The 57,671-nt window shown below is 64.2% G+C and carries 46 protein-coding genes (2 of these 46 cut by a window edge); 24 read left to right on the top strand and 22 right to left on the bottom strand.

From position 1 onward, the window contains the following. Positions 1–573 carry the start of a leucine--tRNA ligase gene (leuS, locus tag CKW13_RS16035; protein WP_095109600.1) on the bottom strand. It extends 2,034 nt beyond the left edge of the window, so 573 of the gene's 2,607 nt are visible here — the first part of the coding sequence; the start codon lies at positions 571–573; its stop codon lies off the left edge, out of view. A gap of 274 nt (positions 574–847) precedes the next feature. On the opposite strand from leuS, the gene CKW13_RS16030 reads away from it, so the two are divergent. Beyond that, positions 848–1,174, top strand: a complete 327-nt coding sequence (locus tag CKW13_RS16030) for a hypothetical protein (protein ID WP_095109599.1) — start codon at positions 848–850, stop codon at positions 1,172–1,174. Positions 1,175–1,302: 128 nt separating this feature from the next. Continuing rightward, on the top strand, positions 1,303–2,064 hold the full coding sequence (locus tag CKW13_RS16025; protein WP_095109598.1) for a YdcF family protein: 762 nt from the start codon (positions 1,303–1,305) through the stop codon (positions 2,062–2,064). Positions 2,065–2,126: 62 nt separating this feature from the next. Here the strand turns inward: CKW13_RS16025 and lnt are convergent, their stop codons facing one another. The 5 genes from lnt to miaB form a co-directional block, all read right to left on the bottom strand. Further along, positions 2,127–3,650 (bottom strand): apolipoprotein N-acyltransferase, encoded by a 1,524-nt coding sequence (lnt, locus tag CKW13_RS16020; RefSeq protein WP_095109597.1) that lies wholly within the window; start codon positions 3,648–3,650, stop codon positions 2,127–2,129. An 8-nt stretch (positions 3,651–3,658) separates the two neighbouring features. Next, the gene (locus CKW13_RS16015; RefSeq protein WP_095109596.1) at positions 3,659–4,498 is read right to left on the bottom strand and encodes an HlyC/CorC family transporter; all 840 of its coding nucleotides are present in this window, start codon (positions 4,496–4,498) and stop codon (positions 3,659–3,661) included. 5 nt (positions 4,499–4,503) lie between these two features. Continuing rightward, complete coding sequence (gene ybeY, locus CKW13_RS16010) at positions 4,504–4,998, bottom strand: rRNA maturation RNase YbeY (RefSeq protein WP_095109595.1); 495 nt, start codon at positions 4,996–4,998, stop codon at positions 4,504–4,506. Further along, positions 4,991–5,995 carry a PhoH family protein gene (locus CKW13_RS16005; protein ID WP_095109594.1) on the bottom strand — a complete coding sequence of 335 codons (1,005 nt, stop codon included), beginning with the start codon at positions 5,993–5,995 and terminating at the stop codon, positions 4,991–4,993. The genes ybeY and CKW13_RS16005 overlap by 8 nt, the downstream gene beginning before the upstream one ends. 215 nt (positions 5,996–6,210) lie before the next feature. Then, the gene (gene miaB, locus CKW13_RS16000; protein ID WP_095109593.1) at positions 6,211–7,539 is read right to left on the bottom strand and encodes a tRNA (N6-isopentenyl adenosine(37)-C2)-methylthiotransferase MiaB; all 1,329 of its coding nucleotides are present in this window, start codon (positions 7,537–7,539) and stop codon (positions 6,211–6,213) included. 135 nt (positions 7,540–7,674) lie between these two features. Between miaB and CKW13_RS15995 the strand changes: the two genes are divergently transcribed. Beyond that, the gene (locus tag CKW13_RS15995) at positions 7,675–8,001 is read left to right on the top strand and encodes a DUF1820 family protein (RefSeq protein ID WP_017735645.1); all 327 of its coding nucleotides are present in this window, start codon (positions 7,675–7,677) and stop codon (positions 7,999–8,001) included. 24 nt (positions 8,002–8,025) lie between these two features. Here CKW13_RS15995 and CKW13_RS15990 read toward each other — a convergent pair whose 3' ends face one another. The 4 genes from CKW13_RS15990 to CKW13_RS15975 all read right to left on the bottom strand — a co-directional run bounded on the left by CKW13_RS15990 (position 8,026) and on the right by CKW13_RS15975 (position 11,536). Next, positions 8,026–8,580: a tetratricopeptide repeat protein gene (locus tag CKW13_RS15990; protein ID WP_095109592.1), complete on the bottom strand. Its 555-nt coding sequence runs from the start codon at positions 8,578–8,580 to the stop codon at positions 8,026–8,028. A gap of 216 nt (positions 8,581–8,796) precedes the next feature. Next, positions 8,797–10,080, bottom strand: a complete 1,284-nt coding sequence (gene hemL, locus CKW13_RS15985) for a glutamate-1-semialdehyde 2,1-aminomutase (RefSeq protein ID WP_095109591.1) — start codon at positions 10,078–10,080, stop codon at positions 8,797–8,799. Positions 10,081–10,096: 16 nt separating this feature from the next. After that, positions 10,097–10,720 (bottom strand): thiamine phosphate synthase, encoded by a 624-nt coding sequence (gene thiE / locus CKW13_RS15980; protein WP_095109590.1) that lies wholly within the window; start codon positions 10,718–10,720, stop codon positions 10,097–10,099. Between the two features lie 18 nt (positions 10,721–10,738). Then, positions 10,739–11,536, bottom strand: coding sequence for a hydroxymethylpyrimidine/phosphomethylpyrimidine kinase (locus CKW13_RS15975; protein WP_095109589.1), 798 nt, complete (start codon positions 11,534–11,536; stop codon positions 10,739–10,741). 278 nt (positions 11,537–11,814) lie between these two features. Between CKW13_RS15975 and CKW13_RS15970 the strand changes: the two genes are divergently transcribed. The 4 genes from CKW13_RS15970 to CKW13_RS15955 all read left to right on the top strand — a co-directional run bounded on the left by CKW13_RS15970 (position 11,815) and on the right by CKW13_RS15955 (position 18,261). Continuing rightward, on the top strand, positions 11,815–14,190 hold the full coding sequence (locus CKW13_RS15970) for a hybrid sensor histidine kinase/response regulator (protein WP_095109588.1): 2,376 nt from the start codon (positions 11,815–11,817) through the stop codon (positions 14,188–14,190). 72 nt (positions 14,191–14,262) lie between these two features. After that, positions 14,263–15,912: an acyl-CoA dehydrogenase family protein gene (locus CKW13_RS15965; RefSeq protein ID WP_095109587.1), complete on the top strand. Its 1,650-nt coding sequence runs from the start codon at positions 14,263–14,265 to the stop codon at positions 15,910–15,912. A gap of 170 nt (positions 15,913–16,082) precedes the next feature. Then, the gene (gene amn, locus CKW13_RS15960) at positions 16,083–17,555 is read left to right on the top strand and encodes an AMP nucleosidase (protein WP_176465118.1); all 1,473 of its coding nucleotides are present in this window, start codon (positions 16,083–16,085) and stop codon (positions 17,553–17,555) included. A gap of 139 nt (positions 17,556–17,694) precedes the next feature. After that, on the top strand, positions 17,695–18,261 hold the full coding sequence (locus CKW13_RS15955; protein ID WP_176465122.1) for a pseudouridine synthase: 567 nt from the start codon (positions 17,695–17,697) through the stop codon (positions 18,259–18,261). Here the strand turns inward: CKW13_RS15955 and CKW13_RS15950 are convergent. After that, on the bottom strand, positions 18,256–18,465 hold the full coding sequence (locus CKW13_RS15950) for a DUF2788 domain-containing protein (RefSeq protein WP_095109584.1): 210 nt from the start codon (positions 18,463–18,465) through the stop codon (positions 18,256–18,258). The two genes, CKW13_RS15955 and CKW13_RS15950, sit on opposite strands and share 6 nt — an antisense overlap. Before the next feature lie 127 nt (positions 18,466–18,592). Beyond that, entirely contained in the window at positions 18,593–19,072 is a 480-nt protein-coding gene (locus CKW13_RS15945; RefSeq protein ID WP_095109583.1) for an Lrp/AsnC family transcriptional regulator, read from the bottom strand. Between the two features lie 418 nt (positions 19,073–19,490). Here CKW13_RS15945 and CKW13_RS15940 point away from each other — a divergent pair, with 418 nt between their 5' ends. Next, positions 19,491–20,429, top strand: coding sequence for a DUF6515 family protein (locus CKW13_RS15940; RefSeq protein ID WP_095109582.1), 939 nt, complete (start codon positions 19,491–19,493; stop codon positions 20,427–20,429). Here CKW13_RS15940 and CKW13_RS15935 read toward each other — a convergent pair. Both CKW13_RS15935 and CKW13_RS15930 read right to left on the bottom strand, forming a co-directional pair. Then, the gene (locus tag CKW13_RS15935) at positions 20,423–21,310 is read right to left on the bottom strand and encodes a cation diffusion facilitator family transporter (RefSeq protein WP_095109581.1); all 888 of its coding nucleotides are present in this window, start codon (positions 21,308–21,310) and stop codon (positions 20,423–20,425) included. The two genes, CKW13_RS15940 and CKW13_RS15935, sit on opposite strands and share 7 nt — an antisense overlap. Positions 21,311–21,337: 27 nt before the next feature. Beyond that, positions 21,338–21,757, bottom strand: a complete 420-nt coding sequence (locus CKW13_RS15930; protein WP_095109580.1) for a polyribonucleotide nucleotidyltransferase — start codon at positions 21,755–21,757, stop codon at positions 21,338–21,340. Between the two features lie 117 nt (positions 21,758–21,874). On the opposite strand from CKW13_RS15930, the gene hrpB reads away from it, so the two are divergent. After that, on the top strand, positions 21,875–24,406 hold the full coding sequence (gene hrpB, locus CKW13_RS15925) for an ATP-dependent helicase HrpB (RefSeq protein ID WP_095109579.1): 2,532 nt from the start codon (positions 21,875–21,877) through the stop codon (positions 24,404–24,406). A gap of 240 nt (positions 24,407–24,646) precedes the next feature. Here hrpB and CKW13_RS15920 read toward each other — a convergent pair whose 3' ends face one another. Both CKW13_RS15920 and CKW13_RS15915 read right to left on the bottom strand, forming a co-directional pair. Further along, positions 24,647–25,723 carry an endonuclease/exonuclease/phosphatase family protein gene (locus CKW13_RS15920; protein WP_095109578.1) on the bottom strand — a complete coding sequence of 359 codons (1,077 nt, stop codon included), beginning with the start codon at positions 25,721–25,723 and terminating at the stop codon, positions 24,647–24,649. Positions 25,724–25,796: 73 nt separating this feature from the next. Beyond that, positions 25,797–26,471, bottom strand: a complete 675-nt coding sequence (locus CKW13_RS15915; RefSeq protein ID WP_095109577.1) for a YciC family protein — start codon at positions 26,469–26,471, stop codon at positions 25,797–25,799. Positions 26,472–26,706: 235 nt separating this feature from the next. On the opposite strand from CKW13_RS15915, the gene CKW13_RS15910 reads away from it, so the two are divergent. The 3 genes from CKW13_RS15910 (at position 26,707) to CKW13_RS15900 (ending at position 30,363) form a co-directional block, all read left to right on the top strand. Then, a complete protein-coding gene (locus CKW13_RS15910; protein WP_095109576.1) occupies positions 26,707–27,186 on the top strand; it encodes an NYN domain-containing protein in 480 nt (159 codons plus the stop codon). A 130-nt stretch (positions 27,187–27,316) separates the two neighbouring features. Continuing rightward, positions 27,317–27,928 (top strand): PolC-type DNA polymerase III, encoded by a 612-nt coding sequence (locus CKW13_RS15905; protein ID WP_095109575.1) that lies wholly within the window; start codon positions 27,317–27,319, stop codon positions 27,926–27,928. A 365-nt stretch (positions 27,929–28,293) separates the two neighbouring features. Next, positions 28,294–30,363 carry an AsmA family protein gene (locus tag CKW13_RS15900; RefSeq protein WP_095109574.1) on the top strand — a complete coding sequence of 690 codons (2,070 nt, stop codon included), beginning with the start codon at positions 28,294–28,296 and terminating at the stop codon, positions 30,361–30,363. Positions 30,364–30,605: 242 nt separating this feature from the next. Here CKW13_RS15900 and CKW13_RS15895 read toward each other — a convergent pair whose 3' ends face one another. Continuing rightward, positions 30,606–31,139 carry a bacterioferritin gene (locus tag CKW13_RS15895; protein WP_095109573.1) on the bottom strand — a complete coding sequence of 178 codons (534 nt, stop codon included), beginning with the start codon at positions 31,137–31,139 and terminating at the stop codon, positions 30,606–30,608. 220 nt (positions 31,140–31,359) lie between these two features. Between CKW13_RS15895 and CKW13_RS15890 the strand changes: the two genes are divergently transcribed. Continuing rightward, positions 31,360–32,250, top strand: coding sequence for a triacylglycerol lipase (locus CKW13_RS15890; RefSeq protein WP_095109572.1), 891 nt, complete (start codon positions 31,360–31,362; stop codon positions 32,248–32,250). On the opposite strand, the gene CKW13_RS15885 is transcribed toward CKW13_RS15890, so the two are convergent. Then, complete coding sequence (locus CKW13_RS15885; RefSeq protein WP_095109700.1) at positions 32,247–33,134, bottom strand: DMT family transporter; 888 nt, start codon at positions 33,132–33,134, stop codon at positions 32,247–32,249. The two genes, CKW13_RS15890 and CKW13_RS15885, sit on opposite strands and share 4 nt — an antisense overlap. A 96-nt stretch (positions 33,135–33,230) precedes the next feature. Between CKW13_RS15885 and CKW13_RS15880 the strand changes: the two genes are divergently transcribed. The 8 genes from CKW13_RS15880 to CKW13_RS15845 all read left to right on the top strand — a co-directional run bounded on the left by CKW13_RS15880 (position 33,231) and on the right by CKW13_RS15845 (position 49,725). Continuing rightward, the gene (locus tag CKW13_RS15880) at positions 33,231–34,010 is read left to right on the top strand and encodes a helix-turn-helix domain-containing protein (RefSeq protein WP_095109571.1); all 780 of its coding nucleotides are present in this window, start codon (positions 33,231–33,233) and stop codon (positions 34,008–34,010) included. A 71-nt stretch (positions 34,011–34,081) separates the two neighbouring features. Next, a complete protein-coding gene (locus CKW13_RS15875) occupies positions 34,082–34,372 on the top strand; it encodes a PsiF family protein (protein WP_095109570.1) in 291 nt (96 codons plus the stop codon). Between the two features lie 317 nt (positions 34,373–34,689). Continuing rightward, entirely contained in the window at positions 34,690–36,390 is a 1,701-nt protein-coding gene (locus CKW13_RS15870; protein WP_095109569.1) for a ShlB/FhaC/HecB family hemolysin secretion/activation protein, read from the top strand. 22 nt (positions 36,391–36,412) lie between these two features. Continuing rightward, complete coding sequence (locus CKW13_RS15865; RefSeq protein ID WP_095109568.1) at positions 36,413–46,033, top strand: hemagglutinin repeat-containing protein; 9,621 nt, start codon at positions 36,413–36,415, stop codon at positions 46,031–46,033. Continuing rightward, positions 46,030–46,827 carry a hypothetical protein gene (locus CKW13_RS15860; protein ID WP_141233982.1) on the top strand — a complete coding sequence of 266 codons (798 nt, stop codon included), beginning with the start codon at positions 46,030–46,032 and terminating at the stop codon, positions 46,825–46,827. Before CKW13_RS15865 ends, CKW13_RS15860 begins: the two co-directional genes overlap by 4 nt. A gap of 276 nt (positions 46,828–47,103) precedes the next feature. Beyond that, entirely contained in the window at positions 47,104–48,534 is a 1,431-nt protein-coding gene (locus CKW13_RS15855) for a cytochrome ubiquinol oxidase subunit I (protein ID WP_095109566.1), read from the top strand. Between the two features lie 3 nt (positions 48,535–48,537). Then, the gene (cydB, locus tag CKW13_RS15850; RefSeq protein ID WP_095109565.1) at positions 48,538–49,545 is read left to right on the top strand and encodes a cytochrome d ubiquinol oxidase subunit II; all 1,008 of its coding nucleotides are present in this window, start codon (positions 48,538–48,540) and stop codon (positions 49,543–49,545) included. Between the two features lie 12 nt (positions 49,546–49,557). Further along, entirely contained in the window at positions 49,558–49,725 is a 168-nt protein-coding gene (locus tag CKW13_RS15845) for a DUF2474 domain-containing protein (RefSeq protein ID WP_095109564.1), read from the top strand. Between the two features lie 352 nt (positions 49,726–50,077). On the opposite strand, the gene CKW13_RS15840 is transcribed toward CKW13_RS15845, so the two are convergent. Then, the gene (locus tag CKW13_RS15840) at positions 50,078–51,202 is read right to left on the bottom strand and encodes a methyltransferase (protein ID WP_095109699.1); all 1,125 of its coding nucleotides are present in this window, start codon (positions 51,200–51,202) and stop codon (positions 50,078–50,080) included. 196 nt (positions 51,203–51,398) lie between these two features. Further along, positions 51,399–52,109 carry a LuxR family transcriptional regulator gene (locus CKW13_RS15835; RefSeq protein WP_095109563.1) on the bottom strand — a complete coding sequence of 237 codons (711 nt, stop codon included), beginning with the start codon at positions 52,107–52,109 and terminating at the stop codon, positions 51,399–51,401. A gap of 411 nt (positions 52,110–52,520) precedes the next feature. On the opposite strand from CKW13_RS15835, the gene CKW13_RS15830 reads away from it, so the two are divergent. Continuing rightward, positions 52,521–53,297 carry a ferredoxin--NADP reductase gene (locus CKW13_RS15830; RefSeq protein ID WP_095109562.1) on the top strand — a complete coding sequence of 259 codons (777 nt, stop codon included), beginning with the start codon at positions 52,521–52,523 and terminating at the stop codon, positions 53,295–53,297. 180 nt (positions 53,298–53,477) lie between these two features. Here CKW13_RS15830 and mscL read toward each other — a convergent pair whose 3' ends face one another. Beyond that, positions 53,478–53,891, bottom strand: a complete 414-nt coding sequence (mscL, locus tag CKW13_RS15825) for a large-conductance mechanosensitive channel protein MscL (RefSeq protein WP_095109561.1) — start codon at positions 53,889–53,891, stop codon at positions 53,478–53,480. A gap of 338 nt (positions 53,892–54,229) precedes the next feature. Here mscL and CKW13_RS15820 point away from each other — a divergent pair, with 338 nt between their 5' ends. Beyond that, a complete protein-coding gene (locus tag CKW13_RS15820; RefSeq protein ID WP_218192057.1) occupies positions 54,230–55,720 on the top strand; it encodes a catalase in 1,491 nt (496 codons plus the stop codon). Positions 55,721–55,808: 88 nt separating this feature from the next. Further along, positions 55,809–57,176, top strand: coding sequence for a DNA repair protein RadA (gene radA / locus CKW13_RS15815; RefSeq protein WP_095109559.1), 1,368 nt, complete (start codon positions 55,809–55,811; stop codon positions 57,174–57,176). A gap of 4 nt (positions 57,177–57,180) precedes the next feature. Here the strand turns inward: radA and CKW13_RS15810 are convergent, their stop codons facing one another. After that, on the bottom strand, positions 57,181–57,671 hold the 3' portion of the coding sequence (locus CKW13_RS15810; protein WP_095109558.1) for a cobalt-precorrin-6A reductase. The gene runs 247 nt beyond the window's last position; 491 of the gene's 738 nt are visible here — the last part of the coding sequence; its start codon lies beyond the right edge, outside the window — the gene reads right to left on this strand; it ends in the stop codon at positions 57,181–57,183.

Genomic DNA, 57,671 nt, shown 5'->3' with positions numbered 1-57,671 from the left:
GTACATCGGGATTTCGCGCTTTTCGATCAGGGCGCCGGAACGCCAGCCGCGGCCGTCGATCACCTGCTCGTTGGCCAGGACGGTTTGGTCGATCGGGTCCCAGTTCACGGTGCCGTTCTTGCGGTAGATCACACCCTTTTCGAACAGGCGAGTGAACAGCCATTGTTCCCAGCGGTAGTAATCAGGCTTGCAGGTGGTCACTTCGCGCGACCAATCCACCGCCAGGCCCAGGCTGCGCAGCTGGGATTTCATGTAGGCGATGTTTTCGTAGGTCCACTTGGCGGGCGCTACGTTGTTTTTCATCGCGGCGTTTTCCGCCGGCATGCCGAAGGCGTCCCAACCCATGGGTTGCAGGACGTTTTTGCCTTGCATGCGCTGGTAGCGGGAGATCACGTCGCCGATGGTGTAGTTACGCACATGCCCCATGTGTAGCTTGCCGCTGGGGTAAGGGAACATCGATAGGCAGTAGTAAGTCTCCTTGCCTGGCTGTTCACTGACCTCGAAGGACTTCTGTTCGTCCCAGAAGGATTGGGCGGCGTTTTCTATTTCACGGGGCTGATAGTGTTCGTGCATGGCTACTTTTGAACTGAATAGGGGTGGCCTAATCCTCTTCAATGCGACGCTGGGCGCAAATGCCGCCAGATTGTGGCGTTTTCGGTGCCCAGGCGAGCTGGAAGTGGAATTACAGGAAGCGCCGTAGCATACATGACCGTACTCCGCCGAGGGAAACCCTGATTGCACCCCGCGCGGCCCGGCGGGCCGTTGGTCGCGGGGACCGGCCCGTTTGCCGCGCGGGACTACGCTTCTAACTGGGGAGTGAGTCATATCCTTCTAGTGAGGTGAACGGATGGTTGAGTCGCAGCGAAAAGTCATTAAACCGGAGTTCTATGAGCGGCTGATTGACCGTTTGGGTCTGGCCCTGGATGCGGCAAAGACGGCGGGCCGGTTACGCGACGAGCGTCCCGCCGAATTGGAACTGCGTGGTTTGAGCGCTGCCGAGTTCGAGTTGATTCAGGCTTATCTGGACCGCAGCGGGCAGGAGGCGCCGCAGGGTGCGGGCAACAATCAGGTTACACCGCCACAGGCGCCGCATTCGGCCAAGATCATCTGGTTGAGAGACAAGGCGCCTAATAGCGGGGGCGCGGTAAAGGTCCGGTCCCTGCAATTCAAGTAAGTGTACGCAGCCCGCAAGGGCACTGGCATGACGTCACCGCCAAGGGCCTTTCCATAGAACGGCCGATATCCTCTGTTGTTGCTTTGCTTCAACCCCCTTAGGCTTCGGGCATTTTTTGGAGATGCCCGATGCCTTTTCGTTATTTCGTCAAACAGTTGCTGTTACCTCCCGGCATTCTTTTGTTGTTGCTGGCGCTGGCCTGGTGGTTGCGCCGCAGCCGCCCGCGCTTGGCGGGCTTGTGTTTTGCGCTGGGGCTTGGTGGTTTCGGGCTAATGAGCCTGCCGGTGGTGGTGGAGTGGAGCGCCCGCGCCCTGGAAACCGAGCCTGCGCTGGAGCGCAGCGAGTGGGCGACCCTGGCCGAGCGTGCCGATGCGATTGTGGTGTTGGGTTCAGGCCGGGAGCGCGGCGACCCGGCCTGGGGCGCGGACCAGCCCACCGGGGTGGGCCTGGAGCGTGAGCGGTACGCGGCGCGCCTGGCCAAGGCCTCGGGGTTGCCGGTCCTGACCAGTGGCGGCCTGCACTATGGCACGCCGCCCACTGAGGCGGCGTTGATGGCCGATTCCCTGCGCGATGACTTTGGCGTGGCGGTGCGCTGGCAGGAAGGGCGCAGCCGCACGACCTGGGAAAACGCCCAGTTCAGCGCCCAGGTATTGCTGCCTGAGGGCGTCACGCGGGTGGTGGTCGTGACCCAGGCCTGGCACATGCAGCGCAGCGTGTGGAGTTTCGAGCGCGCGGGGTTTGGCGTAGTACCGGCGCCGGTGGGGTTTCTCGGGGTGGACAACGCGCGGCCGCTGGGCGGTTGGATGCCGGAGTTCAAGTCGATCTGGCAGTCCGGGCAGTTGCTCAATGAGGCGGCGGGGCTGGTGGGTTATCGCCTGTTCTATCGTTAGGCCGCGTAGAGGCCTGGCTTGCCAGCGATGGCGCCATCAGGCGCGCGATCGCTGGCACGGGGTCACACGGTCTTGGCCATCCGGCTGGCCAGCAGCGCCCAGCCAAACAGCAGCAGGCACGCAATAATCAGCGGCCACGAGCGCCATTGCAGGTACGGCGTGAGGTTGTGCATCGGCACCACTTCGCCATACAGAATGCCGCGCTCGAATTGCGGGATCTGCGCGGTGATCTTGCCAAACGGGTCGATCAGGCCGGTCACGCCGTTGTTGGTGGCGCGGATCATCCAACGTCCCGCTTCCAGGGCGCGCATCTGCGCCATCTGCAAGTGCTGCAAGGGCCCGATGGAGGTGCCGAACCAGGTGTCGTTGCTGATGGTCAGCAGCAGGTCGCTGCGGGCCGAAAGGCCGGCGGCGAATTCCGGGTAGACCACTTCGTAGCAGATGAACGGCGCAATTTGATAGCCCTTGGCCTGCAACATTGACTGGTCGGCCGGGCCACGGGCGAAGTCGGACATTGGCAGGTCGAAGAAGGCGATCAGCCCGCGCAGCAGGTCTTGCAGCGGCACATACTCGCCGAAAGGCACCAGTTTTTGCTTCAGGTACGTGCCGTCGCCCTGGCCAACCACGGTGATGCCGTTGAAGTAGCGTTTTTCATGGCGCACTTGCTGGCGGATCGGCACCCCGGTAATCAGTGCCGAGTTACGGTCGGCGGCGAAGGTGCCGAGCATGCTCAGGAAACCTTCGGCCGACTCCTTGAGCACCGGGATCGCGGTTTCCGGCCAGATCAGCAGGTCAACGCGTTTGGTGCTGAAGCTCATGTCGCGGTACAGCGCCAGTTGCGCGTTCAACTGCGCCGGGTCCCACTTCATGCTTTGTTCGATGTTGCCTTGGATCGCCGCCACGCTCAGCGGCTCGCCCGAAGGGCTGGTCCAGGCATGGCCCTTGAGCGCGATCCCGATTACCCAGGGCGCGGCCAACAGCAGCAGGCCGGCGGCGATGAAACCCGGGCGCCGGCCTTTTATCAGGCGCGGCAGGTTGTACAGCAGCGCGGCGGTCAGGGCCAGGCTGAAGGAAATCAGCCAGATCCCACCCAGCGGCGCAAGCCCGGCCAGCGGTGCATCGAGTTGGCTGTAACCTGAGTAGAGCCACGGGAAACCGGTCAGGAACCAGCCGCGAAAGGCTTCCTGGGCCACCCACAACGCAGCGAAGGCCAGGGCGTCGGCCAGCGGCGCTTCGTTGCGGCGCAACCAGCGTGCCCAGAGCCACGCGGGTAGGGCGAAAAACCAGGCAATCGCCGCAGTGAAGGCCAGCATCAGCAACCCGGCCAGCAGCACCGAAGCGCCACCGAAGTGGTGGATGCTGTAGTAGATCCAACTGGTGCCCGCGCCGAACAGGCCGAAACCGAAGCACCAGCCACGGCCCAAGGCCTGGCGCGGGTTCAGATGGCGCAGGCCGGCGTAGAAGAACCCGGCCGCCAGCAGTGCCAGCGGCCAGATATCGAAGGGAGCCAATGCCAGGGTGGTGAGTGCGCCGGCCGCCACGGCCAGCAGGTTACCGGGCCAGCCGGGGCGGGTCAGACGGCGCATATCAATCCTTAGCGAGCGATGGGGGTGAGGCGGATCAAGTGAATCCGGCGGCTGTCGGCATTGAGGATGCGGAAGCGGTAGGCGCCGATTTCGGTGATTTCATTGCGTTTTGGCAGGTGGCCGAAAGCGCTCATCACCAGGCCGCCGACGGTGTCGAACTCGTCGTCGGAGAACTCGCTGTCGAAAAACTCGTTGAAGTTCTCGATCGGCGTCAGGGCCTTTATCAGGAAATCGCCGCTGGGCAGCGGTTTGATATAGCTGTCTTCCTCGACGTCGTGCTCGTCTTCGATGTCGCCGACGATCTGTTCCAGCACGTCTTCGATGGTCACCAGGCCTGCCACGCCGCCGTATTCGTCGATGACGATGGCCATGTGGTTATGGTTGGCGCGGAACTCGCGCAGCAGCACATTCAGGCGCTTGGACTCGGGGACGAAGGTCGCCGGGCGCAGCAGGTCCTTGACGTTGCAGCTGTCGCCGTTCTCCTTGAGGATCAGCGGCAGCAGGTCTTTGGCCAGCAACACGCCCATGACGTCGTCGTGGCTTTCGCCGATGACCGGGTAGCGCGAATGCGCCGAGTCGATGACTGCCGGGAGGAACTCGCGGGGTGTCTGGGTCGCCTTGATGCTGACCATTTGCGAGCGCGGCACCATGATGTCGCGCACTTGCAGATCGGCTACCTGGATGGCGCCTTCGACGATGGCCAGCGCTTCGCTGTCCAACAGTTTGTTTTGGTGCGCTTCGCGCAGCAGCTCCAGCAGCTCCTGGCGGTTTTTCGGCTCATGGGCAAAAGCCTGGGTCAGTTTCCCCAGCCATGACTTTTGCCCGTTGCTCGATCGGTCTTCGCTCATAGCGATTACTCTAAGTCCTTTGTTGTTTCAGTTAAGAGGTTGTCAGGTTCGTCGTCTGCATAGGGGTCGGGATGACCCAGCTCGGCAAGCAACGTTCGTTCCAGCGCTTCCATTTCTTCGGCTTCGTCGTCATCTATATGGTCGTAACCCAGTAGATGCAAGCAGCCGTGAATCACCAGGTGCGCCCAATGGGCGTCCAGCGCCTTGCCTTGCTCGGCCGCTTCACGCTCGACCACGGGCACGCAGATCACCAGATCGCCCAGCAGCGGGATATCCAGCAGTTCGTCCGGCACGTCAGCGGGAAAGGACAGCACGTTGGTGGCGTAGTCTTTATGCCGCCAGGTGTGGTTCAGCTCGCGGCCCTCAGGTTCGTCCACCAGGCGGATGGTCAGTTCCGAATCGGCGCTGCGCTGGCGTAAAGCCAGCTCACACCACTGGCGGAACTGGCTTTCGTCGGGCGCGGTGGCCTCGGTGGCCAATTGCAGATCAAGCTCAAGCATCGTGACGGCTGTCCTTGGCGGCGGGCATGTCGTCTTTGTGCTCGAAGCGCTCGTAGGCTTCGACGATGCGTTGCACCAAGGGGTGGCGGACCACGTCTTTGGGCATGAAGTGGGTGAAGCTGATGCCTGGCACATCCTTGAGCACCTCGATCACCTGGCCCAGCCCGGACTTGGTGCCCTTGGGCAGGTCGACCTGGGTGATGTCGCCGGTAATCACGGCGGTGGAGCCAAAGCCAATGCGGGTCAGGAACATCTTCATTTGCTCGACGGTGGTGTTCTGGCTTTCGTCGAGGATGATGAAGCTGTTGTTCAGCGTGCGGCCGCGCATGTAGGCCAGCGGCGCGATCTCGATGACCTGGCGCTCGATCAGCTTGGCCACGTACTCGAAGCCGAGCATCTCGTACAGCGCGTCATACAGCGGGCGCAGGTACGGGTCGATCTTCTGGGCCAGGTCGCCGGGCAAAAAGCCCAGCTTCTCGCCGGCCTCGACCGCCGGGCGCACCAGCAGGATGCGGCGCACTTGTTCGCGCTCCAGGGCATCCACGGCGCAGGCGACCGCCAGGTAGGTTTTGCCAGTACCGGCCGGGCCGATGCCGAAGTTGATGTCGTTGCCCAGAATTTCCTTCACGTAGCGCTGCTGATTCAGGCCGCGAGGGCGAATCATGCCTTTTTTGGTGCGCAGGGCGATGGCGGCATCGGCAGGGGAGTGGTTGTCCATTTCCTCGACAGCCGACTCCTGCAGGAACAGGTGCACCATGTCTGGCGACAGCTCCGTACCCTGGGTTTCCCGGTACAGGCGACGCAGCAGGGTTTCCGCGCAGGTGGTGTGCTTGAGTTCGCCAATGAGCTCGAATTGATTGCCGCGGTTGCGGATCTCAATCGCCAGGCGTTGTTCGATCAAGCGCAGATGCTCGTCGAATTGCCCGCACAGGTTGGCGAAGCGGCGAGCCTCGAAGGGCTCGAGAATGAAACGATGTGGTTCGATAGGTGCGTTCAAGGTCGTTTTTAGCCGCCCTGGGGCAATTAAGGTGAAATGAAGGATAACGCCAGCACGCCGGGTACGAAAGCACTTAAGCAGGCCCGTCAGGTTCTTGCCCCTGTGGGAGCGAGCCTGCTCGCGACGGCGCCGGGCCCGCCACGCTCATTGGCCCATAGATCGCTATCGCGGGCAGGCTCGTTCCCACAGCGGCCTCACACACGCGGCGCCCTCTCTCAGGGCAACAGCGAGCCGCGCAGCGAGTGCGGTTGGGCGGCGTCGATGTGCACATCGGCGAACTGCCCGATCAAAGTCGGATCATCGCAGCGGAAGTTGACGATACGGTTGTTCTCCGTGCGCCCCTGCAGCTCGCCCGGGTCCTTCTTCGAGTAATCGGTGACCAAGATGCGCTGGGTCGAGCCGACCATTTGTCGGCTGATCTCAAAACCCTGCTGGTTGAGGCGATGCTGCAAGGCGTTCAGGCGTTCCTTTTTCAGCTCCTCGGGGGTGTCGTCGGCCAGGTCGGCTGCTGGCGTGCCGGGGCGCTGGCTGTAGACGAACGAGTAGGAAAAGTCGAAACCCACGTCCTCGATCAGCTTCATGGTTTGCTGGAAGTCTTTTTCCGTCTCGCCGGGGAAGCCGACGATAAAGTCCGAGCTGATGCAAATCCCCGGCACCGCCGCCCGCAGCTTGCGCAACTTGGACTTGTACTCCAGCGCTGTGTGGTTGCGCTTCATGGCCGACAGGATGCGGTCCGAACCCGATTGCACCGGCAAGTGCAGGTGCTTAACCAGTTCTGGAACCTCGGCGTGGGCCTGGATCAAGCTGTCGGAAAACTCCAGCGGATGGGACGTGGTGTAGCGGATGCGCTCGATGCCATCGACCGCGGCCACCACGCGGATCAATTCGGCCAGGTCGGCCACGCGGCCATCGTTGGTTTGGCCGCGATAACCGTTGACGTTTTGCCCCAGCAGGGTCACTTCGCGCACGCCGTTCTCGGCCAGGTGGATGATTTCGGCCAGCACATCGTCGAACGGCCGGCTCACTTCCTCGCCGCGGGTGTAGGGCACTACGCAGAACGTGCAGTACTTGCTGCAGCCTTCCATCACCGAAACGTACGCGCTGGGGCCGTCGATGCGGGGTTCGGGCAGGTGGTCGAACTTTTCGATTTCCGGGAACGAGACGTCCACTTGCGGCAGCTTGGTAACGCGCGCGGCATCGATCATTTCTGGCAGGCGATGCAGGGTCTGCGGGCCGAACACCACATCGACATAAGGAGCGCGGTCGCGGATCGCGGCACCTTCCTGGCTGGCCACGCAACCGCCGACGGCGATCACCATGTCCGGGTTGGCCAATTTCAGCTCACGCCAGCGGCCGAGTTGGGAATAAACCCGGTCCTGGGCGCGCTCGCGGATGGAGCAGGTGTTAAGCAGGATGACGTCCGCGTCTTCGGCGCGGGCGGTGACTTCCAGGGCCTGATGTTCGCCCAGCAGGTCCACCATGCGCGAGCTGTCGTACTCGTTCATCTGGCAACCGTGGGTTTCGATGTAAAGCTTCTTGGCCATGGACAGGGGTCATCACGTGATTCAAAGAACCGCGCATTATAGTGGTCATCGCGGTTGCTTCCTAGCGTTGCGCGCCCGATGGCTATGCTATAGTTCGCGCCCTCTTTTTATCCCCCGATGTGTTACCCGCCCACCATGACCAAACGCGAAGCTCCAATCTATAAGGTGATTTTCCTCAACCAGGGCCAGGTGTTCGAGATGTACGCCAAACAGATCTATCAAAGCGATCTGTGGGGTTTCCTGGAAGTGGAAGAATTCGTCTTCGGCGAGCGCACGCAATTGGTGGTCGACCCCGGCGAAGAGAAACTCAAAGCCCAATTTGAAGGCGTGGTGCGCAGCTTCGTGCCCATGCACTCGATCGTGCGCATCGATGAAGTCGAACGCCTGGGCACGCCGAAAATCAGCGAAGCACGGGGCATGGGTAATGTCATGCCGTTCCCGATGCCGATGCCGGAGAAGTAGGGCGTCACAGAGGGGCGGACGAACTTAGGGCAACGGCGAAAAAGGCGAACGCCCGTCGGCGCTTTGCAGTTCCATCAGGTACTTGCGGAAGATCTGGCCCAGCACTTGGGTGGCGACTTCCAGTTCATCGCGCTGCATGTGCTCGGCGACTTCGTCAGCGGTGTCCAGCGCGTCTTCGGCGCCGTTGACGGCGGCCATTTTCAGCACGATGTACGCCTGGACGTTGTTGGCCGGGACGCCTTCGCCGTGGAAGAACATGCTGCCTAGTTTGAATTGCGCCTGGGCGTGGCCTTGCAGGGAGGCCTTCTCGAAGTAGCTCAGGGCCAGGTTGAGGTCGCGCGGCGTGTTTTTGCCGTCGTAATAGAATTCGCCCAACTCGTATTGTGCCTGCGCATCCCCGGCGTCGGAGGCTTGCTGGCAGGCGGTGAGCGCCTCGGCAAGGTCCTGGGGCTGGGTATTGAGGGTGCAACGACCTATCGCCGGGATCAACAACGAGTTGCCGCCTGCTTGTGCGTGCGCGAGCAGGGGCTGAAGGAGCAACAGGCAGCCCAATGCAAGGGTGCGGCCGGTGCGGTTCATGGGAATCGACTTACCTCTGAAGGACGCGCGGGCCTGAGTGGGGGCCCAATAAGCGCGCATTATGAAATAAGCAGGGCCAACCTTACAAAGTCTTTACTCGTTTTTCTGCTGCATGACCGGATATCCCTCTGTTTGTGGGATTTTTCGTGCAGAAGAGGGAATAAAAGAACCGTAAGAGTAGGCGAGCACCTGGCGCAATGCGCCAGGTGCGAGCGGTCACTTCAGTGCAGCGAAGGCGCGTTCGGCGGCATCGAGGGTCAGTTTCAGCTCGGTGTCGCCGTGGGCGATGGAGGTGAAACCTGCCTCGAAGGCGCTCGGCGCCAGGTAGACGCCGCCGTCGAGCATCAGATGGAAGAAGCGCTTGAACAGGTCGGCGTCGCTGGCCATCACGTCATCGAAGGTCACGATGTCGTCCGCACCACTGAAGTACAAGCCGAACATGCCGCCGGCCTGGGTGGTGACGAACGGGATGCCCGCCGCGTCGGCGCGCTGTTGCAGGCCGTCGAGCAAGCGGGTGGTGTAGTCGGTCAGTTCGGCGTGGAAGCCCGGGCGGCTGATAAGGCCCAGGGTGGTCAGGCCGGCGGCCATGGCCAGCGGGTTGCCCGACAAAGTACCGGCCTGGTAGACCGGGCCCAGCGGTGCGATGTGCTGCATGATCGCGCGTTTGCCGCCGAAGCAGCCCACCGGCATGCCGCCGCCGATGATCTTGCCGAAGGTGCTCAGGTCCGGGGTGACGCCGTAGTGAGCCTGGGCGCCGCCCAGGGCCACGCGGAAACCGGTCATCACTTCATCGAAAATCAGCACCACGCCGTGCTGGTCGCACAGGCTGCGCAGGCCTTCGAGGAAACCCGGCGCCGGCGGCACGCAGTTCATGTTGCCGGCCACGGGCTCGACGATGATGCACGCAACTTCCTGGCCCACTTCGCTGAGCATCTGCGCCACCGCCGCGATGTCGTTGAACGGCAGGGTCAGGGTGTGTTTGGCGAACGCCGCCGGCACGCCTGCCGAGCTGGGCACGCCTTGGGTCAGCAGGCCGGAGCCGGCCTTGACCAGCAGGCTGTCGGAGTGGCCGTGGTAGCAGCCTTCAAACTTGATGATGCTGTCGCGGCCGGTGAAGCCGCGGGCCAGGCGGATCGCGCTCATGGTCGCTTCGGTGCCGGAGCTGACCATGCGCACCATTTCCATTGACGGCACGATGGAGCACACCAGGTCCGCCATGCGCGTTTCCATTTCTGTCGGCGCGCCGTACGACAAGCCGTGCTCAAGCTGCTTGCGCACCGCGTCCAGCACGTCGGGGTGGCTGTGGCCGAGGATCATCGGCCCCCAGGAGCCGACGTAGTCAACGTAGCGCTTGTCGTCCTCGTCGGTGACGTAGGCGCCTTCGGCGTGCTTGAAGAACAGCGGCGTGCCGCCCACGCTCTTGAACGCACGAACGGGCGAGTTCACGCCACCGGGGATGTGTTTCTGGGCATTGGCAAACAGGGTTTCGGAACGGGACATGAGCGGGGTCTCGGGATCAAGAGTTGAAGAGGTCGTTGAAGGCGCGGGCGCGACGCGTGACGTGCTGCGCGGTGTCGGCGCCAAACAGGCCATGCACCACCGCCAGCAGGTCGGCACCGTGGGCCACCAGGGGCGCGGCGTTGTCCAGGGTGATGCCGCCGATCACGCAGATCGGCAAGTGCAGCTTGGCGCGAGCCTGGTCGAGCACGTCGAGGGTCGCGGTGGGCGCGCCGGGTTTGGTGCTGGAATTGAAGAAGCGGCCAAAGGCGACATAGCTGGCGCCCTCGCTGGCGGCTTGTTCGGCCAACGCCAGTTGGGCATGGCAGGTGGAACCGATGATCGCCCCGCGCCCGAGCAGGGCCCGGGCCGGGGTCAGCGGGCCGTCGGTCTGGCCCAGGTGCACACCCACGCCCAGCCGTGCGGCCAGTTCGGCGTCGTCGTTGATTATCAGTTGGGTCTTGTAGCGTTCACACAAGCCACGCAAGGCTTCGGCTTCGCGCAGGCGACGGGCCTCGTCGCTGCTTTTATCGCGGTACTGCAGCAGCGTGACGCCACCTTCGAGCGCTGCCTCCACATAATTGAGGAACTTGCCGGCCAGCAGTTGGCTATCGGTGATGGCATACAGGCCACGTAGTTTCATCGGGCGAGCCTCATGGCGTTACGAGCAAAAATCCAGGGGCAGGCGCCGCGGCACGAATTGGCCTTGGCCCAACTGTTCGGCATCGCGCAGGGTGCGCCAGGTGTAATTGAGCGCCGACTGCACGGCGCTGACCAAGGCTTCGCCCTGGGCCAGGCGCCCGGCGAGGGCGCTGGCCAGGGTGCAACCGGAGCCGTGATAACTGCCCGGCAAGCGCTGGCAGGTAAAGGTGTGGCGCGTGCCGTCGCGGCTGTAGAGGCGGTTGTGGACTTGCTGCTCGTCGCCGTGGCCGCCGGTAATCAGCAGGTGTTGGATGAACGGCAGGAGTTTTTCCGCGCATGCGTCGGCGCTGCCCTCGGGCAGTTCGGCGAGGATGCGTGCTTCGGGCAGGTTGGGCGTGGCGATTACGGCTAGCGGCAGCAGGCGTTCGCGCAGCGCATAGCCGACTTCATCCTTGCCCAGGCGCCCGCCGCCCCCGGCGCGCAGCACCGGGTCGCAGATCACCGGCAGGTGCGGGTGGGCCGTGAGCAACTCGACCACGGTATCGACCATCTCCAGGGAACCGAGCATTCCCAGTTTGACGGCGGCGACGGTGGAGTCGTTGAGCACGGCGTTGGCCTGGGCCAGCACCCACTCGCGCTCGAGCACGCGAAAGTCACTGACGTTGACGGTGTCTTGCACGGTCAGCGCGGTGATCGCGGTGGCGGCATGGCAACCCTGGGCGATGAGGGCTTCGATATCTGCCTGCAGGCCGGCGCCACCACTGGGGTCGTGGCCGGAGAGACAGAGGACAACGGGGCGAGAGCTGTAGATAGTCATGGTGCGCGAGCTTACCACCAAACGCTTTTTTCGAAAGCGCCGTAAGAATTGTCGTGTATGCCTGCATGCCATCATCCGGCGGCGAGGTAAATTAACCGGCGAAATCGCTGTAATGCCCGTCCTAGAGCCTTTAGCTTGAGCTATTAAATGGTGTTCAAAGGCCAGTAGTGGCTATGTTAGAGTGGATCCAAACCAACAACAGGCCATGCCGGTTTGCGTCTACTCAAAAGGAATGGGGGGCTTCCTGACACAATCGGACGAGCTATGCCGGGGCTTTAATGCGCTATTTGCTGATGCTGCTGTTGAGCTGGCCCCTGCTGGCCGACGCCATCGAATTCAACGAAACCACCCGCAGCCTTCCCCTGGGCCGGGCGATGCAAGTGTTCGAGGACGCCAGCGGCCAGGCCCGCATCGAAGACGTGAGTTCGCCAGCCCTGGCCGACCGCTTCAAGCCCCACGACAGCGCCACACTCAATGCCGGTTATTCGCGCTCGGTGTTCTGGCTCAAGGTAGACCTGCTGTACCGCCCGACCCAGGCCAACGCCCCGCGTAATTGGCTGCTGGAACTGGCCTACCCGCCCCTCGACCACTTGGATTTGTACCTGGCCGACGCCATGGGCCGCTTGCAATTGGCCGGGCGCACCGGCGACGCCTTGCCCTTCGGCACCCGGCAGATCCGCCAGAACAACTATCTTTTCGACCTGGACCTCGCCGCCGGCCAGCCCCGCACCCTGTATTTGCGCCTGCAAAGCGAAGGCTCGATCCAGGCGCCGCTGACCCTGTGGTCGAGCACCGCGTACCTGGAAGCGCAGCCCTTGCGCCTGTATGTGCTGGGGGTGATCTACGGCGTGCTGCTGGGCATGTTGGTCTACAACCTGTTCATTTACCTGGCGGTGCGCGACACCAGCTACCTGTATTACATCCTCTATATCGCCGCGTTCGGCCTCTACCAGCTCTCGGTCAACGGCGCGGCGGTGGAATATTTCTGGCCCGACAACCCCTGGTGGGCCAACGCCGCAACGCCGTTTTTCATCGGTTTGGCGGCGCTGTTTGGCAGCCAGTTCGCCCGCAGCTTCCTACAAACTGCTCGCCTCAGCCGCTGGCTTGATGGCGGATTAGTGGCGCTGATTGCCGGCAGCGCCGTGGTCGTTGGTTTGTCGCTGATGACCAGTTACGCCCTGGCCCTGCGCCTGGCGACTGCCCTGGCGCTGATCTTCACCGTGGCGATTTTCGCCGCCGGGGTGTTCGCTTGGTGGCGCGGCCTGCGGGTGGCGCGCTACTTCATCATTGCCTGGTCGGCGTTTTTGCTCGGCGGGGTGGTCAATACCCTGATGGTGCTGGGCTACCTGCCCAATGTGTTCCTGACCATGTACGCCAGCCAGATCGGCTCGGCGGTGGAGGTGGCGCTGCTGTCCCTGGCCCTGGCCGACCGCATCAACGGCATGCGCGAGCAGCAGGCGCGCACCTTGGCCGAGGCCAGCCACACGCTCGAAATGCTCAACCAGGAGCTGGCCCACAGCAACCGCCTCAAGGACGAATTCCTCGCCACCCTGACCCACGAACTGCGCACGCCGATGAATGGCGTGATCGGCTCGCTGGAACTGATGCAGACCCTGGAACTGGACCCCGAGCTGGCCCAATACCAGCAAACCGCCGCCACTTCGGCGCGGGACATGATGCGCCTGGTCAACGGCATCCTCACCCTGACCCAGTTGCAGGCTGGGCGGCTCACCGTGCAGCACGAGGATTTCAGCCTGCGCCGCATGCTCGATGGCTTGCAGGCGCAGTTCGCCGGAAATGCGGCGAGCAAGCCATTGGGCTTTCGCATTGAGGTGACCCCGGTGCTGGCCGATCGCCTGCGCGGTGATCGCGACAAGCTGGCGCAATGCCTGGAATGCCTGCTCGACAATGCCATCAAATTCACCCACAGCGGCGGCGTGGAGTTGCGGGTCACTGGCCAGCGCGTTGGCGAGCAGCGCTTGCGCCTGTCGTGCACGGTGACCGACAGCGGCATCGGCTTCACCGAGCGGGACGAAGCGGTGCTGTACCAGCGTTTCTACCAACTCGACGGGTCGATGACCCGCGGCTACGGCGGCCTCGGCGTGGGCCTGGCGATTTGCCGCCAGTTGGTCGAACTCCTCGGCGGGCGCTTGCATCACCAGTCCACACCGGGGCGCGGCAGCCGCTTCGAGCTGGAACTGGAAGTCGAAGCCTTGCCTTGCGCCGCCACGCCGCCGGCCCGTGCGGCGGGGCCGTTGGCGCAGCGCATGCCCGAGGCGTGCACGGTGTTGCTGGTGGACGACAACAGCGGCAACCAACGGGTAATGCGCGGCATGTTGCTCAAGCTCGGCTACCGGGTACGCACCGCCGAGGGCTGTGAGGACGCACGGGCCGTGATGTTGCGCGAAAGGATCGATGCGGTGCTGCTCGATGGCCATCGCTTGCGCGCCGATGGCGTGTCGCTGTGCTGCCAGTTGCACGCCTTGGCGGGCTACGCCGACCTGCCGCTGCTGGTGGCGACCCAGGCGCCGGAGCGTGAGCGGTGTGACGGTGCGATCGAGTATGTGAGCAAACCGGTGAAATTCGAGGCGTTGCAGGCGATTCTGCTGCGCCGGGTGCTCTGTCGGGTAGAGGGCGAAAGCGCCGATATTTAGGCGCGTATGCCACTTTGTTCGGCCGCGGGGCGGTGCTTAACTGGCCCTTCGAGCCACCCAAGGAGCCCCGCCATGAACCTGCATCAGTTCGCCGAAACCCACGAGGTCACCAACCAGCCACCGTCCCTGGATGGCACTAACCTCTACCGCATCGACCTGCCGCTACAGGAATGGGCCGCGCGGTTTGGCGCAGGTTGGGCGCAATCGCGCATCGACCACTACGGCGAACTGGCCGGTGGGCCACTGATGGCCGCCGGGTTCCTGGCCAACCAGAACAAACCGGTGTTCGCCAGCCATGACCGCTATGGCCATCGCGTTGACCTGGTGGAATTCCATCCCGCTTACCACGAACTGATGCGCACCGCGATCGAGCATGGCCTGACCTCCTTGCCCTGGGCCGCGCCGCAGCCCGGCGCCCATGTTGCCCGCGCCGCCATGACCTACTTGCACAGCCAGGCCGAGGCGGGCAGCGGTTGCCCGTTGACCATGACCTTCGCCTCCGTGCCCGCCCTGCGGCTGCAACCGGACATCGCCGAGCAATGGCTGCCCAAGGTTTTGGCCACCGAGTACGACCCGCGCAACATCGGCATGGCCCACAAGGCAGGCGTGACCATTGGCATGGCCATGACCGAGAAACAGGGTGGCACCGATGTGCGCGCCAACACCACCAAAGCCTACCCGGTGGGCGCGACGGGCCCGGGCCAGGCCTATGAACTGGTGGGCCACAAGTGGTTCTGTTCGGCGCCGATGTGCGACGCCTTCCTCACCCTGGCGCACACCGATAAGGGCCTGACCTGCTTTCTGCTGCCGCGCCACCGCCCGGACGACAGCCGCAACCAGTTCTACATCCAGCGCCTGAAAAACAAACTCGGCAACTGCTCCAACGCTTCCAGCGAAGTGGAGTTCCGCGGCGCCCTGGCCTGGATGGTGGGCGAGGAAGGGCGCGGCGTGCCGACCATCATCGAAATGGTCGCCATGACCCGCTTCGACTGCATGGTCGGCTCCAGCGCCCTGATGCGCCAGGCCCTGACCCAGGCGAGCCATCATTGTGCCCACCGGCAAGTGGGCGGGCGGCTGCTCGCCGAACAACCGTTGATGCAGAACGTGCTCGCCGACCTGGCCCTGGAAAGCGAAGCCGCCCTGGCCCTGAGCCTGCGCATGGGTCGCGCCCTGGACCACCTCGACGACAGCCAGGAAGCCAAGTTCGCCCGCTTGGTGACGGCGGTGGGCAAGTATTGGATCTGCAAGCGTGCCCCGGCCATGATTAACGAAGCGGCCGAATGCATGGGCGGTGCTGGCTATGTGGAGGACAGCATCCTGCCGCGCCTCTACCGCGAAGCGCCGGTGAATTCGACTTGGGAAGGCTCGGGCAACGTGCAATGCCTGGATGTGCTGCGGGCCCTGTCCAAAGAGCCGGGGGTGCTCGATGCGCTGTTCGTCGAACTGGGTGACGGCCACGGCGACAAACGCCTGGCCGCCCATATCGAGGCGCTGAAAAACGCCTTTCGCGACACCGACGACATCCAGTACCGCGCCCGCCAACTGACCGAAGACATCGCCCTGGGCCTGCAAGCCAAACTGCTGCTGGAGGCCGGCAATGCCAGCGTCAGCGACGGTTTCATCGCCAGCCGCTTAGCGGGTGGCGGGCGCGCCTACGGCACCTTGCCCCGGGGCGTGGATGTGGCAGCCATCGTCGCGCGCGCCACCCCGCCGTTGGCGTAGCCAGCAGGCTCGCCCGCGCTGGGGTGCGCAGCAGCCCTGGCGGTGGTGGGGCCTGACGATCTGCGGCCGCTATGCCACCGCGCTCGCTTGCTACGGTAGGTTCTGCAAATCCTGTGTTCCCGTGACACGACGATGCAGGCAAGATAACGGCCTGCACGTCAGAACACAGGATGCTTACCGTGACCGAAGCTTTTATTGTCGTTCAAACCGCCGAGCAAGCCGTGGACCGCCTCGCTGCTCTGCACGAGCGCGCCACCCGTGCATTGAATCAAGCCCTCAAGCAATACCTCAAAGACCGAATCGAACCCGACGCCGCGCAGCGTGCCTTGTTTCGCTACCCGGAACTGCGCCTGACCTACCTCTGCCAAGGCGAAGTCCCACAAACCACCCGCGCTTACGCCAAGGTGCAACTGCCGGGCACCTACAGCGTCACCGTGACCCACCCGGCGGCGTTCCGTAAGTACCTGCTGGAGCAACTCGAACCGCTGATGCACGACTTCACCGTGACCGTGGAAGTGGGTGTCAGCGCGCAGAACATTCCCTACCCCTACGTGGTCGAGCAGGGCGATGAACTGGCCGGCTCCGGGGTGACTGCCGCCGTGCTGGCGCGGGTGTTCCCCAGCACCGACCTGTCGGCCGCCACCGATGGCATCGCCGACGGCCTCTACGACTGGGAAAACACCGACCCCTTGCCCCTGGCCCTGTTCGACGCCGCGCGCGTGGACTTTTCCCTGCGGCGCCTGGTGCATTACACCGGTAGCGACTGGCGCCATGTACAGCCGTGGATCCTGCTGACCAACTACCACCGCTACGTCGACCAATTCATCGTCCATGGCCTGGAACGGCTGCGCAACGACCCGCGTTTCGTGCGCATGGTGCTGCCGGGCAACGTGATTATCGAAAAAGCCATGGACCACGGCGAAGCCTCGGCCATCGCCGCGGGCGTGGTCTGGCACCGCTACCAGATGCCCGCCTATCACTTGCAGGCCAGCGACGGCCACGGCGTGACCCTGGTCAACATTGGCGTCGGCCCGTCCAACGCCAAGAACATCACCGACCACTTGGCCGTGTTGCGCCCGCACTGCTGGCTGATGATCGGCCACTGCGGCGGCCTGCGCCAATCCCAGACCATCGGCGACTACGTACTGGCCCACGCCTACATGCGCCGCGACGGCATCCTCGACCGCGTGGTGCCGCCGAACATCCCGATCCCGGCCCTGGCCGAAGTGCAGATGGCATTGCAGCAGGCAGCGGCGAATGTCACCGGGGAGAAGGGCGAGGCGCTGAAAAAACGCCTGCGCACCGGCACCGTGTTGACCTACGACGACCGCAACTGGGAACTGCGCTGGGCCCAGGAACGGCCACTGATTAACCTCTCCCGTGCCGTGGCGGTGGACATGGAAAGCGGCACCATCGCCGCCCAGGGTTATCGCCTGCGGGTGCCCTACGGCACGCTGCTGTGCGTCTCGGACAAACCGCTGCACAGCGAAATCAAGCTGCCCGGCTCGGCGAATGCGTTCTACGAGCGTGCGGTGAGCCAGCATTTGAAGATCGGCATCGAAGCGGTCGACCTGCTGCGCACCGAACTCAACTCCCTGCACTCGCGCAAACTGCGCAGCTTCGACGAGCCGCCGTTCCGCTGACAGGGCGGTGGTCATTTAACGGTGGGGCCACTAGCATGGTCGGCCCTGACCGTTAGATGTTGTCGTTGCCATGCCCCGTCCCCCCCGTCCCCCTGCGCGCCGCCCCGGCGCCAAGCCTGCGCCCGCCACCGCGCGCCGCGTGGCCAAGGCCCCGCCGGCCGAGCCGAAGCTGATCCTGTTCAACAAACCCTTCGATGTGCTGACCCAGTTCAGCGACGGGCAAGGGCGGGCGACGCTCAAGGACTTCATCCCCATCCCCGGTATTTACCCGGCCGGGCGCCTGGACCGCGACAGCGAAGGCTTGTTGCTGCTGACCAACGACGGCCAGCTCCAGGCGCGGATCGCCGACCCCAAGCACAAACTGGCGAAAACCTATTGGGTACAAGTGGAGGGCGAGCCCACGGACGAGCAATTGCGGCAGTTGTGCGAGGGTGTGGAGTTGAATGACGGCATGACCCTGCCGGCCCAGGCGCGGCGCCTGGACGCGCCGCAACTGTGGCCGCGCAACCCGCCGGTGCGGTTTCGCCTGAGCGTACCGACCGCGTGGCTGGAACTGGTGATTCGCGAGGGGCGCAACCGCCAGGTGCGGCGCATGACGGCGGCGGTCGGTTTGCCGACCTTGCGCCTGGTGCGGGTGCGGATCGGCGACTGGTCTATCGAGGGGCTCGATCAGGGCCAATACCGGGAAGTGCCGGCGCGCTTATAAGGCGCCGGATTCGATCAGGCCAATCACCACGCTTTTAATGATGAACGCGGCCACGCCCAGGCCCAGCACGAAAAACAGGATGAACGAACCGAAACGCCCGGCCTTGGACTTCTTCGCCAGGTCCCAGACGATGAAACCCATGAAAATAATCAGGACGCTGACCAGGCCGGTCATCATCCACTCTTCAAGTAATGCAGGATCCATCGGGGCACTCCAACGCAGGCACGGCAAAAAAGGCCGGGCGAGTATACGCCAAGGGCTGGGCGCGGCGCATTGACCTGCGGCGCTCTGCCACAGCGCAGGAGGCCACCCCCAACCCGAAGCGCGTTGGTCAGCTACGCAAATGGGTCAACGGCAGTTCGGTGCTGTTGAGTACCTGGTTGAGCACGAAGCTGGAGCGCACGCTGGTCACGCCATCGATGCGGGTCAGGTGGCCCAGCAGCAGTTTTTGATAGTGGTCCATGTCCGGCACCACCACTTTGAGCTGGTAATCGGCGTCCACGCCCGTTACCAGGCTGCATTCGAGCACTTGCGGCAGGCTGCGGATGGCGGCCTCGAAGTTCTCGAAACGCTCGGGGGTGTGGCGGTCCATGCCGATCAGCACGTAAGCGGTGAGGCTCAGGCCGAGCATCTTGCGGTCGAGCAAGGCGACCTGGCGGGCGATGTAACCGTCGTCTTCCAATTGCTTGACCCGGCGCGAGCAGGGCGAGGGCGACAGGCCGATGCGTTCGGCCAATTCCTGGTTGGAGATACGGGCGTCACGCTGCAATTCCGCCAAAATGCTCAGGTCATACCGGTCAAGTTTGCTCATGGATTAGGCCTTTGTCATAACTATTGCGGCGAATTATCTGTCTGGAGTAAAAAATTGCGCAAGCTATGTTTATTTCCGCAATCTTCGCAATCCTCTGCTGGCGCGCCAAGCCTATGCTTTGCAACAGAATCACTGCCCGGACAAACAGTCCACAGCGGCCCGCCGAATCAGGCCAGCCGCGGCCACCACCCCCACAGGGGCTGAGTTGGCCCCCGGGCTACACACTGTCCAGAAGACGGCGTGAGGTGAGCCGGCGTCATAAGCGCCGAGCACGGACGAAGCATTCAGAGGGAGGCCGACGGGTCTCCCTTTTTCTTGTCTGCGAAATAACCCGCCGCGCTGCTAACCTGTCGCGGCAACAGTGGCAGGCTATGCCAGTCTGATGCAGCACATCCCCCCAATTGCAGTGAGGAAGAACATGAAGTCGCGCATCTGGCGTCTGGCAGGTGTTGGTTTGCTGTGCATGGGCGTGGGCGCCCCAGCGCTGGCCGACGAGCGGGATAACGGCCGCGGGCCGCAGCAGGGCGGCCCGCGTGAGCAGGGGCAGAGCAACGAGATCATCCGTGGCGACAACAGCCGCCAATTCGAGCCAAATCGGCCATCGGGCGCTGGCCAGCAGCTCTATTCACCACCCCAGGACCCCAACGCCCAGGGCCGCCCTGCACCGCAAAACAACCTGCCGATCCAGAGCCGCCCCGACAGCGTGCGCCAAACCCAAGACCCTCAGCGCGGCTACTACCAGGACGTGCCGCGGCGCCCTGGCGATTCGTACTACGGCACTTCGCGCCCTGGCGACAACCGCTGGCCGGGGCGCCCGGGCGGCCATGGCAATGGCTGGGGCCCCGGCCCGCAATACCGCCCCGGCCATGAGACGGATCGCTTTCCCGAGCGCAACTACCGGGTGCCCTATCACGGCCAGGACTACTTCTACTCCGCTGGCTACTGGTATCGCCCGCAAGGCCCGCGCTACGTGGTGGTGCGCCCGCCCTACGGCATCCGTGTGAGCTACTTGCCCGACTATGCGCGGGAAATGTGGATCGGCGGCTCGCTGTTTTTCCTCGCCGCCGGCGCCTACTACCTCTACGAGCCGGACACCCGCCAGTACGTGGTGGTGCAGGAACCGGTGCAACCGCCGCCACCGGCCAGCAATGGCTATGACGTGCTCGCCTACCCGGCCAACGGCCAAAGCCCCGAGCAAATCCAACAGGACGGTGACGACTGCTACCGCTGGGCGGTGCAGCAAAGCGGCTTCGACCCCGCCACCGTCACCTACGCCCCGGCCCCCGCCGTGGTGCAGGCCTACCGCCAGGCGAAGGGCGGTTGCCTTGCCTCACGGGGCTACCAGGTGACCTACTGACGCTGGACCACTTCCTGTGGGTCGGCGTGCACCAGCACTTCGGCCCGCGGGTAGGCGGCGTGGATCGCCTCAGCGGCGCGGTCGCTGATGCCATGGGCCACCGACAGGGTCAGCTCCCCCGGCAACTCCAGGTGCAACTGCACGAACCAGTGATTGCCCGAGATCCGCGTGCGCAGATCATGGGCGCCGAGCACGCCGGGCACGCCACAGGCCAGCTCCAGCATGTGCTGGCTGACATCCGCCGGCAGCTCTTCGTCCATCAGCACCGCCAGGCTTTCCCGGGCGATCTGCACCGCGCTCCAGAGGATGTACACAGCAATCGCCAGGCCGAACCAGGCGTCCAGTTGTTGCCAGCCAAAACTGGCCAGCACCAGCGCTACCAGGATGCTGCTGTTGAGCAGCAGGTCCGAGCGGTAGTGCAGCGAATCGGCGCGCACCGCCGTGGAGCCGGTTTCGCGGATCACCCGGTGTTGCACCATCAGCAGCGCCACGGTCAGCGCCAGGGACAGCAGCATCACGCCGATGCCAATCCACGGCGCACCCAACGGCTCAGGGTTTTTCAGGCGATCGATGGCTTGTACCGCGACCAGCACCGCACTCGCCGCGATAAACAGCGCCTGCGCCATACCCGCGAGGGATTCGGCCTTGCCGTGGCCGTAGCGGTGGCCGTCATCGGCCGGGCGCAAGGCGTAATGCACCGCCAGCAGGTTGAGAAAGGACGCCGCACCGTCGAGCATCGAGTCCGTCAGCCCCGCCAGCAGGCTGACGGAGCCGCTCAGCCACCAGGCGATGGCCTTACTGACAATCAGGATCGAGGCCACCGCCAGCGAAGCGCGGGTGGCCAGGCGCAACAAACGGGCGTGTTCGGGGCTACTGGTCATAAGCCATCAGGCTCCTTGGAAGGCGGTTCAGGCCGCTGGCGGTAGGGCGTACATCGCCAATTGCTGGGCGCTGCCCTTGTGCTGGATCAGGCGCGGGTCGTCCAACGGGAAGCTGCGGCCCAGTTCGGTTTCAAGAATGGCTTGCAGCTTTTGCCTGTCCACCTGGCCATCGGCGTTCACCGCGGGCTGGAGTTTTTGCGGGTCGATCTGCGCGGTCTTGCCCGGTTCCAGGTAAATGGCGCCGGTGGCGAAGTCGACGGCGAAGGCGATCAGCCCCGGGATCACGTAGAACAACAGGCCCACAGCGTTGAGCCCGGCCACCAGCGGGTCGATGCGGCCTTCGATCTGGCCGCGCCGGTCGGGGTAGAAAATCGAGCCGCACGCGGCCAGTTGGGTCACCAGAGTGGCGAGCAGAACGCCACCGACGAGGCGGGAAGGGATACGCATGACAATCTCCTGGGTAAAGATGCGGCCAACAGTAAAAGGGCAGGGCCTGAACCGTTCAGACCCTGATTAACGCCGCGCAGTTCGCCGTTATACTCGCCGCTCTGTTTTGGAGCCAGCATGATTTCCCTGCCTATTGATGACGTCATCCCCGCGCTGCGCGCCGCCCTGGCCGAACGCCACGAAGCGGTGCTCGAAGCGCCGCCCGGCGCCGGCAAGACCACCCGCGTGCCCCTGGCCCTGCTCAATGAGCCGTGGCTGGCCGGGCAAACCATCCTCATGCTCGAACCCCGGCGCCTGGCGGCGCGGGCGGCGGCCGAGCGGCTGGCCAGCGAACTGGGGGAAAAGGTCGGGCAAACCGTGGGCTACCGCATCCGCCTGGACAGCAAGGTCGGCCCTAACACGCGCATCGAAGTGGTCACCGAAGGCATCCTCACCCGGCGCCTGCAGGACGACCCGGCGCTCGAAGGCGTGGGCCTGCTGATCTTCGACGAATTCCACGAACGCAGCCTCGACGCCGACCTGGCGCTGGCCCTGAGCCTCAATGGCCGGGAGCTGTTTCGCGATGAGCAACCGCTGAAAATCCTGCTGATGTCCGCCACCCTGGAAGGCGAGCGCCTGGCCAGCCTGCTGGGCGACGCGCCGATTTTGCGCAGCCAGGGCCGCATGTACCCGGTGGCGATGCGCTGGGGGCGGCCGTTCCAGGCCGGGGAGTTCATTGAGCCACGCCTGGTGCAGACCATCCTTGAAGCGCTGCATGACGAGACCGGCAGCCTGCTGGTGTTCTTGCCCGGGCAAGCGGAAATCCGCCGCGTACACCAGCAACTGGCCGATGCTTTGGGCGAGCAAAACATCGTGTTGCTCTGCCCGCTGCACGGCGAGTTGGACCTGGCGGCGCAACGTGCAGCCATCGACCCGGCCCCCGCCGGCCAACGCAAAGTGGTGCTGGCCACCAACATCGCTGAAACCAGCCTGACCATCGACGGTGTGCGCGTGGTGATCGACGCCGGGCTGGCGCGGGTGCCGCGTTTCGACCCGGGCAGCGGCATGACGCGCCTGGACACCCAGCGCATCTCCCGTGCCAGCGCCACCCAGCGTGCCGGGCGTGCCGGGCGCCTGGAACCGGGCGTGTGTTACCGCTTGTGGTCCGAAGACCAGCACGAACAACTGGCGGCTTATGGCAGCGCCGAGATTCTTTCGGCGGATTTAGCTGCGTTGGCCCTGCAACTGGGGCGCTGGGGTGTGACGCCGGGGCAACTGGTGTGGCTCGACCAACCGCCCGCTGCCGCGTATGCCCAGGCCCAGGACCTGCTCGAACGCCTCGGCGCCCTGCAGGGTGCGGGCAGCGGCGAATGCAAGCTCACCGCCCACGGCCAAGCCATGGCTGAGCTGCCGGCCCACCCGCGCATCGCCCACTTACTGTTGCGCGGCCAGGCCCTGGGGTTGGCGGATATGGCCTGCGACGTCGCCGCGTTGCTGGGCGAGCGCGACATCCTGCGCGGCGCCGGGGCTGACCTGCATAGCCGCTTGGCGCTGCTGGGCGGCGAACAACGGGCCGCACGCGCTGCCCAGGGCGGGGTGCAGCGGGCGCGGCAACTGGCGCGCCAGTACCGCGGCTACCTGCGTACCCAGGCCCAGGCGCCGGTGGCCGACCCGGCCCACCCGCGCTGGCTCGGCGCCTTGTTGGCCCTGGCCTACCCCGACCGCGTCGCCCAGCAACGCCGCGCCGGCGGCGCCGAATATCGCCTGGCCAACGGCCGCGCCGCTCTGTTCGCCGAAGCCGATAGCCTGATGAAACAGCCCTGGCTGGTGATCGCCGACCTGGGCAGCCGCCAGGGCCAGCGCGAAGAACGCATCTACCTGGCCGCCGATTTCGACCCGGCGCTGTTCGACTCGGTGCTCGCCGAGCAGGTGCGCACCGTGGATCAACTGGACTGGGACGAACGCGAAGGCGTGCTGCGCGCCGAACGCCAGCGCAAGGTCGGCGAACTGGTGCTCAGCCGCGAGCCGCTGACGGGCCTGGACGAAGCGGCGCGCAGCCTGGCGCTGGTGGGCCTGGTGCGGCGTAAAGGTCTGGAGCTGCTGCCCTGGACCCCCGAACTGCGCCAATGGCAGGCGCGCGTTGCCTTGCTGCGCCAACTCGACCTCGACGCCCAGGGCCAGAGCCCGTGGCCGGATGTCAGCGACGCCGCGTTACTGGCGGGCCTGGAGCAATGGCTGCTGCCGTACCTGGGCAAGGTTTCGCGCCTGAGCCACTTCGCCAACCTGGAACTGCCCAGCATCGTCCACAACCTGCTGCCCTGGCCGCTGCCGCAGCGCCTGGACGAATTGGCGCCCCATCACCTGAAAGTGCCCTCGGGCTCCTCGGTGCGTCTGGACTACAGCGAACACCCGCCCGTCCTCGCCGTACGCCTGCAAGAACTGTTCGGCCTGGCCGACACCCCGCGCATCGCCGGCGGGCGCCAAGTGGTCAAGCTGCACCTGCTGTCCCCGGCGCGCCGCCCGGTGCAAGTCACCCAGGACCTGGCCAACTTCTGGCGCAGCACCTACGCCGAAGTGAAAAAAGACCTCAAGGGCCGCTACCCCAAGCACTACTGGCCCGACGACCCGCTCGTGGCCGAAGCGACGGCGCGGATCAAACCGCGCAAGTGAAAGTGCGGGGTGTGCCTCTGTGGGAGCAACTGTCTTACCCCTACCACTCGTCACGGCCACTCAGTGCCGCCATCGCGAGCAGGCTCGCTCCCACAGAAGAGAAATGAAAATCCCACCCACACCACAGTTCAACTGTGGGGGCAGGCCTTGCCCGCGATGCGGCCGGCCCAGGCGCTGGACTTGTAGCGACTGGAATGCCGCCCGGCCCGCTCCCACAGGGTGGGAGCACAGTTTTTTTGACTAGAGCGCCGGCAACAAAAACCGCGCAATCACCGGCAGGTGATCGGAGATGCGCAAGGTATCGTCCTGCCGCACCCGGGCGGCGATGCGTTTGAGGCGGGGGCTGTGGAACAGGTAGTCCACCGTGCGGTCCGGGCCGTTGAGGCCGGGGTCGTTGGGGTAGTGGGTCAGCCAACGGGCGCGGTCGATGCCGCTGGCCTGGGCGTTGCCGGGGATCATCGGGTACTTGTCCCACAGCAGGTGCAGGGCGCTGTCGGCGGAGTAGGGCGTGCGCTGTTCGGCGCTCAGGCGCTGGTACTGGCCCAGTGGTAGCAGGTTGAAATCACCGCCCATCAGCCATGGCGTGCCGCGGCTCTCGAACTTATCCACCACTTTGCCGATGGCGCCGACCTGGGCCTGCAATGTCTGCTGCTCGTCAGTGGCGCGTTCCAGGTGGGTGTTGAGCACCGCCAGTTGGCCGCCGTCGCTCAGCGGCAGGTAACTGACCAACAAGGCATTTTTCGGCTGGAACTGACGGCTGATGAGATTGCCCGGCGCTTGCGGCAATTGCAGGCGCTCGGCGTGGGCGATGCGGTAGCGGCTCAGGGTGGCCAGTTGCCGGCCGACGCTGCCGAAAACCTGCGGCAAGGGGATGAACTCAGCCTTCCAGTCGAAGGCACTGGTGCTGCACGGGTACAGGTCGGCGACCCGTTCTTGCAGCAACTTGAGTTGGCGCTGATAGCCGCTGGCCTTGGCGCCGTCGTCCAGCTCCTGAAGCAGCACTACGTCCGGTTGCTCGTCGCGGATCACCCGCGCCACTTCGTCAAGGCTGAAGGCCATGTCTTCGGCGGTGGGTTGCTCGTCGTCGCCCCGGGCCTGGTCGTTCCAGAACACATAGCGTTTGCCGGCCAGGTACTGCACGTTCCAGGTCATGACCTTGAGCGCCTGCCCCGAGGTCAGCACCGGCGCCTCGGCGCTGCACGCCACGGCCAGGGTTTCGCGGGGTTCGGGGCGCCAGGTCAGGCTGTAGACCATGAGCGAGAACAGGCCGGCAATCAGCAGCAGGCCCAACACGGCGTAACGCAGTAGACGGATCATCGGCTCGGCTTATGGCGTGGCGGGACGGAGCCCGAGCATACCCGAGAGCGGCGCCCGCGCCCAAGGCCGGCGCTCAGGCGCCGGGGCTGGTTTTTTCCGGCGATTGGCTGATAAGCATGAACAGGCGGAACAGCACCACGCTGGTGAACAACTGCAAGAAGCTGTGCACGCTGTCGATCAACAACGCCAACGCCGGGTTCTGCGGCTCGGGGTACACCGACACGCTGGCGCCCTTGAGCAACCACAACGGCCCCATCACACACAGAATGCACAGCAGGATGCGCAGGAAATTGCCACGGCTTAAACGGAAACTTTCCTTGATTGCCGCCAGCGGTTGCATACCGCGCAGCACCAGCAGGTACTCGGCGAAAGCCAGGGTCACCATCAGCCACAGGCCCGGCAGGAAATACAGCGACAGGCCAATCAGGATCAGCAGGGTATTGAGCGCCGTCAGCAGGGCGAAGCGCGGCCACAGGGTCACCGACATCGCCAGCAAATCGCGGGTGCGGGGCGATTCGCCACGGCTGCGGGCGTCGAGAAACAGAATCAGCGCGCCGGTGTACAGCGGGTACACCAGCAACCCGACGATCACGCTGTAGCCGGGAAAGCTGCCGGGCCCTTGGGCGCGGTCCACCAGTTGCTGCAACAAGGCTTCGAACACCACCAGTGGCAGGCACAGCAGGGCGATCTGGGCCAGGTTGCCCTTGAAGAAGTACAAAGAGTCGCGGAGCACGTTCAACGGATTCATAGGGGGCGGTATCGCTGGTCAGAACAAGGCGCCACTTTAACCGAAGGGAGCCTGCCCTGAGCAAACCGAACGTTCAGGGTGTGGTGGTGGTGATTATTCCTACGTGTGGTGCGCCATTCGTCCGAGGTGCCGCGGCACCGGCGGCTGATTATTCGCGGAAATTTCCTTCTGGCTGGCATACTGGGCGACTTTTCGGGCCGCGTGCCCAGCCCTGCTTGCGCCATGAGGATCCACGGTGAAGAAAATCGCAGTGTTCGCCGATGTGCAAAACCTCTACTACACCGTGCGCCAGGCCTATGGCTGCCACTTCAACTACGCGGCGCTATGGGCCGACATCAGCCAGCGCGGGCAGATTGTCGAGGCCTACGCCTATGCCATCGACCGGGGCGACAGCAAACAGCAGCAGTTCCAGCAGATCCTGCGCAACCTGGGCTTTACCGTGAAGCTCAAGCCCTACATCCAGCGCGCCGACGGCTCGGCCAAGGGCGATTGGGACGTGGGCATCACCATCGACATCATGGACGCGGCGGATCATGTCGATGAAGTGGTGCTGGCCTCCGGCGACGGTGATTTCGACATGCTGCTCGAACGCATCATCAGTAAGCACCAGGTCGAGGCCGTGGCCTACGGCGTGCCGGGCCTGACCGCTAACTCCCTGATCCGCGCCGCCAGCCGTTATGTGCCGATCGAGGGCGGGTTGTTGCTGAAAAACTGAAGTGGGCGAAACCTGTGTGCGAGCCTGCTCGCGATGGCGGTGCATCTGGAGTATCGCCATCGCGAGCAGGCTCATACCCACAAGGGCATCCGCCATTGTTTGAACATTTATTCAGAGAGTGAACACAGGTTTGGAACGCATCGCAGTCATCGACTTTGAAACCACTGGCATCAGCCCCGGCGCCGGTTGCCGGGCCACGGAAATCGCCGTGGTCATGCTTGAGCAGGGGCGCATCGTCGACCGTTACCAGAGCCTGATGAATGCCGGTGTGCGCGTGCCCGGGTTTATCGAGCAACTGACCGGCATCAGCAACGCCATGCTGCGCACCGCGCCGTCGGCCGAGCAGGTGATGAACGAGGTCAACGAATTCGTCGGCACCACGCCGCTGCTGGCCCACAACGCGGCGTTCGACCAGAAGTTCTGGGACTACGAACTGGGCCGCATCAAGCGCACCCGCTTGCAGAACTTCGCCTGTTCCCTGTTGCTGGCCCGGCGCCTGATGCCCGCGGCGCCCAACCACAAGCTCGGCACCCTCACCACCTTCGCCCAACTGCCCCACACCGGCCAGGCTCACCGGGCCATGGCCGACGCCGAAATGGCCGCCAACCTCACCGCCCACCTGGCCGAAGAACTGCGGCGCAAGCATGGTTTGCGCGAGCTGTCCCACGACTTGCTCTGCGGCTTGCAGAAAGTGCCGGCGGCGAAAATCAACGAGCACCTCAAGCGTTATCGCGGGTTTTGACGGCCTCGAACCCAGCCTGTTGTTTTCTGTAGGCGTGGGAGCAACGGCCTTACCGCTACCCTTCGTCACCGCCACTCAGTACCGCCATTGCGAGCAGGCTCGCTCCCACAGAGGCACACCACAGTTCAACTGTGGGAGCGGGCCTTGCCCGCGATGGCGGTGGGCCAGGCAGTAGCGATGTGGGTGTACCGGCCCCATCGCGGGCGGGCCCGCTCCCACACAGGGGCGCGGCTTTAAATGCAGGTCCAGTTAAACCTTGCGGGCCGTTTGCCAGTCGTAGTTTTTATCCCCGGGTGATTCTTCGCCTACTGTTCCTCATGGGCGCCAGCTTCCGGGCGTTCCGTTGTCATCAGGAGAAGTGTGCAATGACGCGCCCCCGCAAGTTTGTCCTCTGGAGCCTTTCCACCCTGCTACTGCTGCTGGCGGTGCTGGTGCTGGTTATCGCGTTTTTTGACTGGAACCGCATCAAGCCGTCCCTCAACGCCAAGGTGTCCGAAGAGTTGCACCGGGCGTTCGCCATCAACGGCAACCTGGCGGTGGTGTGGCAGCGCGAGCCCGACGAAGGCGGCTGGCGCGCCTGGGTGCCGTGGCCCCACGTGATCGCCGAAGACCTGACCCTGGGCAACCCGGATTGGTCAAAAAACGCACAGATGGTCAGCCTCAAACGGGTGGAGTTGCGTCTCTCACCCCTGGCATTGCTGGCGCAACGGGTGAGCATCCCGCGTATCGACCTCACCGAGCCCAACGCCGCCCTCGAACGCCTGGCCGATGGCCGCGCCAACTGGACCTTCACCTTCGACCCGAAACCCCCCGACGCCGAACCCTCCAACTGGGTGGTAGACATCGGCGCCATCGGGTTCGACAAAGGCCACGTCACCCTCAACGACCAGAGCCTGAACACCCGCCTCGACCTGCTGATCGACCCATTGGGCAAGCCCATCGCCTTCAGCGAGATCGTCGGCGACAAAACCGCGAAAAAGGCCAGCGCCCAGGGCGCCACACCCCAGGACTACGCCTTCGCCTTGAAGGTCAAGGGCACCTACCGCAACCAGCCCTTGAGCGGTGCGGGCAAGGTCGGCGGCCTGCTGGCGCTGCAAGACGCGGCGCGCCCGTTCCCGTTGCAGGCCCAGGTCAAGGTGGCTGACACCCGCATCGAGCTGGCCGGCACCCTGACCGACCCGCTAAACCTGGGGGCGCTGGATTTGCGCCTGAAACTGGCCGGCAACAGCCTGGCCAACCTCTACCCGTTGACCGGCGTGACCCTGCCGGATTCGCCGCCCTACGCCACCGACGGCCACCTCAGCGCCAAGCTGCGCGAGCCGGGCGGTGCGGTGTTCCGCTACCAGGGCTTCAACGGCAAGATCGGCAACAGCGATATCCATGGCGACCTGGCCTACGTCGCCAGCACGCCACGGCCCAAGCTCAGCGGCGCGCTGGTGTCCAACCAGCTGTTGATGGACGACCTCGCGCCGCTGATCGGCGCCGACTCCAACGCCGAACAAAAGGCCCGCGGGGCGGCGAGCAAGCAACCGCCGACCAAGGTGCTGCCGGTGGAAGAATTTCGCACCGAGCGCTGGGCGGTGATGGACGCCGATGTGGAGTTCACCGGCAAACGCATCGTCCACAGCGCCGAGTTGCCCTTTACCGACCTCTATACCCACCTGATCCTCGACGCCGGGCAACTGCGCCTCGAACCCCTGCGCTTTGGCGTGGCGGGCGGCAAGCTCGACGCGCAGATCCGCCTCGACGGCCGCGCCACGCCGCTGCAAGGGCGGGCCAGGCTGACGGCGCGCAATTTCAAACTCAAACAGTTGTTCCCCACCTTCGAGCCGATGAAAACCAGCTTCGGCGAACTCAACGGCGACGCCGATATCGCCGGCACCGGCAACTCGGTAGCGGCCCTGCTGGGCAGCGCCAACGGCGACCTGAAAATGCTCATCAACGATGGCGCCATCAGCCGCGAACTGATGGAACTGGCCGGGCTTAACGTGGGCAACTACGTGGTGGGGAAAATCTTTGGCGACAAGGAGGTGAAGATCAATTGCGCGGCGGCGGATGTCGGCATCAAGACGGGCCTGGCGACCACGCGCCTGTTCGTCTTCGACACCGAGAACGCGATTATCTACATCGACGGCACAGCGAACATGGCCAGCGAGCAACTGGACCTGACCATCAGCCCGGAGTCCAAGGGCCTGCGCCTGTTTTCCCTGCGCTCGCCGCTGTACGTGCGTGGCCCGTTCATCAAGCCTGCGGCGGGGGTCAAGGCTGTGCCGTTGATGCTGCGTGGCGCGGGGATGGTGGCGTTGGGCGTGATCGCCGGCCCGGCCGCGGGCCTGCTGGCCCTGGTCGCCCCCAGCGGCGGCGAACCCAACCAATGCGCGCCGTTGCTGGAACAGATGAAAGCGGGCAAGGCGCCGAAGACGGTGAAAGGTTAATCAAGCCAAGGGGAGCTGGCGCCAAATGTGGGAGCTACTGTCTTACGGTTACCCTTCGTCACCGCCACTCAGTGCTGTCATCGCGAGCAGCCTGCTCGCGATGACAGCACTCCAAGTGCCAGAAGTGCGTCGCCTGTCCCGGCCTCATCGCGGGCAAGGCCCGCTCCCACAGGGGAACTGCGCCCAATTGAGGGTTGAGGGTTTGCCCTCAACGCTCAGGATCTCTCGCGGGGAGAGGGGCATCAGAGGTCTTTGAGGATGTCCGCCATGTCGTCGGCGTGTTCTTCTTCCTGGGCGAGGATGTCTTCCAGGATGCGGCGGGTGGTGGAGTCTTGGTCGCCGATGAACTGGATCATTTCCCGGTAGCTGTCGATGGCGATGCGTTCGGCCACCAGGTCTTCGTAGACCATTTCCTTGAGGGTGTTGCCGGCCACGTACTGGGCGTGGGAGTGCTTGGACAGCAGGTCCGGGTTGAACTCCGGCTCGCCCCCCAGTTGCACGATGCGTTCGGCCAGTGTGTCGGCGTGTTGGGCTTCCTGGGTCGCGTGTTCGAGGAACTCGTCGGCGGCGACGCTGGCCTTCAGGCCGCTGGCCATGAAGTAGTGGCGCTTGTAGCGCAGTACACACACCAGCTCCGTGGCCAGGGCCTCGTTGAGCAGGCGCAGCACTTCTTCGCGGTCGGCGGTGTAGCTGTGCGTCACCGCACCCTCTTCGACATGCTGGCGCGCACGCTGGCGCAGGGTGGCGACGTCGGTTAACTGATGCACATTGCTCATCTCAATCTCCTGGAGGCTAATCCGTGCGCCACGTTCTAGGGCCGTGATCGCAAAAGGGGTTACCTAGGTTGTGAGTCATGGGCGGGGCGAAAAGTTTTATCGGATATGGGCCAAGATCGTGCCCTGCTGTGGGATTTGTCATCTACTACCGCGATGCTTGCCCTTGGCCCGGCCCTTGCGTCTAGGATGGGCACTTTGCGTGAACCCAAGGAGGCCGCCCATGCCCAGCCCACTCGCTCCCCGTTATCCGCTGGTCCTGGTCCCCGGGATGCTGGGGTTTGTCCGCTTGCTGCTGTACCCCTACTGGTACGGCATCCTCGGCGCGCTGCGCCGGGGCGGGGCGACGGTGTTTGCGGTGCAGGTGTCGCCGCTCAACAGCAGCGAGGTGCGCGGCGAGCAGTTGCTGGCGCAGGTCGAGCGGATCTTGCAGCAAACCGGCGCCGCCAAGGTCAACCTCATCGGCCACAGCCAAGGCGCGCTCACAGCCCGCTATGCGGCGGCCAAGCGCCCGGATTGGGTGGCCTCGGTGACCTCGGTGGCCGGCCCCAACCACGGCTCGGAGCTGGCGGACTACCTGCAACGCCATTACCCGGCCGACAGCGTCAAGGGGCGCTTGCTCAGTGCGCTGCTGCGCGGCATTGGTGCGTTGATGAGCCTGCTGGAAACCGGCTACCGCGGGCCGAAACTGCCGGTGGACGTCCACGCCTCGCACCAATCCTTGACCTGCGAAGGGGTGGCGCTGTTCAACCGCCAGTACCCCCAAGGCCTGCCCGACACCTGGGGCGGGCAGGGCGCCGAGGAGGTCAACGGCGTGCGCTATTACTCCTGGTCCGGCACTCTGCAACCGGGCAAAACCGACCGCGGGCGCAACCTGTTCGACGGCACCAACCGCTCCTGCCGGCTATTTGCCAAGACCTTCGTGCGCGAGGCCGGGCATTGCGATGGCATGGTCGGGCGCTACAGCTCCCACCTGGGCACGGTGATTGGCGACGACTACCCGTTGGATCACTTCGACATCGTCAACCAATCCCTGGGTCTGGTGGGCAAGGGCGCCGAGCCGATCCGCCTGTTCGTCGAGCATGCCCAACGCCTGCACCTGGCCGGCCTCTAGGCCAGGGCGCGGCGCACCCGCAGCTCGGTGGTCCAGCGCTCGGAGACGATCACCCCGCCCAGGGTCAGCAAACCGCCCACCAGGTGGAACAGCGCCAATTGCTCATGCAGCACCCCGGCGGCAATCAGCGCGGTAATCAGCGGCAGCAGGTTGAAAAACAGCGTGGTGCGGCTCGGGCCCAGGCGGATCACCGCTTGCATCCAGGCCAGCGGCGCCAGCATCGAGGCCAGCAGGCAGGCGTACAGCACCAGGGGGATATTGCCGGCGTTGAGCCCGGTTTTGTCCCCGGCCCAATACAGCGGGAACAGCACCACCACCGCCACCAGAACCTGCAAATACAGCAGCACCAGCGGCGGCAGGCGCAATTGCCATTTTTTCAGCAGGGTGCTGTAGACCGCGTAGGCCAGGGTGGCCACCAGCATCATCGCGTCGCCCAGGTTGATGCCCTGTTGCAGCAGCACATCGACGCTGCCGCTCGACACCACCACCAACACCCCGGCGAACGACAACAGCGCCCCCGCCAGGGCACCGGCCGTGAGGCGCTGGCCAAGGCTGGCAATGGCCATCGCCAGGGACATCAGCGGCATCAGCGACAAAATGATGCCCATGTTGGTGGCCGTGGTCAGGGCCGCGGCGAAGTACGCCAGGCTCTGGTACACCGCCATGCCCAGCACGCCCAGTACGGCGATTTTGGCCAAGTTGGGGCGGATCGTCGGCCAATGGGCGAAAACCTGCTTGAGCATGAACGGCGTGAACAGCAGGGCGGCGAGCAACCAGCGGTAGAAACCGATCTCGGCGGGAAAAATCGCCCCCACGGCGAGTTTGTTGATGACCGTGTTCCCGGCCCAGATAAAAATTGCCAATAACGGAAAAGCGTATTGCATCGGGTCAACCATAAGCGTGATGAGGGGCGATTATCCGCCTGTCCGGTTGCGCGCCTATACTCGCAACCGGACAACCCGCCCCTGGAACCGGACAGCATGCGTAAAAAGCCCATTGATGTACTCCACCTGCGTGGCCTGCCGTCGCCGGTGTACTTTCGCTACGCCGACTTCGCTGCCCACAGCCATGCCCTGGCGCACCGCCACCCCTGGGGCACCCTGGAATATTCGGCCCACGGCGTGATGCACATGCAGATCGGCGGCCAGCGCTTCATGTCGCCGCCGCACTACGCCTTGTGGGTGCCGCCGCACACCGAACACAGCTTCCACAGCAGCCAGCCCATTGCCTACCGCGCCGTATGCCTGGCCCCGGCGCTGTGCCAGGACCTGCCGGCGCAGGCCTGCACCCTGGCCATCAGCGACATCCTCAAGGCGATCCTCAAAGACTTCGCCGCCCGCGACGTGCAAATCCCCGAACGCCCCGCCGACGTGCGTTTGGCCCAGGTGCTGGTGGACCAATTGCAGCAAGCCCCGGTGCACACCGCTTACCTGCCCTACGCCAGCGGCCCGCTGCTAAGCCAGGTGCTGCGCGCCTTGCTCGCGGACCCGGCGGACAACCGGCCGCTGGCCGAGTGGGCCGCCGGGGTGCACGTCAGCGAACGCACCCTGGCGCGCCAGTGCGTGCGCGAGTTGGGCATGAGCTTTGGCGAGTGGCGCTTGCGGGCACGGTTTCTGGCGGCCCTGGAGGCGCTGGACAGTGCCCGCAGCATCCAGGAAGTGGCGTTCGACATGGGCTACAGCAGCGCTTCGGCGTTTATCGCGATGTTCCAGCGCCAGGCCGGGTGCACGCCCCAGCAGTACCGGTTGCAGAGCCGGTGAAGGTGTAACGGCGTTTGTCTACACTGCCAGGGAGGCCGCGCTCCTTGCTGCGGCGACCAGGAGAAAACGCCATGAAGATGCTGCATGTCCCTTTGTTGATGATGGGTTTGCTGCTGTGCTCCCAGGGGTTTGCCGCCACCGCGCAGCAAAACAAAATGACCACGTGCAACGCCGAGGCCAGCGCCAAGACCCTCAAGGGCGACGAGCGCAAAGCCTTCATGAGCACCTGCCTCAAAGCCGCCCCCGCCGCGGCCGCCACACCTCAGGAACGGATGAAAACCTGCAATGCCACCGCCACCACCCAGGCCCTCAAGGGCGATGCGCGCAAAGCCTTCATGAGCGAGTGCCTGAAGAAAAAATAACCCTAAGGGCAGCCTTGCCCCGGCCTGCATGAACCCTGTGTTTTCTGTGGGAGTGGGCCGGGCAAGCCCACTCCCACAGGGGCGCTGTTTTCCCTCCGTATGGCCACTTCCTCCTCCCTCTCTGGCGCTCAGTAATGGCACGCCATGATGGCACTCGTATTGGCAACTGCCGTTCGTCACCTTTTTGCAACCATTTGTAAATGTAGGAATCTTTACCACTTAAGATGCCCGCCGATTCAGTCGGGCGATTTGCATTTGCATTGCCCCGATACTCACGCCGGCATTCGCCGCAGTTAGCCATTCAAGGGAATGAAGGCATGTCACGTTTTGGCATTACGCACGTATTGGCTTGTTGTGCGGTGTTTACCTCCCTGGCCCAGGCCGCTCCGTTCCAGACGCCCGGTGACCGCGACCTGATTCGCGACCGCCAGCAGCAATTGCTGCAAGAGCAACAAAAGCGCCTCGACGAGCTCCAGCAGTTGCCCGGCAAGACTTTGCCCACCCCCGTGCCGGAAAAAACCGACGACGAGCGCTGCTTCCAGATCAATGCCATCGAGCTGGACGGTGCCCAGCACCTCGACGCCAACGCCCGTGCGCAACTGCTCAAGCCCTACCAGGACCAATGCCTGTCGGTGGGGCAGATCAACGCCTTGCTCAAAGCCGTGACCCACCACTACCTGGAACGGGGTTTTGTCACCACCCGCGCCTACCTGCCGCAGCAAGACCTGGCCGGTGGTGTGCTGAAAATAGTGGTAGTCGAAGGGCGCCTCGAAGGCCTCGACAGTTCCGCCCTGGCCAGCCCCCGCGAGTTGGCCATGACCTTCCCCGGCAAGACCGGCGAACTGCTCAACCTGCGTGAACTGGAACAACTGGTGGACCAGCTCAGCCGCTTGCCCTCGCGCCAGGCGCAGCTAGAGCTGGCCCCGGGCGAGCAGGTCGGTGGCAGCCGCATTGGCCTCAAGGGTGAGCGCAGCAAGCCCTGGCATGCCTCGGCCACGCGCCACAACGACGGCGACCGCAGCACCGGCCAGCAGCAGATGGGCGTGGGGCTGGACTGGGACAGCCCCCTGGGCCTGGCCGACCAATTGAGCCTGCGCGCCGGGCAGGACGCGGTCAGCGACCACTGGCGCCATTCCGATAACCAGAGCCTCTACTACAGCGTTCCCTACGGCTGGTGGACCTTCAATTACGCCTACAGCCAGAGCTACTACCGCACCCGCAGCGAACTGCAGGGCATGGATTTCGGCTTCGACGGCACCAGCAAGAACCACGCCCTGCGCGCCGAACGGGTGCTGCACCGCGATGACGTCAGCAAAACCGCCATGACCTTGGGCCTGAGCAACCTGCGCACGCGCAATTACTTTGAAGATGACTTGATCGGCATCTCCAGCACGCGCATCACCGAAACCCAGCTCAGCTTCAACCACGGCCGGCGTATCGGTACCGCGTTCGTCAACCTCGATGCCGGTTGGCAGCAGGGCATCGGTGCGCTGGACGCCCAGCGCGACAGCAGCCACCACGAACCACAGTCGCGCTACAACAAATACAGCCTGACCCTGAGCTACTTGCAGCCGTTCCAGCTATGGGGCGAGAACTTCAGCTTCGACAGCCTGGCCACCGGCCAGCGCAGTGAAGATGAACTGTTCAGTGCCCAGCGCATCAGCCTGGGCGGGGTCAGCTCGGTGCGCGGCTTCCAGGACCAGACCCTGTCGGGCGACAGCGGCGGCTACTGGCGCAACCAGTTGCGCTGGCGCCGGGCCGTGACCTGGCAGCCGCTGCTGCCGCTGGTCAACGAATACGGCGTGGCGTTTGCCTACGACGTTGGTGTGATCGAGGGGCGCAACCTGTCCCCCGAGGCGCGCGAAGTACATGGCCGCATGAGCGGCAACGCCCTGGAGTTCAACGCCCGGGGCAAGTACCTGGCCACTTCCGTGAGCTTCGCCCGCTCGCTGGAACGGCCCGGCATTATCGAAAAACGTGAGCGTCCGGTGTATTTCCGGGTCGACCTGTTTTTCTGACACCTGAAAGGAAGACCCGCACATGGAAGTCCGCAACCCGCTGTCTCAATGCATTGCCCTGACCCTGGCCTCGGTTGTGTTCCTCAACCCGTTAGTGGTCGTGGCCGCCGGCCTCACCGTGGACGCGGCAGCGGGCGGCAATACCAGCATTGGCCAGGCGGGCAACGGCGTGCCGGTCATCAACATCAACGGCGCCAACGGCAGCGGCTTGTCCCACAACAAGTTCACCGACTACAACGTCGGCGCCAACGGCGTGATCCTCAACAACGCCACCGGCAAGTTGCAGAACACCCAACTGGGCGGAATCATCCTGGGCAACGGCAACCTCAAGGGCCAGGCCGCCAAAGTCATCCTCAACGAAGTCACCGGCGGCGGGCGCAGCCAATTGGGCGGCTACACCGAAGTGGCCGGGCAGGCGGCCCGCGTCATTGTCGCCAACCCCCACGGCATCACGTGCAGCGGTTGCGGCTTTATCAACACCCCGCGCGCCACCCTGACCACCGGTAAACCGGTGATCGAAGGGCAACGCCTGGACCGCTTTGAAGTGGACGGCGGCGACATCAGCATCGAAGGCGCCGGCCTGGACGCCAGCGACCTCGACCAGTTCGACCTGATTACCCGCAGCGCCAAGCTCAACGCCAATATCTACGCCAAGAACCTCAACGTGGTCACCGGGCGCAACGACGTCAAGGCCGACGACCTGAGCACCAGCGCCCGCGCCGACGACGCCAGCGCCAAGCCGGAACTGGCCATCGACAGCTCCGCCCTGGGCGGCATGTACGCCGGGGCGATTCGCCTGGTGGGCACGGAAAAAGGCGTGGGCGTGCGCCTGGCCGGGGACATGGCCGCCAGCACCGGCGACATCCAGATCGACGCCAGCGGCAAGGTCAGCATGGCCGGCGCCAGCGCCAACCAGGCCATTGCCGTCAACGCCCAAGGGCTGGACATGCAGGGCAAGGTCTACGCCGGCAGCGAAGTGCGCATCACCAGCCGCGGTGATGTGACGGTGAACAAAAGCCTCGCCGCCCGCGACAAGATCAGCGTGGCCAGCACCGGCCAAGTCACCAACAAAGGCATCGTCGAAGCCGGCGTGAATGCGGACAACAGCCGCAACCTGCTGGGCGACGTCACCCTCGACGCCAAGCACGTGGCCAACAGCGGCCAACTGATCGCCAACCGCACCCTGCAAGTGCAGGCCAGCGAGCTGCTGGACAACCAGAACGGCATCGTCCAGGGCGTCAACGTGGGCCTGACCACGGCACGCCTGGTCAACCAGGGCGCGGACGCCCGGGTGCTCGGCACCTCGACCCTGCTCCTGCTGACCCCGGCCATCGTCAACCTGGGCGGCTTGATCCGCTTCGCCGACGGCCAGGCCACCACCCTCAACCTCGACAGCCTGGACAACAGCGGTGGGCGCCTGGAACTGGCCGGGGCGGACCTGGAGCTCAACGCCAAGCAACTGAACAACCAACGCGGCTCGGTGATTGCCGACCAACTGCACATCACCGCCCAGCGCCTCGACAACCAGGGCGGTTTGATCGCCTCCAGCGTCGGCCAGAACAGCCTCAAGGTCAGCGGCCAACTCAACAACAATGGCGGCGTGCTGCAAGCCCAGAGCCTGGTGGACGCCAACACCGGGGAGCTGCTTAACGTCGGCGGCAAAGTGGTGGCCGACCAGTTGAAACTCACCGCGCAACGCCTGGACAACCTCCAGAACGGCCTGCTCAGCGCGGAGAAAGGCAGCCTGACGCTGACCCTCGCCCACGACCTGAACAACCAGGCCGGGCGCATCCAGGCCAGTGAAAACCTGACCCTGGACGCGGCCAGCATCGCCAACAATGGCGGCACCCTGGTTGGCCGACAACTGACCGTCACCAGCCAAGGCGCGCTGAACAACCAGGGCGGCAAGATCGGCGCCGAGCAATTGGTGCTCAAGGCCCAAGACCTGGACAACCGCCAAGGCGTGCTGCAAGGCACCACCAGCGCCAGCCTCACCGCGCGCGACCTGAACAACCTGCAAGGCAACATCAACGCCGGCACCCTCACCGCCCACCTCGACAGCCTCAGCCAGAACGCCGAGGGTGTGCTCAGTGCCGAAACCGGCACCCTGACGCTGGTGGTGCAAAACGACCTGAACAACGCCAGCGGCCACCTGCAAGCCAAGGCCGGCGACGTGGACCTGCGCAGCGCCGGCCTGAACAACCAGCAAGGCGTGGTGGTGGGCAAGCAACTGCTGCTGACCCACGGCGGCCTGCTGGATAACCGCGGCGGGCGCGTGGTGGGCGATCAACTGAGCCTCGGCGCCGGGCGCATCGACAACAGCGCCAACGGCCAACTGCTGGCCGGCGCGGGCGGCGCCCTGGTCAACACCGGGCAGTTACTCAACAACCTGGGCCGGGTGCAAAGCGACGGCCATTTGCAAGTCAACAACGGCGCCATCGACAACCATGGCGGCGTGCTGCTGGGCAACAGCCTGGGCCTGAACGTCGCCAGCCTGGACAACAGCGCCCAAGGCTCGCTGATCGCCACGGGCGGCGCGATTGAACTGGCGGTGGCCGGGGTGCTCAACAACGCCCTGGGCCTCATCGACGCCGGCGACCACGCCTTGCGCGTCAGCCAAGTCACCTCGCTGGACAACCAGGGCGGCACCCTCGCCGGCAAACGCCTGCAAGTGCAGGGCACGGTTGTGGATAACCGCAAAGGCCAACTGCTCTCGGGCATCGATGGCTTGAACCTCACCGCCAGCGCTGTGGATAACCGCGAAGGCCTGGTGCTGGCGCAGGGCGGCGCGGCCGCGTTGGTGCTCAGCCAGGGCAGCCTCGACAACCGGGGCGGCGCGGTGCAGGGCGACAGCGTCGAGGTGCTCGCCGCCTCGCTGGACAACAGTGCCCTCGCGGGCAAGGCCGGGTTGCTCAACGCCCAGGCCGGGGCCTTGAAACTGGTGGTCGATACGCTCACCAACCAGGCCGGGCGCCTTTACGCCAAAGGCCTGCTCAGCGTCAGCGGGCAACTGCTGGACAACCGCGCCGGCGGCGAAGTCAGCGCCAACAGCCTGAACCTCAACGCCCTCACCACCTACAACCAGAACGGCTTGATCGAATCGGCCGGCAACCTGCTGCTCACCGGCACCCGCCTGGACAACAGCGGCGGGCGCATGCGCGCTTTGGGCGGCGACCTGAGCCAGATCCTGCTCACCGATACCCTGAACAACCAGGGCGGCTCCATCGGCGTTATCAGCCAGGGCCTGACCCTCAAGGCCGGGGCCATGAACAACGTCGCCGGCAGTGTCGAGCACGCCGGCAGCGGCCTGCTCAAGGCCGAACTGGCCAGCCTCGCCGGCACCGGGGGCCGCCTCACGGGCCTGGGCAGCGGTGATTTCGACATCGGCGCCATCGACGGCGCCGGGCAACTGCAAGTCAACGGCGCGCTGGACGTGGCCGTGGGCGGCAACCTCAACCTGCTGGCCGGCGATCGCATCGCCAGCGCCAGCAACCTGACCCTGGGCGCCACCACCCTGAACAACGGCGGCGAAGTGCTCAGCGACGGCGACCTGAACCTGGCCCTGGGCGGCGACCTGAACAACAGCGGCCTGATTTCGGCGGCCAAAGCCGTGAGCATCGCGGCGGGCAACCTGGTGCAGAACGGCGGGCGCATCGCCAGCACCGGCGCCACCACCCTCAACCTGCGCGGCAGCCTGGACAACCTCGGGCGTCTGGTCGCCGGGCAGAACCTGCTGGTGCACGCCACCCAGGTCAACAACCGCGGCACCCTCGGCGCCATGGGCCAACTGGACATCTTCGCCGGCAACGGCATCAGCACCGGCGCCGACACCCTGATCTACAGCGGCGCCGACATGAACCTGCGCGGCGCCAGCCTGAGCAACTTCTACGGCGACATCTACAGCAAGGGCAACCTGAGCTTCGCCGGCCTCGACGGCGGCCAGGCGCAAAGCCTGAGCAACCGTTCGGCGAACATCGAAAGCGAAGGCGACATGACCCTCAACGTCGCCAGCCTGGAAAACCGCAAAGACGTGTTCGAGATGGGCGAATCCCTGGTCAGCCGGCGCATCGACATCAACTGCACCGACTGCTCCGGCAAGCACCACACCGCGACTTTCATCGTCAACAGCACCTACCAGGGCAAAGTCATCAAGGACTCGGCGGGCGCGCGCCTGATCGCCGGGCGTGACCTGTTCATCACCGCCGGTACCGTGGAAAACAAACAAAGCCTGCTGGCCGCCAACCGCGATGCCTTCGTCAAAGCGGCGAATTTCTACAACCGTGGCGCCACCCTCGACCAGCGTGTGGAAAGCACCACCTACTTCCTTCATGGCGTGAAACAGGGCGACTTCCGCTGGGCCGAATCCCAGACCCACCTGTGGAACAGCCGCAACGCCGCCAGCGCCCCCGACCAGCAGGAAGCGCTGCCGGTTGCCGTAACCCAGTACCCGCAGATCGGCCAGAGCAGCGTGGTGCACCCGGGTACGCAAACCGCCTACACCTCCACCCTGCAATCGGGCCGCGTGCTTAACCTGGATGTGAGCGGCAACCTGGAAAACGGCACCCTCAGCACCCAGGCCTTCGCCCAACTCACCGGCCAGGCCCTGACCGACACCGTCGGCCTGGTGGGCGGCCAGACCCTCACCGTCAATGCCCTGGGCAGCGGCGGCGCCAACCAAGTGGCGGCGGATGTACGCCGCGTCGAGCGGGTCAATGCCGACGGCAGCACCGTGGTCAGCTTCGTGCCCGTGGACTTTGCCGGCGTACCCTTTGTCGCTGTAGACCCCACCGCCCTGGCCAACTATCGCCTGCCCCAAGGCGAATACGGCCTCTTCGTACGCAACCAGGACCCGGCCAGCCGCTACCTGATCGAAACCAACCCGAGCCTGACCAACCTGTCCAAGTTCATCAGCTCCGACTACCTGTTCGGCTTGATGGGCTACAACGACGACCGCGCCTGGCGCCGCCTCGGCGATGGCCTCTACGAAACCCGCCTGATCCGCGAAGCGGTGCTGGCACAAACCGGGCAACGCTTCCTCGCGGCCGGCCTGACCAGCGATTTGGAGCAGTACCAATACCTGATGGACAACGCCATCGCCTCCAAGGACCCACTGCAACTGAGCCTGGGCGTGGCCCTGAGTGCCCAGCAGGTCGCGGCGCTGACCCACGACATCGTGTGGATGGAAAACCGCCAGGTGCAGGGCCAGAACGTGTTGGTGCCGGTGCTCTACCTGGCCCAGGCCGAATCGCGCAACCTGCGCGGTGGCAGCCTGATCCAGGCCCGCGACATCAACCTGATGGCCGGCAACGACCTGACCAACGTCGGCACCCTGCGTGCCAGCAACGACCTCACCGCGCAAGCGGGGCGCAACCTCTACCAGGGCGGTTTGGCCCAGGCCGGCGAGCGCGTCAGCCTGCTGGCCCAGGACAGCATCCGCAACGCCTTGGGCGGTGAAGTGCGCGGCAACCGCGTTGACGTCGCCACGGTCAAGGGCGATGTGGTCAACGAACGTGCGGCCATGCAAGTGCTGTACGGTTCCGGCTCGCGCACTAACTTGGACCAGGGCGGCCTTATCAGCGCCCGCGAGCAACTCAACGTCAGCGCCGGGCGCGACCTGAGCAATAGCGCCCAACTGCACAGCGACGGCAACGCCAGCCTCAATGCCGGGCGCGACGTGGAGCTGTTGGCGGTGCAAGACCACACCTTCACCCAGAGCGCCATCCGCCGTGGCCTGATTACCAACGACACGGTGAAAACCCTCGGTTCCAGCGTCACCACCGGGGGCGACCTGGCGGTCAACGCCGGGCGCGACATGGCCATCGTCGCCAGCCAGGTGAAGGCGGGCCACGACATGGCCCTCAACGCCGGCAACGACATCGCCATCGTCTCGGGCCAGGACGAACAAAGCTCGACCTTCTACCAGAAGAAAAAAGGCTCCTGGGGCAAGAGCAAAACCACCCAGAGCGCCGACTCGTCCACCACCAACGTCGCTTCGCAGATCGAGGCCGGGCATGACCTGACGGTCAACGTCACGCAAGACAAGGAAGGGCGCATCAGCCTCAACGGCGGGCGCGATGTCACCGTCGCCGGCAGCCAGCTCAAGGCTGGCAATGACTTGCTGGTGGGCGGCGTGCGCGACGTCAGCCTGGTGTCGGCGCAAGAACAGGCCGACAGCAGCTACAGCATGAAGAAAAAGGGCAGTTTCGGCCTGAGCAAAAGCGGCAACAGCTCAAGCGCCAGCAGCGTTACCCAGGTGGGTAGCGAGCTGAGCGCTGGCAACGATGCGGTGCTGGTGGCCGGCGGTAACGTCAACCTGTCTGCCAGCCGTGTGAGCGCCAAGCGTGACGCCGAACTGCGCGCCGGGATGATCGACAAGAACGGCGACATCAACCTGATGGACGCGGCCAACGAGTCCACTAGCCACAGCGAAAAATACAAAAGCAAAGTGGGTTTCAGCACCTCCGGCAACTTCATCTCCATCGCCTCGGCGAAGAAATCCGGCCAGGAAAACCTGCAAAGCCAAAGCGTTGGCAGCCAGGTCAGCGGGGGGCGCGACACCACCCTGCAAAGTGCCCGCGATGTGAACATGATCGGCAGCACGGCCCAGGCCGGGCGCGACTTGCAGGTCAATGGCGGGCGCGACGTCAACGTGCTGGCCGGCAGCAACAGCCAGGACCAGAGCCACTGGAGTTCCAAGAAACAGACCGGGCTGTCCCTGGAAAGCGACCGCAACGGCTTCACCGCGTTTGCCGGGCGTGAAGCGCTCAAAGAGAAATCCCGCGACGCCCAACAAACGGTCGCGCCGAGCCAACTGCTGGCCGGCCAGGACGTCAATGTGCGCGGCGGCCGCGACGTCACCCTGGAAGGTGCCAACGTGGATGCCGGGCGCGATATCAACCTGCACGCCGCCCGCGATATCCATGTGGATTCGGCCGACGAAACCTTCATCCAGGAACGCAGCAAAACCCGCGACCGCAATGGCCTGACCGTCAACGTCAGCCACAACTACGGCAACACCATGGACGCCATCAAAGGCACCGGCAAAGGCGAGGACAACGTCAGCAAGGCCTCCAGCGTGCTGAGCACCGTGGACGCCATCAACCAGTTCACCTCCGGCCCCACCAGCGCCACGCACTTTGGCTCGGCCAGCCAGGGCACCCGCTCGCGCCAGGAAATCCGCGACAACGTGCCGTCGACATTGGGCGCCGGGCGTGACATCAACGCCGTCGCCGGCAACGACCTGAGCGTGCGCGGCAGCCAGTTCGAGGCCGGGCGCGACATCACCCTGGTGGGCAAAAACGTCACCCTCGACGTGGCCCGTGGCACCGTCAACGAAGAAAGCCAGACCACCCGCAGCCAGGGCGGCATCAACGGCCAAAGCGGCGGCGGCAGTGCCCGCGCGGGTATCGGCGGCAGCAACGGCGTGGCCAGCGAAGAAAGCAGCCAAGGCACCTCCAACCCCACCGTGCTGCTCTCGGGGCGCGACACCAACCTTGAAGCGCTGGACGACCTGACCCTGGTCGGCACCCAAGTCATCGCCGGGCGCGACATCGACCTGCGCGCCGGCAAAGACCTGACCATCCGCGCCGCGCAGAACGATTCGAGCAGCGAATCGACCCGCCGCAGCGGCGGTGGTGAAGTGGGCCTGGCCCTGGGCGGCAAGGATTTCGTCGCCGTCTACGCCAGCGTCGACATGGGCAAGGGCAAACTGGAACGCGAAACCGAGAAACAGCAGACCGCCTACCTCTACGCCGGTGACCAGTTGCGCTTTACCAGCGGCAAGGACACCACCATTGCTGGCGCCAACCTGCGCGGCAACGAAGTGCTCGGCCGGGTCGGCGGCGACCTGCTGGTGTCCTCGGTGCCCGACACCGGCAAAGTCAGCGGCAAGCAACTGGACGTCAGCGTCACCGTCAGCATCGGCCTGGCCGGTGGCGGCGGGGTCAGCGGTTCGGTGGGCGCGGGCAAGACCACCGGCAAGACCAACTGGGTCGAGCAGCAAACCAGCATCACCGGCAAGAACGGCGTGGACATCCGCACCGAAAACCACACCCAACTCGACGGCGCGCTGATCGCGGCCGACAACGGCAAGCTCAAGCTCGACACCAACACCCTGGGCGTGCGCGACATCAACGGCAGCGACAAAGAGCACAGCTACTACGTCAATGTCGGCGGCGCCTTTGGCTGGGGCGCGGGCGGCGGCGAGGGTGGCGCCCAGGCGACCACCGGCAAGCAAGTGGCCTTCACCAACGACAAGACCCTCAGCGGTGCGCCGAAGGAAGGCTTCAACGGCTGGAGCGTCAGCGGCTACAACTACCGCAAAGACCGCGAGCAAGATGTGCGCGCCACCGTCGGCGCCGGCAACCTCATCGTGCGCAACGACGCCAAGACCGGCCAGGACTCCACCGTGGGCCTGAACCGCGACGTGACCAAGGCCTACGAAATCACCCGCGACAAGGAAAAACGCACCGAACTGTACGTCAGCGAATCGTCCCTGCAGGCCGTGGCCAACCCCAAGGCCACCCTGGGCAAGTGGAAGCAGGGCCTGCAGGACTACGGCAAGAACAGCTCGGACCTGTTCAAACACTACGGCGACCTGACCAAGGCTGCCGAGCAAGCCCTGGAAGAAAACCCGGCTATCGCACCCTTGGCGTGGATCCCCGGCGTGATGCAAGGGGCCATGGACAAAACCTCCTACGCCACCCTCGGGCTGATGCCCGGTGTGGTCAGCCATGGCGGCGTGGTGACCCAGTTGCCGGTGTTGCTCAGCGGCGACATGAGCTTCTACCGCACCCAGTTGTTCTACCAAATGGACGACAAGGGCCAGGTCAAGGTCGACGCCGACGGCAAGCCGATGCTGGACATGAACAAGACCACCTACGACATGATCCTGCGCCCCGAAGGCTCGGGGCCTATCGCCACCAACGGCATCCAGAACGCCTTTGAGGCGGCGCTGGTCAACGGCGGCATGCAGACCGGCCACGACCAGTTCACCCAGGCCTACAACCCGGAACACGGCATGCTCGGCGACCTGCTGGAGTCGGCATGGGACGTGACCCTGGGCGGCGTCAAGCGCTCGGGCAACGCCCAGCAATTGCACGAGTTCTACCAGGCCGGTATCGACCAGGGCTTCAAGCTCGACCTGGTGGGCCACAGCCAGGGAGCGCTGCTGACCTACCGTGGCATCAGTGGCCTGGACTTCGGCAACAGCGCCGGGGCCATCCAGCTCTCCGGCGCGCCGGTGTACGCCAACAGCTTCTACGACGCGGCCGAGCAAGCGGGCTTCAACATCAACGACAACAACGCGGTGTTCCAGGTCAACCGGCCGGATTCCAAGGTGTTCTTCGGCATGCTGCCGATGACCGACACCGTGTCCGACCTGCTGGGTGGTAACGCCCTCAACTCCAACGACCCGATCAGCCGCTTCCTCGGCGCATTGGTCACCACCTCCAGCCTGCTGGGCAAGGACAGCCCGCACTCCAACTACCTGTGCCAGGTGCGCTCGATGTGCCAGAACGGCGCCAGCCAGTTGCAGCAGGACTTCAAGAACAGCACCACCACCAACAAGGACGGCACCACCAAGAAAACCTACATCGTGCCGACCTTTATCGACCGCAACGGCAACTCCGGCGCCGCCCTTTGAGGCAACGCCTTTGGGCGCTGACGTTGCTGCCCGTGGCCCTGTGGGGCTGCGGGCAACCGCCGCTGGTGCGCGAGAACGACCGCCACCTGAGCCGCATGCTCTGTGAGGTGGGCGAGCAACGGGTTACCCTCAGCCCGCGCCTGGCCTACGAATTGCCCGGGCCCTTGCGCCACACGGCCTGCGGCACGCTCAAAAGCGGCTTCAACTACGACAAGCGCCGGGATGTGCTGTCGGTGAGCACGGCGGCCAGTTTTTCCGAGGGCAGCGCGGACGTGCTCGCGGCCTCGCTGTTTTTGGTGGTGGAAAGCCTGATGGACGGCCAGGAACCGGCGGCGCTGTACCCGCCCGAGGCGTTCTTGCAGGCCAAGTTGGCGGCCATGGACCTGACCCCCAGCAAGGCCCGGCCCGAGGCCATCGAGTGGCGCACGGTAGAAGGGCTGCACTGCCTGCGGTTCTTCGACCAGTGGCACAGCCCCGGCGGCGTTCGCGAGGAAGAACTGCGCTACTGGTGCTGGGAAAACCAAAGCGGCCTCAAACAACCCTTCCTCGTGCGCGCCGGCCAGCGCGTGGCCGAAGGTAAACCGGGGTTGAACCTGGACCGGGACATGCTCCAACCCTGGTTCCACAGCCTCACCCTCAACCGCCTCGCCCCCCCGGCCCTGGCCCAGGCCAACGCCAAACTGCGCGTGGCTTGCGCCCAAGCCAAAAGCCGCTACGACCAAGGCCTGCCCTGGGGCGACGACTTTCCCGACAAACGCCTGGCCCGCATGCGTTTGCAGTACTGCGGGTATTGAGTGGGGCGCCTCACTCCAGCGCCGGCCCGGCACTGAGACAACCTGTCACGCGACAAAAGACCACGCCAGTGGCGGGCGCAAATGGGACTACTCTTTCCACGTTAATTGATCCAGATCAATTTCATTGCGAAATGGGTCTGGCGGCCCGCGAGCCGGAATCCCTGCGTTGCGATGCTTTTAATAGAACGAATCCGAATTCGCCGCACTCCATAACCGTGGGGGCAGTGGTTGCAGGCCCCTGGCCAGTAGCCGGTATTACCTGACAGAGGAAAGCTTATGTTCGGTTTGGAGGCGCTTGATCTCGCCCGAATCCAATTCGCGTTCACCATCTCGTTCCACATCCTGTTCCCGGCCATCACCATTGGCCTGGCGAGTTACCTGGCGGTGCTCGAAGGGTTGTGGCTCAAGACCGGCAACAACACCTACCGCGACCTCTACCATTTCTGGTCGAAGATCTTTGCCGTCAACTTCGGCATGGGTGTGGTGTCCGGGTTGGTCATGGCCTACCAGTTCGGCACCAACTGGAGCCGTTTCTCGGATTTTGCCGGCTCCATCACCGGGCCGCTGTTGACCTATGAAGTGCTCACGGCGTTCTTCCTGGAGGCGGGTTTCCTGGGGGTGATGCTGTTTGGCTGGAACAAGGTGGGGCGCAAGCTGCACTTTTTTGCCACGGTCATGGTTGCCATCGGCACGCTGATTTCCACCTTCTGGATTCTGGCCTCCAACAGCTGGATGCAGACGCCCCAGGGCTACGAAATCGTCAACGGCCAAGTGATCCCGGTGGATTGGCTGGCGGTGATTTTCAACCCGTCCTTCCCCTATCGCCTGATGCACATGGCCACGGCGGCGTTCGTCGCCACCGCGTTCTTCGTCGGCTCCTCGGCGGCCTGGCATTTGCTGCGCGGGCGCGACACCCCGGCGATCCGCACCATGCTGTCGATGGCCATGTGGATGGCCCTGCTGGTGGCGCCCATCCAAGCGGTGATCGGCGACTTTCACGGCCTCAACACCCTCAAGCACCAACCGGCGAAAATCGCCGCCATCGAGGGCCACTGGGAAAACCACGGCGACGAGCCGACGCCGCTGATCCTGTTCGGCTGGCCAGACATGAAGGCCGAAGAAACCAAGTACGCGGTGAAAATCCCCTACCTGGGCAGCCTGATCCTGACCCACTCGCTGGACAAACAGGTGCCGGCGCTCAAGGACTTCCCGCCCGAGGACCGGGCGAACTCGACCATTGTGTTCTGGTCGTTTCGCATCATGGTCGGCCTGGGCATGCTGATGATTTTCACCGGGTTGTGGAGCCTGTGGCTGCGCAAGCGTGACCGCCTCTATTCTTCGCGGCCGTTCTTGTACCTGACGTTGTGGATGGGCCCGTCCGGGTTGATCGCGATTCTGGCCGGGTGGTTCACCACCGAAATCGGCCGCCAGCCGTGGGTCATTTACGGGGTGATGCGCACCGCTGATGCGTCGTCCGGCCATAGCGTGATGCAGATGAGCATCACCCTGGTGCTGTTTGTGGTGGTGTATTTCGCGCTGTTCGGTGCAGGCCTGGGCTACATGATGCGCCTGGTGCGCAAAGGCCCGCTCATCGATGAAGGCGCCGAGCCGGCCCATGGTGGCCCCGGCCAGCAACGCACACCTGCCCGACCACTGTCCGCCGCCGATGATGGCGAAGACGCCGACAGCTTGAACAAGGGGAATTGAGTCATGGGTATTGATCTTGCGCTGATCTGGGCCGTGATTATCATCTTCGGCATCATGATGTACGTGGTCATGGACGGCTTCGACCTGGGCATTGGCATCCTCTTTCCGTTTATCAAGGGCAAGAGCGACCGCGACGTGATGATGAACACCGTGGCGCCGGTCTGGGACGGCAACGAAACCTGGCTGGTACTCGGCGGCGCGGCGTTGTTCGGGGCCTTTCCGTTGGCCTACTCGGTGGTGTTGGAGGCCTTGTACCTGCCGTTGATCCTGATGCTGGTGGGGCTGATCTTCCGTGGCGTGGCCTTCGAGTTCCGCTTCAAGGCCAAGGACGACAAGCGCCACCTATGGGACAAGGCGTTCATTGGTGGTTCGATCACCGCCACCTTCTTCCAGGGCGTGGCACTGGGGGCGTTCATCGATGGCATTCCGGTGGTCAACCGCCAGTTTGCCGGCGGCTCGCTGGACTGGTTCACGCCGTTCACCCTGTTCTGCGGCCTTGCCCTGGTGGCGGCCTATGCCTTGCTCGGCTGCACCTGGCTGATTATGAAAACCGAAGGCAAGTTGCAGGAGCAGATGCACGACCTGGCCCGGCCATTGGCTTTCGTGGTGTTGGCGGTGATTGGCGTCGTCAGTATTTGGACGCCCCTGGCCCATCCGGAAATCGCTTCGCGCTGGTTCAGCCTGCCGAACCTGTTCTGGTTCCTGCCGGTGCCGATCCTGGTGCTGGTGACGATGTACGGGTTGGTGCGCGCCGTGGCCCGCAATGCCCACTACACGCCGTTCCTGCTGACCCTGGTGTTGATCTTCCTCGGCTACAGCGGCTTGGGTATCAGCCTGTGGCCCAACATCGTGCCGCCGTCCATCTCCATCTGGGACGCCGCCGCGCCGCCGCAAAGCCAGGGCTTCATGCTGGTGGGTACGCTGTTCATCATCCCGTTCATCCTGGGCTACACCTTCTGGAGCTACTACGTGTTCCGCGGCAAGGTCACCCACGAAGACGGCTATCACTAGAGGACTGGAACCATGGCTGACAAACCGGTTGCCCACAAACTCGCACACGAAGAACCCAAGCCGCTGTTGCAGCGCCTGGGCTGGCTGGCCCTGATCTGGACCGGCAGTGTGCTGGCCCTGTTCATCGTCGCCAGCCTGATGCGCCTGTTCATGAACGCGGCGGGCCTGTCCACCCACTGAGTGGCACGACTTCCCATCCCGTTGCCTTGCGGCACGGTTTTATAACCCTCCGTTGGAGGGTTTTTTTTGGGCCTGGGGAGGGGGCTGTCGATACCGCGGCCCACCTCTTGGATTGACCGTGTGTGGCTGCCCTGTGGGAGCCTGGTTTGCACAGATGTGCCGGGCATACCGACCTCATCGCGGGCAAGCCCGCTCCCACAGTTGAACGGTGGTGCGGGTGGGATTTTCATTTTCCTTTGTGGGAGCGAGCCTGCTCGCGATGGCCGCACGCAGTGGCGGCGACGAAGGCTAGGAGTAAGACAGTTGCTACCACACAAGCCTGCTTACACAGGGGTATTGATCGCCAGAGGGCTTAGCGCCGCGCCTTGAGGATGACGAACTTAGGCGTGGCGGCCACTTGCTCCACGCCGCGGAACAGGCGCGCCAGTTTGCTGTGATAGCCCAGGTGGCGGTTGCCGACTATATAGAGGGCGCCGCCGGGCACCAGGGCTTCGCGGGCCTGTTGGAACATACGCCAGGCAAGGAAGTCGCCCACCACTTGCTGCTGGTGGAAGGGCGGGTTGCACAGCACCACGTCCAGGGATTGGGGCGCCTGGCCAGCCAGCCCATCGCCGGGGTGGATGTTCACGTCGCGCTCGCCCAGGGCTGCGTGCCAGTTCTCGGTGGCCGATTGCACGGCCATGAACGACTCGTCCACCAGGGTGTAGTGGGCCTGCGGGTTGTTCAGGGCGCTGGCGATGGCCAGCACGCCGTTGCCGCAGCCCAGGTCGGCGACGCGGGCGGTGCCCAGGTTTTGGGGCAGGTGCGGCAAAAAAGCCCGGGTGCCGATATCCAGGCCCTCGCGGCAGAACACGTTGGCATGGTTGAGCAATTCGATGGCCGGTGCGTCGAGGCGGTAGCGGCTAGGGTAGGGCGAGGCGGCCACGGGTTTGGCTTGGTAGGTGGCCACCAGCAGGCGCGCCTTTTTCACTGCCAGCGAGGCCTGCACTGGGCCGATGTAGCGCTCCAGCAGGTCGCCGGCAGCGCGGGGCAGGTGCTTAATCATTGCCCCGGCAATCACCTCGGCGCCGGGGGCCAGTTGGCCTTGCAGGCGGATCAGTTGTTCTTCCAGCAGGGCCAGGGTCTTGGGCACGCGCACCAGCACGCGGTCGAACGGGCCTTGTACCGTGGCGCTGGCCGGCACCTGGGGCACGGCGTCGAAGGCCAAGCCATTGCGCACGAGGTTTTTTTCCAGGGCCTGTGCGGCGAGGAACGAGTCACCGCTGCTGCTGACCTGCACCCGCCCGGCCAGGCTGGCCGCGATTGCGCCGAAACTGTCGTTGAGCACCAGCACCCGAGTGCCCGCGCCGGGCTGTTGCTGGGCCAGGTGATTGAGCAGGTACTCATCGGCCGCATCGAATGCTTGTAGAGGTTCGTTGGGTTGCTCGGGCTGGCGGATCAGGTCGAGTTGGGCGAAGGGCGTTTCAAGCAGGGGCATGGCGCGGGGACTCTGGGTAATCAACGGGTAGCGGGCCATACAGGCTCTGCGGGACCGCCTGAGTGCACTTCGACGCGGCCGGCGGGCGGCGCGGCATCACTCAGAGGGGCGGCAAATGGTACGTTTTTTTTACTTGGATTACTCACTGGTTTATCGGTTGCCAAGGCCTGCGCGGGTGGGGCGTCTGGGCGATGGGTCAGAAGATGCCTTCCTTGACGGCCTTGACCACCGCCGACATTTTGTTGCTGGCCCCCATTTTTTTCACGGCGCTGCACATATGGAAATTCACCGTGCGCTCGGAAAGGCTCAGGATCGTCGCGATATCCGCTGCGGTTTTGCCGGCGGCGGCCCACTTCAGCACTTCGGCTTCCCGTAGGGAAAGTTTGCTCTCGGGGCGAAATCGACCTTCCATCACCAACTTCTGTGCAATGACTGAGTGCAGGGCATGGCACAGCCAGATCAGTTGGCCGGCCTTTTCATAGAGCTCACCGGGGGTGATGGGTTGTTGGCTGCGCGCCAGGCTGAGCATGCTGAAAAAACCGCGGAAGTCATGCAGCGATTGCGACCAGCCATGGCACAGGCCAAAGCTCTGGGCTTCGCGCCACAAATGCGGTGAGTCGATGAAGGCCTGGTCGGTCCAGACAATCGGCAACACGGAATGGCTGCAATGCCGGACGATTGGATCGCTGTTTTGATAGTTGCTGGTTTCGTATTTTTTATTCCATTCGTTGGGGTAGTTATTAATCCTCAGGTTGTGTTGGTGATGCTCGGGGGAATGGGGGCTTATCGCAAATGCACAGTATTCGAATCCCATCTCTTGGGTCAGGTTGAGGGCGATATCGAATGTGGTCTGTATGTCGTTGCCTTGAGTCAGTCGGCGTAGTTGAGCTTCCTTCCAGATGACCATTGGTAACTCTCCATGCTTGGATACTCCGTGATGCGCGCCATGGAATCAGAGACGGCAGAAACGAGTGTAGGACAGCTGATATTTGGCTGTAGGAAATTTTTCGGTCTGGAAATTGTTACAGCCTGTCCGGTTTGATTCTTAGTGCATTCGCACTGATTCATCAGTGCAACAGTTGGATTACATGCTGTTCGACATTCAGTGGGGCATGTTTGGGTTTTATATCGGTTTGTGTGGTTAATCGTTTTTGCAGCGCTGGCTAAGTTAGGTAAAACGCGATAGCGGCATGTAGAAACAATCTATGGCGCCAGGGCGTGCTCGCCTTGGGAAGTGGCCCTATACCATTACGGTTTATCGGTGTTCTTGCACCGGGCTTTGCGGGACACTAGGCGCTCCTGCCCAGTGGAGTGCCCCATGACCGCCAGTGCCGAGAAGTTCACCCGCCAAACCCTGCTCGATGTCCAGCCCCTGACCGCCAACCTGTTTACCCTGCGTGCGAGCCGCGATGCGGGGTTTCGCTTTCGCGCCGGGCAGTTTGCGCGCCTGGGGGTGACCAAAGCCGATGGCACGACGGTGTGGCGCGCCTACTCCATGGCGTCCTCGCCCCACGATGAGTTCCTGGAGTTCTTTTCCATCGTAGTGCCGGGCGGCGAGTTCACCAGCGAGCTGAGCCGCTTGCAGGCCGGCGACACCCTGCTGGTAGAGCGCCAGGCCTTCGGTTTCTTGACCCTGGACCGCTTCGCCGATGGCCGCGACCTGTGGCTGCTGGCGACCGGCACCGGGATCGCGCCGTTTATGTCGGTGTTGCAGGACTTCGAGGCTTGGGAGCGCTTCGAGCGCATCATCCTCGTCTACAGCGTGCGCGAGGCGCGGGAGCTGGCGTATCAGGAACTGATCGCGGGGCTGGCCCAGCGCGACTACCTGGCCGAGTACGGCCACAAATTGCAGTTCATCCCCATCGTCACCCGCGAACAGCACCCCGGCGCCCTCAATGGCCGCATCACCGACCTGATCGCCAACGGCGAGCTGGAGCGCGCGGCGGGTGTGACGCTGACGCCGGAGCATTCGCGGGTGATGTTGTGCGGTAACCCGCAAATGATCGAAGACACCCGCCACCTGCTCAAGCAGCGTGACATGCAACTGAGCCTGAGCCGTCGGCCAGGGCAGGTGGCGGTGGAGAACTATTGGTAGGGCACGTTGTGCTTGTGCGGGAGCGGGCGGGCCCGCTCCCACAATTGAACTGAAGCGTGGGTGGGGTTTTGATTTTTCCTCTGTGGGAGCGAGCCTGCTCGCGAGGGCGGCACTGAGTGGCGGTCGCGAATGGCAGGGGTAAGGCAGTTGCTCCCACAAGGTCGCCTTGAGCCGATGGGCTCAAGGCCGGTTTTGCTGGGCCTTGAGCAAGTCGCGGATTTCACTCAGCAACTCTTCTTCCTTGGTCGGCACCGGGGGCAGGCTCGGTGCCACGGCTTCTTCGCGCTTGAGGCGGTTGATGGCCTTGACGCCCATAAAGATGGCGAACGCCACGATGACGAAATCGATCACGCTCTGGATGAACTTGCCATAGGCCAGCACGACCGCCGGGATATCGCCCTGTGCTGCCTTGAGCGTGATCGCCAGGTCAGCGAAATCCACGCCACCGATCAGCAGGCCAATGGGTGGCATCACCACATCGCCGACAAAGGATGAAACGATTTTGCCGAAGGCGGCGCCGATGATAATACCCACGGCCATGTCCACCACATTGCCCTTGACCGCGAAGGCCTTGAACTCACTTATCACGCCCATAGGTTATTCCTTGATACAGATTGAATTGGTGAGCGCAGTGTAAGTCAGCAAAACGACTCCTGCATGAAACCGCTTTTTACAAAACGCCATATAACGGACACATCGATTTGCAGAAAGTTTGCAAGGTGCCGTCAATCACCCGTGGGTAGCCCTTGTGAGCCGGGGCCTCCAGGCATTTTTTTCAATCGCCGGGCCTGGCAATTTCTATTTAGAAAACCCCCGCTGGCTCACTAGCCTCTGATGAGCGCACCTGGTTGCGCTCCATAAATACAGAGGAGTTCCACATGAAAAAGCTGATGAGCTACGGGGCCTTCCCCCCGTATCGCCATGCTTTGGGGATGCTCACCCTTAGTCTGCTTGGGGTCTGTGCCCAAGCCGCCAACCTGACCCGCGACAACGGCGCGTTGGTGGGTGATAACCAGAACTCGCAGACCGCCGGCGCCCATGGCCCGACCTTGCTGCAAGACGTGCAGTTGATCCAGAAGCTGCAACGCTTCGACCGCGAGCGCATCCCTGAGCGCGTGGTGCATGCCCGTGGCACCGGCGCCCACGGGGTGTTCACCGTCACCGACAGCCTCAGTGACCTGAGCAAGGCCCAGGTGTTCGCCGCCGGGCAACGCACGCCGGTGTTCGTGCGCTTCTCTTCGGTGGTGCACGGTAATCATTCGCCGGAAACCCTGCGCGACCCTCGCGGTTTCGCCACCAAGTTCTACACCGCCGATGGCAATTGGGACCTGGTAGGCAACAACTTGCCTACCTTCTTTATTCGCGACGCCATCAAGTTTCCCGACATGGTCCATGCCTTTAAACCCGACCCGCGCACTAACTTGGATAACGATGCCCAGCGGTTTGATTTTTTCTCCCATGTTCCCGAAGCCACCCGCACCCTGACCGAGCTGTATGCCAACTCCGGAACACCGGCCAGTTACCGGGAGATGGATGGCAATAGTGTGCATGCCTACAAACTGATTAATGCGGAGGGCGAAGTGAGCTACGTAAAATTTCAATGGAAAAGCGTGCAGGGAGTTAAAAATTTGAGGCCAGACGACGTGAATAAAATACAAAGTAATGAATACAGCCACATGACCAAAGATCTGGTGGCCAATATCGAGAAAGGCAACTTCCCCAAATGGGACTTGTACGTGCAAGTCATAAAGCCGCAAGACCTGTACAAGTTTGAGTTTGATCCGTTGGATGCCACCAAGATCTGGCCTGGCGTACCGCAACGCAAAGTCGGGCAAATGGTGCTTAACCGCAACCCGGGCAATGTCTTCCAGGAAACCGAACAAGTGGCCATGGCGCCGTCCAACCTGGTGCCGGGTATCGAGGCGTCGGAAGATCGCCTGCTGCAGGGGCGCCTGTTCTCTTACGTCGACACGCAGATGTACCGCGTTGGGGCCAACGCCCTGCAACTGCCGATCAACGCCCCGAAAGTGGTGGTCAACAATGGCAACCAGGACGGCGTGATGAACTTCGGCCAAAGCCGTGGCGGCGTGAACTACCAGCCCAGCCGCCTGGCCCCCCGCGACGAGACCCCGGCGGCGCGCTCCAGCCAATTGGCGCTGTCGGGCACCACCCAGCAGGCGCAGATCAGCCGCGAGCAGAACTTCAAGCAGGCCGGGGATTTGTACCGCTCCTACAGCAAACAGGAGCGCAAGGACCTGATCGCCAGTTTCGGTGCGTCCCTGGCCGCGGCCGATGATGAAAGCAAGCACATCATCCTCTCGTTCCTTTATAAGGCCGACCCGCAGTACGGCGCTGGCGTGGCCCAAGTGGCCGGCGGCGACCTGGCGCGGGTCAAGGCCTTGGCGGCCAAGCTCAGCGATTGATTCATCGGGCGCTGCGGGCGGGCGTCAATTCCCCGGCCCGCAGCATGCTGCGCCTGAGCTATCATCGCGGTTTTTCCCCGGAGTTCAGATGGCCAAGGCAAAGCGCATGTACGGCTGCACCGAGTGCGGCGCCACCTTCCCCAAGTGGGCCGGCCAGTGCGGCGAGTGCGGGGCCTGGAATACCCTGACCGAAACCATGGTCGAAAGCGGCGGCGCCGCGCCCCCCAGCGGGCGTACCGGGTGGACCGGGCAACAGGCCCAGATCAAGACCCTGGCCGAAGTCAGCGTCGAGGAAATCCCGCGTTTCTCCACCGCCTCCGGCGAGTTGGACCGCGTCCTGGGCGGTGGCCTGGTGGACGGCTCGGTGGTGTTGATCGGCGGCGATCCGGGCATCGGCAAATCCACCATCCTCCTGCAAACCCTATGTGCCCTGGCGGCGAAAATGCCCGCCCTGTACGTCACCGGCGAAGAGTCCCAGCAGCAAGTGGCCATGCGCGCCCGGCGCCTGGGCCTGCCCCAGGACAAGCTGCGGGTGATGACCGAAACCTGCATCGAAACCATCATCGCCACCGCCCGCCAGGAAAAGCCCAAGGTAATGGTGATCGACTCCATCCAGACGATTTTCACCGAACAACTGCAATCGGCCCCCGGCGGCGTCTCCCAGGTGCGTGAAAGCGCCGCGCTGCTGGTGCGTTACGCCAAGCAGAGCGGCACGGCGATTTTTCTCGTCGGCCACGTCACCAAGGAAGGCGCGCTGGCCGGGCCGCGGGTGCTGGAGCACATGGTCGATACGGTGCTGTATTTCGAGGGTGAGTCCGATGGCCGCTTGCGCTTGTTGCGGGCGGTAAAGAACCGCTTCGGCGCGGTCAACGAACTGGGCGTGTTCGGCATGACCGACAAAGGCCTGAAGGAAGTCTCAAACCCTTCAGCGATTTTTCTCACCCGCGCCCAGGAAGAAGTCCCAGGTAGCGTGGTGATGGCCACCTGGGAAGGCACCCGCCCGATGCTGGTGGAAGTCCAGGCGTTGGTGGACGACAGCCATTTGGCCAACCCGCGCCGCGTCACCTTGGGCCTGGACCAGAATCGCCTGGCCATGCTCCTGGCGGTGCTGCATCGCCATGGTGGCATTCCCACCCACGACCAAGACGTGTTCCTCAACGTGGTGGGCGGGGTCAAGGTGCTGGAAACCGCGTCCGACCTGGCGCTGATGGCGGCGGTGATGTCGAGCCTGCGCAACCGGCCGTTGCCCCACGATTTGCTGGTGTTCGGCGAGGTCGGCCTGTCTGGCGAGGTGCGCCCGGTGCCCAGCGGCCAGGAGCGCCTGAAGGAAGCGGCCAAGCACGGCTTCAAGCGCGCCATCGTGCCCAAGGGCAATGCGCCCAAAGAAGCGCCGCCGGGGTTGCAGATCATCGCCGTGACGCGCCTGGAACAAGCCCTGGACGCCTTGTTCGAGTAACGCCTCAAGGGCTGGCGAGCAAGCCTGCGGCGGCCAATGCCTGGAGCACCTCAGCCACCGCCGTAAACTCGCGGGCCACGGCCGGCAGCGGCGGGCGGCGCAAAATCAGCACCGGCACCCCGCGCTCGCGGGCCACTTGCAGCTTGGGCTCAGTGGCGCCGCTGCCGCTGTTCTTGCTCACCAATACATCGATGTTGCGGCGCGCGAACAACGCCCGCTCGTCCTCCAGCAGAAACGGCCCACGGGCACCGATCACTTCGCAGCGCTCATTGCCGGGGCAGGTGTCCAGGGCGCGCAGGGTCCAGAACTGTGCGGCGGGGATTTCTTCCAGGTGCTGCAAGGGCTCGCGGCCCAGGGTGAACAGCGGCCGCCGGAACGGTGCCAGCGCGGCGATCAACTCGGCCCAGTCGGCCACCTCACGCCAGTCATCCCCGGCGCCGGCCTGCCACGCGGGGCGGCGCAAGGCCCAGCAGGCGATGCCCGTGGACTGCGCCG

The sequence above is a fragment of the Pseudomonas sp. Irchel 3E20 genome, assembly GCF_900187645.1.
GTDB lineage: Bacteria > Pseudomonadota > Gammaproteobacteria > Pseudomonadales > Pseudomonadaceae > Aquipseudomonas.
This window is presented reverse-complemented; position numbering and strand designations above follow the sequence as displayed.

Excerpts from the sequence above, each read along its gene's own strand:
- CKW13_RS15830 (WP_095109562.1), top strand. The coding sequence starts at position 52,521 with ATGACCGCCAGTGCCGAGAAGTTCACCCGCCAAACCCTGCTCGATGTC.
- CKW13_RS15945 (WP_095109583.1), bottom strand. The coding sequence starts at position 19,072 with ATGAGCAAACTTGACCGGTATGACCTGAGCATTTTGGCGGAATTGCAG.
- CKW13_RS15990 (WP_095109592.1), bottom strand. The coding sequence starts at position 8,580 with ATGAACCGCACCGGCCGCACCCTTGCATTGGGCTGCCTGTTGCTCCTT.
- CKW13_RS15890 (WP_095109572.1), top strand. The coding sequence starts at position 31,360 with ATGCCCAGCCCACTCGCTCCCCGTTATCCGCTGGTCCTGGTCCCCGGG.
- CKW13_RS15970 (WP_095109588.1), top strand. The coding sequence starts at position 11,815 with ATGCGCTATTTGCTGATGCTGCTGTTGAGCTGGCCCCTGCTGGCCGAC.
- CKW13_RS15915 (WP_095109577.1), bottom strand. The coding sequence starts at position 26,471 with ATGAATCCGTTGAACGTGCTCCGCGACTCTTTGTACTTCTTCAAGGGC.
- cydB (WP_095109565.1), top strand. The coding sequence starts at position 48,538 with ATGGGTATTGATCTTGCGCTGATCTGGGCCGTGATTATCATCTTCGGC.
- mscL (WP_095109561.1), bottom strand. The coding sequence starts at position 53,891 with ATGGGCGTGATAAGTGAGTTCAAGGCCTTCGCGGTCAAGGGCAATGTG.
- CKW13_RS15935 (WP_095109581.1), bottom strand. The coding sequence starts at position 21,310 with ATGACCAGTAGCCCCGAACACGCCCGTTTGTTGCGCCTGGCCACCCGC.
- radA (WP_095109559.1), top strand. The coding sequence starts at position 55,809 with ATGGCCAAGGCAAAGCGCATGTACGGCTGCACCGAGTGCGGCGCCACC.
- CKW13_RS16025 (WP_095109598.1), top strand. The coding sequence starts at position 1,303 with ATGCCTTTTCGTTATTTCGTCAAACAGTTGCTGTTACCTCCCGGCATT.
- CKW13_RS16030 (WP_095109599.1), top strand. The coding sequence starts at position 848 with ATGGTTGAGTCGCAGCGAAAAGTCATTAAACCGGAGTTCTATGAGCGG.
- CKW13_RS15820 (WP_218192057.1), top strand. The coding sequence starts at position 54,230 with ATGCTCACCCTTAGTCTGCTTGGGGTCTGTGCCCAAGCCGCCAACCTG.
- CKW13_RS15845 (WP_095109564.1), top strand. The coding sequence starts at position 49,558 with ATGGCTGACAAACCGGTTGCCCACAAACTCGCACACGAAGAACCCAAG.
- CKW13_RS15965 (WP_095109587.1), top strand. The coding sequence starts at position 14,263 with ATGAACCTGCATCAGTTCGCCGAAACCCACGAGGTCACCAACCAGCCA.
- CKW13_RS15975 (WP_095109589.1), bottom strand. The coding sequence starts at position 11,536 with ATGACTATCTACAGCTCTCGCCCCGTTGTCCTCTGTCTCTCCGGCCAC.
- ybeY (WP_095109595.1), bottom strand. The coding sequence starts at position 4,998 with ATGCTTGAGCTTGATCTGCAATTGGCCACCGAGGCCACCGCGCCCGAC.
- CKW13_RS15875 (WP_095109570.1), top strand. The coding sequence starts at position 34,082 with ATGAAGATGCTGCATGTCCCTTTGTTGATGATGGGTTTGCTGCTGTGC.
- amn (WP_176465118.1), top strand. The coding sequence starts at position 16,083 with ATGCTTACCGTGACCGAAGCTTTTATTGTCGTTCAAACCGCCGAGCAA.
- CKW13_RS15880 (WP_095109571.1), top strand. The coding sequence starts at position 33,231 with ATGCGTAAAAAGCCCATTGATGTACTCCACCTGCGTGGCCTGCCGTCG.
- CKW13_RS15895 (WP_095109573.1), bottom strand. The coding sequence starts at position 31,139 with ATGAGCAATGTGCATCAGTTAACCGACGTCGCCACCCTGCGCCAGCGT.
- CKW13_RS15840 (WP_095109699.1), bottom strand. The coding sequence starts at position 51,202 with ATGCCCCTGCTTGAAACGCCCTTCGCCCAACTCGACCTGATCCGCCAG.
- CKW13_RS15885 (WP_095109700.1), bottom strand. The coding sequence starts at position 33,134 with ATGCAATACGCTTTTCCGTTATTGGCAATTTTTATCTGGGCCGGGAAC.
- thiE (WP_095109590.1), bottom strand. The coding sequence starts at position 10,720 with ATGAAACTACGTGGCCTGTATGCCATCACCGATAGCCAACTGCTGGCC.
- CKW13_RS15920 (WP_095109578.1), bottom strand. The coding sequence starts at position 25,723 with ATGATCCGTCTACTGCGTTACGCCGTGTTGGGCCTGCTGCTGATTGCC.
- hemL (WP_095109591.1), bottom strand. The coding sequence starts at position 10,080 with ATGTCCCGTTCCGAAACCCTGTTTGCCAATGCCCAGAAACACATCCCC.
- CKW13_RS15995 (WP_017735645.1), top strand. The coding sequence starts at position 7,675 with ATGACCAAACGCGAAGCTCCAATCTATAAGGTGATTTTCCTCAACCAG.
- CKW13_RS16015 (WP_095109596.1), bottom strand. The coding sequence starts at position 4,498 with ATGAGCGAAGACCGATCGAGCAACGGGCAAAAGTCATGGCTGGGGAAA.
- hrpB (WP_095109579.1), top strand. The coding sequence starts at position 21,875 with ATGATTTCCCTGCCTATTGATGACGTCATCCCCGCGCTGCGCGCCGCC.
- CKW13_RS15900 (WP_095109574.1), top strand. The coding sequence starts at position 28,294 with ATGACGCGCCCCCGCAAGTTTGTCCTCTGGAGCCTTTCCACCCTGCTA.
- lnt (WP_095109597.1), bottom strand. The coding sequence starts at position 3,650 with ATGCGCCGTCTGACCCGCCCCGGCTGGCCCGGTAACCTGCTGGCCGTG.
- CKW13_RS15835 (WP_095109563.1), bottom strand. The coding sequence starts at position 52,109 with ATGGTCATCTGGAAGGAAGCTCAACTACGCCGACTGACTCAAGGCAAC.
- miaB (WP_095109593.1), bottom strand. The coding sequence starts at position 7,539 with ATGGCCAAGAAGCTTTACATCGAAACCCACGGTTGCCAGATGAACGAG.
- CKW13_RS15940 (WP_095109582.1), top strand. The coding sequence starts at position 19,491 with ATGAAGTCGCGCATCTGGCGTCTGGCAGGTGTTGGTTTGCTGTGCATG.
- CKW13_RS15855 (WP_095109566.1), top strand. The coding sequence starts at position 47,104 with ATGTTCGGTTTGGAGGCGCTTGATCTCGCCCGAATCCAATTCGCGTTC.
- CKW13_RS15930 (WP_095109580.1), bottom strand. The coding sequence starts at position 21,757 with ATGCGTATCCCTTCCCGCCTCGTCGGTGGCGTTCTGCTCGCCACTCTG.
- CKW13_RS15865 (WP_095109568.1), top strand. The coding sequence starts at position 36,413 with ATGGAAGTCCGCAACCCGCTGTCTCAATGCATTGCCCTGACCCTGGCC.
- CKW13_RS15950 (WP_095109584.1), bottom strand. The coding sequence starts at position 18,465 with ATGGATCCTGCATTACTTGAAGAGTGGATGATGACCGGCCTGGTCAGC.
- CKW13_RS15870 (WP_095109569.1), top strand. The coding sequence starts at position 34,690 with ATGTCACGTTTTGGCATTACGCACGTATTGGCTTGTTGTGCGGTGTTT.